The 57,671-nt window shown below is 39.3% G+C and carries 55 protein-coding genes (2 of these 55 running past the window's edge); 21 read left to right on the top strand and 34 right to left on the bottom strand.

The annotated features are described in order from the left end of the window. Positions 1–772 carry the 5' portion of a glycosyltransferase gene (locus tag SYJ56_RS11420; RefSeq protein WP_323834226.1) on the bottom strand. 506 nt of this gene lie to the left of the window's left edge, so the window shows 772 of its 1,278 coding nt (coding positions 1–772); its start codon is at positions 770–772; its stop codon lies beyond the left edge, outside the window. A gap of 199 nt (positions 773–971) precedes the next feature. On the opposite strand from SYJ56_RS11420, the gene rfbA reads away from it, so the two are divergent. Then, complete coding sequence (rfbA, locus tag SYJ56_RS11415) at positions 972–1,832, top strand: glucose-1-phosphate thymidylyltransferase RfbA (protein ID WP_323834225.1); 861 nt, start codon at positions 972–974, stop codon at positions 1,830–1,832. Positions 1,833–1,838: 6 nt separating this feature from the next. Here the strand turns inward: rfbA and SYJ56_RS11410 are convergent, their stop codons facing one another. The 6 genes from SYJ56_RS11410 to SYJ56_RS11385 all read right to left on the bottom strand — a co-directional run bounded on the left by SYJ56_RS11410 (position 1,839) and on the right by SYJ56_RS11385 (position 6,406). Further along, entirely contained in the window at positions 1,839–2,861 is a 1,023-nt protein-coding gene (locus tag SYJ56_RS11410) for a hypothetical protein (RefSeq protein ID WP_323834224.1), read from the bottom strand. Positions 2,862–2,864: 3 nt separating this feature from the next. Continuing rightward, positions 2,865–3,182: a DUF3817 domain-containing protein gene (locus SYJ56_RS11405; protein ID WP_323834223.1), complete on the bottom strand. Its 318-nt coding sequence runs from the start codon at positions 3,180–3,182 to the stop codon at positions 2,865–2,867. After that, positions 3,182–3,748 (bottom strand): hypothetical protein, encoded by a 567-nt coding sequence (locus SYJ56_RS11400; RefSeq protein WP_323834222.1) that lies wholly within the window; start codon positions 3,746–3,748, stop codon positions 3,182–3,184. Before SYJ56_RS11400 ends, SYJ56_RS11405 begins: the two co-directional genes overlap by 1 nt. Positions 3,749–3,848: 100 nt before the next feature. Then, positions 3,849–4,367 (bottom strand): acyl-CoA thioesterase, encoded by a 519-nt coding sequence (locus SYJ56_RS11395; protein ID WP_323834221.1) that lies wholly within the window; start codon positions 4,365–4,367, stop codon positions 3,849–3,851. A 130-nt stretch (positions 4,368–4,497) separates the two neighbouring features. Further along, complete coding sequence (locus tag SYJ56_RS11390; RefSeq protein WP_323834220.1) at positions 4,498–5,475, bottom strand: 6-bladed beta-propeller; 978 nt, start codon at positions 5,473–5,475, stop codon at positions 4,498–4,500. Positions 5,476–5,743: 268 nt separating this feature from the next. Continuing rightward, positions 5,744–6,406, bottom strand: coding sequence for a protein-L-isoaspartate(D-aspartate) O-methyltransferase (locus SYJ56_RS11385; RefSeq protein ID WP_323834219.1), 663 nt, complete (start codon positions 6,404–6,406; stop codon positions 5,744–5,746). A gap of 110 nt (positions 6,407–6,516) precedes the next feature. Here SYJ56_RS11385 and SYJ56_RS11380 point away from each other — a divergent pair, with 110 nt between their 5' ends. Further along, positions 6,517–6,672 carry a hypothetical protein gene (locus tag SYJ56_RS11380; protein ID WP_465038392.1) on the top strand — a complete coding sequence of 52 codons (156 nt, stop codon included), beginning with the start codon at positions 6,517–6,519 and terminating at the stop codon, positions 6,670–6,672. After that, positions 6,659–7,216: a riboflavin synthase gene (locus SYJ56_RS11375; RefSeq protein ID WP_323834245.1), complete on the top strand. Its 558-nt coding sequence runs from the start codon at positions 6,659–6,661 to the stop codon at positions 7,214–7,216. The genes SYJ56_RS11380 and SYJ56_RS11375 overlap by 14 nt, the downstream gene beginning before the upstream one ends. 80 nt (positions 7,217–7,296) lie before the next feature. Here the strand turns inward: SYJ56_RS11375 and SYJ56_RS11370 are convergent, their stop codons facing one another. The 4 genes from SYJ56_RS11370 to SYJ56_RS11355 all read right to left on the bottom strand — a co-directional run bounded on the left by SYJ56_RS11370 (position 7,297) and on the right by SYJ56_RS11355 (position 11,662). Beyond that, positions 7,297–8,394 carry a formylglycine-generating enzyme family protein gene (locus SYJ56_RS11370; RefSeq protein WP_323834218.1) on the bottom strand — a complete coding sequence of 366 codons (1,098 nt, stop codon included), beginning with the start codon at positions 8,392–8,394 and terminating at the stop codon, positions 7,297–7,299. 71 nt (positions 8,395–8,465) lie between these two features. Then, complete coding sequence (locus SYJ56_RS11365; RefSeq protein WP_323834217.1) at positions 8,466–9,476, bottom strand: hypothetical protein; 1,011 nt, start codon at positions 9,474–9,476, stop codon at positions 8,466–8,468. A 198-nt stretch (positions 9,477–9,674) separates the two neighbouring features. Beyond that, positions 9,675–10,217, bottom strand: coding sequence for a ferritin (locus SYJ56_RS11360; protein ID WP_323834216.1), 543 nt, complete (start codon positions 10,215–10,217; stop codon positions 9,675–9,677). 98 nt (positions 10,218–10,315) lie between these two features. Then, positions 10,316–11,662: a M20/M25/M40 family metallo-hydrolase gene (locus SYJ56_RS11355; RefSeq protein WP_323834215.1), complete on the bottom strand. Its 1,347-nt coding sequence runs from the start codon at positions 11,660–11,662 to the stop codon at positions 10,316–10,318. A gap of 68 nt (positions 11,663–11,730) precedes the next feature. On the opposite strand from SYJ56_RS11355, the gene SYJ56_RS11350 reads away from it, so the two are divergent. The 4 genes from SYJ56_RS11350 (at position 11,731) to SYJ56_RS11335 (ending at position 15,324) form a co-directional block, all read left to right on the top strand. Continuing rightward, positions 11,731–12,246: a DinB family protein gene (locus tag SYJ56_RS11350; RefSeq protein WP_323834214.1), complete on the top strand. Its 516-nt coding sequence runs from the start codon at positions 11,731–11,733 to the stop codon at positions 12,244–12,246. After that, complete coding sequence (locus SYJ56_RS11345; RefSeq protein WP_323834213.1) at positions 12,246–13,040, top strand: PhzF family phenazine biosynthesis protein; 795 nt, start codon at positions 12,246–12,248, stop codon at positions 13,038–13,040. Before SYJ56_RS11350 ends, SYJ56_RS11345 begins: the two co-directional genes overlap by 1 nt. After that, positions 13,040–13,741, top strand: a complete 702-nt coding sequence (locus SYJ56_RS11340) for a potassium channel family protein (RefSeq protein WP_323834212.1) — start codon at positions 13,040–13,042, stop codon at positions 13,739–13,741. The genes SYJ56_RS11345 and SYJ56_RS11340 overlap by 1 nt, the downstream gene beginning before the upstream one ends. Positions 13,742–13,827: 86 nt before the next feature. Continuing rightward, positions 13,828–15,324: a S10 family peptidase gene (locus SYJ56_RS11335; protein WP_323834211.1), complete on the top strand. Its 1,497-nt coding sequence runs from the start codon at positions 13,828–13,830 to the stop codon at positions 15,322–15,324. Between the two features lie 73 nt (positions 15,325–15,397). Here the strand turns inward: SYJ56_RS11335 and SYJ56_RS11330 are convergent, their stop codons facing one another. Continuing rightward, positions 15,398–17,422: a serine hydrolase gene (locus tag SYJ56_RS11330; protein WP_323834210.1), complete on the bottom strand. Its 2,025-nt coding sequence runs from the start codon at positions 17,420–17,422 to the stop codon at positions 15,398–15,400. A 99-nt stretch (positions 17,423–17,521) separates the two neighbouring features. Beyond that, positions 17,522–18,400: a glutamate--tRNA ligase family protein gene (locus tag SYJ56_RS11325; protein WP_323834209.1), complete on the bottom strand. Its 879-nt coding sequence runs from the start codon at positions 18,398–18,400 to the stop codon at positions 17,522–17,524. A gap of 142 nt (positions 18,401–18,542) precedes the next feature. On the opposite strand from SYJ56_RS11325, the gene SYJ56_RS11320 reads away from it, so the two are divergent. Then, the gene (locus SYJ56_RS11320; protein ID WP_323834208.1) at positions 18,543–19,274 is read left to right on the top strand and encodes a carboxypeptidase-like regulatory domain-containing protein; all 732 of its coding nucleotides are present in this window, start codon (positions 18,543–18,545) and stop codon (positions 19,272–19,274) included. Here the strand turns inward: SYJ56_RS11320 and SYJ56_RS11315 are convergent. Continuing rightward, the gene (locus SYJ56_RS11315) at positions 19,271–19,777 is read right to left on the bottom strand and encodes a DUF4442 domain-containing protein (protein WP_323834207.1); all 507 of its coding nucleotides are present in this window, start codon (positions 19,775–19,777) and stop codon (positions 19,271–19,273) included. The genes SYJ56_RS11320 and SYJ56_RS11315 overlap by 4 nt on opposite strands. Before the next feature lie 82 nt (positions 19,778–19,859). Here SYJ56_RS11315 and SYJ56_RS11310 point away from each other — a divergent pair, with 82 nt between their 5' ends. Then, positions 19,860–20,651, top strand: coding sequence for a M48 family metallopeptidase (locus SYJ56_RS11310; protein ID WP_323834206.1), 792 nt, complete (start codon positions 19,860–19,862; stop codon positions 20,649–20,651). 114 nt (positions 20,652–20,765) lie between these two features. Then, positions 20,766–21,131, top strand: a complete 366-nt coding sequence (locus SYJ56_RS11305; RefSeq protein ID WP_323834205.1) for a hypothetical protein — start codon at positions 20,766–20,768, stop codon at positions 21,129–21,131. 32 nt (positions 21,132–21,163) lie between these two features. On the opposite strand, the gene SYJ56_RS11300 is transcribed toward SYJ56_RS11305, so the two are convergent. Together SYJ56_RS11300 and SYJ56_RS11295 are read right to left on the bottom strand one after the other, a co-directional pair. Next, positions 21,164–21,967 carry a 3'-5' exonuclease gene (locus SYJ56_RS11300; protein WP_323834204.1) on the bottom strand — a complete coding sequence of 268 codons (804 nt, stop codon included), beginning with the start codon at positions 21,965–21,967 and terminating at the stop codon, positions 21,164–21,166. Continuing rightward, entirely contained in the window at positions 21,964–23,325 is a 1,362-nt protein-coding gene (locus SYJ56_RS11295; RefSeq protein ID WP_323834203.1) for a UDP-N-acetylmuramate--L-alanine ligase, read from the bottom strand. Before SYJ56_RS11295 ends, SYJ56_RS11300 begins: the two co-directional genes overlap by 4 nt. Positions 23,326–23,654: 329 nt before the next feature. Between SYJ56_RS11295 and dnaB the strand changes: the two genes are divergently transcribed. Both dnaB and SYJ56_RS11285 read left to right on the top strand, forming a co-directional pair. Beyond that, a complete protein-coding gene (gene dnaB / locus SYJ56_RS11290) occupies positions 23,655–25,235 on the top strand; it encodes a replicative DNA helicase (protein ID WP_323834202.1) in 1,581 nt (526 codons plus the stop codon). A gap of 5 nt (positions 25,236–25,240) precedes the next feature. After that, positions 25,241–26,239, top strand: a complete 999-nt coding sequence (locus SYJ56_RS11285) for a quinone oxidoreductase family protein (RefSeq protein WP_323834201.1) — start codon at positions 25,241–25,243, stop codon at positions 26,237–26,239. On the opposite strand, the gene SYJ56_RS11280 is transcribed toward SYJ56_RS11285, so the two are convergent. Both SYJ56_RS11280 and SYJ56_RS11275 read right to left on the bottom strand, forming a co-directional pair. Further along, the gene (locus SYJ56_RS11280) at positions 26,236–26,721 is read right to left on the bottom strand and encodes a hypothetical protein (protein ID WP_323834200.1); all 486 of its coding nucleotides are present in this window, start codon (positions 26,719–26,721) and stop codon (positions 26,236–26,238) included. The two genes, SYJ56_RS11285 and SYJ56_RS11280, sit on opposite strands and share 4 nt — an antisense overlap. 114 nt (positions 26,722–26,835) lie before the next feature. Beyond that, entirely contained in the window at positions 26,836–27,168 is a 333-nt protein-coding gene (locus SYJ56_RS11275; protein WP_323834199.1) for a tetratricopeptide repeat protein, read from the bottom strand. Positions 27,169–27,241: 73 nt separating this feature from the next. On the opposite strand from SYJ56_RS11275, the gene SYJ56_RS11270 reads away from it, so the two are divergent. From SYJ56_RS11270 to SYJ56_RS11250, 5 genes are all read left to right on the top strand, one after another. After that, complete coding sequence (locus tag SYJ56_RS11270) at positions 27,242–27,979, top strand: electron transfer flavoprotein subunit beta/FixA family protein (RefSeq protein ID WP_323834198.1); 738 nt, start codon at positions 27,242–27,244, stop codon at positions 27,977–27,979. A gap of 35 nt (positions 27,980–28,014) precedes the next feature. Further along, positions 28,015–28,983: an electron transfer flavoprotein subunit alpha/FixB family protein gene (locus tag SYJ56_RS11265; RefSeq protein ID WP_323834197.1), complete on the top strand. Its 969-nt coding sequence runs from the start codon at positions 28,015–28,017 to the stop codon at positions 28,981–28,983. Between the two features lie 6 nt (positions 28,984–28,989). Continuing rightward, entirely contained in the window at positions 28,990–29,586 is a 597-nt protein-coding gene (locus tag SYJ56_RS11260) for a bifunctional nuclease family protein (protein WP_323834196.1), read from the top strand. A 525-nt stretch (positions 29,587–30,111) separates the two neighbouring features. Next, complete coding sequence (locus tag SYJ56_RS11255) at positions 30,112–31,398, top strand: NupC/NupG family nucleoside CNT transporter (RefSeq protein WP_323834195.1); 1,287 nt, start codon at positions 30,112–30,114, stop codon at positions 31,396–31,398. 244 nt (positions 31,399–31,642) lie between these two features. Beyond that, on the top strand, positions 31,643–32,614 hold the full coding sequence (locus tag SYJ56_RS11250) for a hypothetical protein (RefSeq protein WP_323834194.1): 972 nt from the start codon (positions 31,643–31,645) through the stop codon (positions 32,612–32,614). A 70-nt stretch (positions 32,615–32,684) separates the two neighbouring features. Here SYJ56_RS11250 and SYJ56_RS11245 read toward each other — a convergent pair whose 3' ends face one another. From SYJ56_RS11245 to SYJ56_RS11220, 6 genes are all read right to left on the bottom strand, one after another. Further along, a complete protein-coding gene (locus SYJ56_RS11245) occupies positions 32,685–33,302 on the bottom strand; it encodes an NADPH-dependent F420 reductase (protein WP_323834193.1) in 618 nt (205 codons plus the stop codon). A 628-nt stretch (positions 33,303–33,930) separates the two neighbouring features. Beyond that, positions 33,931–35,409 carry a M28 family peptidase gene (locus SYJ56_RS11240; protein ID WP_323834192.1) on the bottom strand — a complete coding sequence of 493 codons (1,479 nt, stop codon included), beginning with the start codon at positions 35,407–35,409 and terminating at the stop codon, positions 33,931–33,933. A gap of 176 nt (positions 35,410–35,585) precedes the next feature. Beyond that, entirely contained in the window at positions 35,586–36,293 is a 708-nt protein-coding gene (locus SYJ56_RS11235) for a pseudouridine synthase (protein WP_323834191.1), read from the bottom strand. 198 nt (positions 36,294–36,491) lie between these two features. Beyond that, entirely contained in the window at positions 36,492–37,706 is a 1,215-nt protein-coding gene (gene mnmA, locus SYJ56_RS11230) for a tRNA 2-thiouridine(34) synthase MnmA (protein WP_323834190.1), read from the bottom strand. A gap of 102 nt (positions 37,707–37,808) precedes the next feature. Next, the gene (locus SYJ56_RS11225; protein ID WP_323834189.1) at positions 37,809–39,083 is read right to left on the bottom strand and encodes a serine hydrolase domain-containing protein; all 1,275 of its coding nucleotides are present in this window, start codon (positions 39,081–39,083) and stop codon (positions 37,809–37,811) included. A gap of 253 nt (positions 39,084–39,336) precedes the next feature. After that, entirely contained in the window at positions 39,337–40,011 is a 675-nt protein-coding gene (locus tag SYJ56_RS11220; protein ID WP_323834188.1) for an ROK family protein, read from the bottom strand. Between the two features lie 248 nt (positions 40,012–40,259). Here SYJ56_RS11220 and SYJ56_RS11215 point away from each other — a divergent pair, with 248 nt between their 5' ends. The 3 genes from SYJ56_RS11215 (at position 40,260) to SYJ56_RS11205 (ending at position 47,368) form a co-directional block, all read left to right on the top strand. Beyond that, positions 40,260–43,604, top strand: coding sequence for a transglutaminase family protein (locus SYJ56_RS11215; RefSeq protein ID WP_323834187.1), 3,345 nt, complete (start codon positions 40,260–40,262; stop codon positions 43,602–43,604). A 40-nt stretch (positions 43,605–43,644) separates the two neighbouring features. Next, complete coding sequence (locus SYJ56_RS11210) at positions 43,645–46,185, top strand: circularly permuted type 2 ATP-grasp protein (RefSeq protein ID WP_323834186.1); 2,541 nt, start codon at positions 43,645–43,647, stop codon at positions 46,183–46,185. A 289-nt stretch (positions 46,186–46,474) separates the two neighbouring features. After that, positions 46,475–47,368, top strand: coding sequence for a transglutaminase family protein (locus SYJ56_RS11205; protein ID WP_323834185.1), 894 nt, complete (start codon positions 46,475–46,477; stop codon positions 47,366–47,368). A 531-nt stretch (positions 47,369–47,899) separates the two neighbouring features. Here the strand turns inward: SYJ56_RS11205 and SYJ56_RS11200 are convergent. The 10 genes from SYJ56_RS11200 to SYJ56_RS11155 all read right to left on the bottom strand — a co-directional run bounded on the left by SYJ56_RS11200 (position 47,900) and on the right by SYJ56_RS11155 (position 56,844). Next, the gene (locus SYJ56_RS11200; protein ID WP_323834184.1) at positions 47,900–48,400 is read right to left on the bottom strand and encodes a hypothetical protein; all 501 of its coding nucleotides are present in this window, start codon (positions 48,398–48,400) and stop codon (positions 47,900–47,902) included. A gap of 759 nt (positions 48,401–49,159) precedes the next feature. Next, positions 49,160–50,047: a DMT family transporter gene (locus SYJ56_RS11195; protein WP_323834183.1), complete on the bottom strand. Its 888-nt coding sequence runs from the start codon at positions 50,045–50,047 to the stop codon at positions 49,160–49,162. 37 nt (positions 50,048–50,084) lie between these two features. After that, entirely contained in the window at positions 50,085–50,474 is a 390-nt protein-coding gene (locus tag SYJ56_RS11190) for a DUF1801 domain-containing protein (RefSeq protein WP_323834182.1), read from the bottom strand. A 51-nt stretch (positions 50,475–50,525) separates the two neighbouring features. After that, positions 50,526–50,879, bottom strand: coding sequence for a translation initiation factor (locus tag SYJ56_RS11185; protein ID WP_323834181.1), 354 nt, complete (start codon positions 50,877–50,879; stop codon positions 50,526–50,528). A 54-nt stretch (positions 50,880–50,933) separates the two neighbouring features. Further along, positions 50,934–51,806 carry a universal stress protein gene (locus SYJ56_RS11180; RefSeq protein ID WP_323834180.1) on the bottom strand — a complete coding sequence of 291 codons (873 nt, stop codon included), beginning with the start codon at positions 51,804–51,806 and terminating at the stop codon, positions 50,934–50,936. Positions 51,807–51,847: 41 nt separating this feature from the next. Then, the gene (locus tag SYJ56_RS11175; RefSeq protein WP_323834179.1) at positions 51,848–52,768 is read right to left on the bottom strand and encodes a 1,4-dihydroxy-2-naphthoate polyprenyltransferase; all 921 of its coding nucleotides are present in this window, start codon (positions 52,766–52,768) and stop codon (positions 51,848–51,850) included. A gap of 19 nt (positions 52,769–52,787) precedes the next feature. Further along, complete coding sequence (locus tag SYJ56_RS11170) at positions 52,788–53,378, bottom strand: glutathione peroxidase (protein ID WP_323834178.1); 591 nt, start codon at positions 53,376–53,378, stop codon at positions 52,788–52,790. A 154-nt stretch (positions 53,379–53,532) separates the two neighbouring features. Continuing rightward, entirely contained in the window at positions 53,533–55,323 is a 1,791-nt protein-coding gene (gene argS / locus SYJ56_RS11165; RefSeq protein WP_323834177.1) for an arginine--tRNA ligase, read from the bottom strand. Between the two features lie 62 nt (positions 55,324–55,385). After that, positions 55,386–55,781 carry a GxxExxY protein gene (locus SYJ56_RS11160; protein ID WP_323834176.1) on the bottom strand — a complete coding sequence of 132 codons (396 nt, stop codon included), beginning with the start codon at positions 55,779–55,781 and terminating at the stop codon, positions 55,386–55,388. 112 nt (positions 55,782–55,893) lie between these two features. After that, on the bottom strand, positions 55,894–56,844 hold the full coding sequence (locus SYJ56_RS11155) for an arginase (protein WP_323834175.1): 951 nt from the start codon (positions 56,842–56,844) through the stop codon (positions 55,894–55,896). 341 nt (positions 56,845–57,185) lie between these two features. Here SYJ56_RS11155 and SYJ56_RS11150 point away from each other — a divergent pair, with 341 nt between their 5' ends. Continuing rightward, positions 57,186–57,671, top strand: partial view of a methionine aminotransferase gene (locus SYJ56_RS11150; protein ID WP_323834174.1) — the beginning only. 663 nt of this gene lie beyond the right edge of the window; only the first 486 of its 1,149 coding nucleotides appear in the window; its start codon is at positions 57,186–57,188; its stop codon lies beyond the right edge, outside the window.

Here is a 57,671-nt window from a genome sequence, read left to right as displayed (position 1 = left end):
GATACTTTGCTAGCCAATTTGCTAATTCGTTAGAAGGCTGATATTCCTTAAGTTGATTTCTGAAATAGTACCCAACGATCTTCGCTGATTCTGGCCATATAGCAGGTTTTGGGAATAAAGATGGGGAAATGGCGTAAACAGTTTGCAGTCTATTCAATTCAAATTCCTTTAGTGTCTTTGAGTTGATTTCTATGGAAGAGAAGTCTGAGTAATATTTACCAACGAATTTTTTCATCGAAAAACGTCTAACCCCATTTACTAAATTATAAGATCTAAGATTCCATTTTGGGCTAAATGGTCTCCATTTGCCAAAACCTATATGGGGAAAGTCCTCTGCAGGATGAGTCAGACATGGGAGAGGTGTGAGGAAAGTATAGCGGTCTGGATCAGCCATTGCAGCGATATAATAGAAGAGGCACTTTGCATGAAAAACAATTCGATCAGGACGATGAGTTCTTAGTGCATCTCGTTGTTGTTCGATTAGTGTGTGCTGTAGGCTCATGGAGTTTTTTGCCAACTTGATATAGTTTTTGAGTTGTTTCCAAGCGCTTCCACCTCCGCCCATGATAGTTTTACCACTTTGGGAATCCAGCAATTCTAGAAACCTTTTGTCAAAACCGATGAATTCGTACCCAAGTTGGGTCACGGTTTCTCTGAACTGTTCTGGGAAAAGACAGATAACATCCTCTCCTTTTTCGGCAAAAATCTCAGCTTGTGCCAAAAATGGCTCAATGTCTCCACGGGTTCCCAATGAAACAAACAATATTTTCATGCCTTATTTTTTTAATTTTTGCTCTTTCTGTAGCTTTGAGCTTTAATCTAACTCAAATTTTCAATCTTTTTACTCCAGAATTTTCTCAATTATTTCACTCAGGTTAAAGGATCAGGTATTCATGAAGCTTGAAATTTGGAGTCATTTTTGGAATCGCTTTAAAGGATTATAAAATTTAAACTTATACAACTTAAAATATATGAAGGGAATTATTTTGGCCGGTGGATCCGGTACGCGTCTGTATCCTTTGACTATTTCCGTGAGTAAGCAGCTGATGCCAGTGTATGATAAACCTATGATTTATTATCCGCTTTCTGTATTGATGATGGCGGGAATTACAGAAGTGTTGATCATTACTACGCCGGAAGATAGTGAAGCTTTTCAGCGACTGTTAGGTGATGGATCTCAAGTAGGATGTTCGTTTGAATATGCGGTGCAGCCTAGCCCAGATGGTTTGGCTCAGGCATTTATTATCGGGGAGAAATTTATCGGACAGGATAAAGTTGCCTTAATACTTGGTGATAATATTTTTTATGGATCAGGGTTGCATAATACCTTACAAGCTTACACTGATACCGACGGAGGAGTAGTGTTCGCATACCATGTCAACGATCCTGAACGATACGGTGTAGTGGAATTTGATGAGAATCAGAAGGCTATCAGCATTGAGGAAAAGCCTGAAAACCCAAAATCTAATTTTGCTGTTCCTGGTCTATACTTTTACGATAATAGAGTCGTGGAAATCGCGAAGAAAATCAAACCAAGTCCAAGAGGTGAATTGGAAATCACAGATATCAATAATGAATATTTGAAGTTAGGCGAGCTGCAAGTTGCTATACTTAATAGAGGGACAGCTTGGTTGGATACAGGTACACATCGGTCGCTTCTTCAGGCAGCACAGTTTGTAGAAGTAATTGAAGAACGGCAGGGATTGAAGATTGGATGTATTGAAGAAATTGCTTTCAGAGCAGGGTTCATCGGGGAAGAAAAACTGCTTCAGGCTGCAGATAAATTAGGGAAAAGTGGCTATGGAGGTTACCTGAGAAGATTGCTGAAATAAACTAAATTATTTCTTGATCAGTTGTTGGAGGCTGATTTTCATGATTTCCCCCATATTCTTACATTCCAAGAATTTATCATTTGAATAATGCTTAGCCAATTCTATTTTGAGCGATGCAATATTCTCCGGTAATGAAATGATATCATTCTCCATTGATCGAAGAATGTCGAATATACCTTGTCGGGAAGATTTGAGTCGTGTAGCAATTAAAGCACGCTCTTCTTTCTGATATTGAGCCATGGATTCTGGCGTGATATATTTCATTCCCAACTGAATCAAAGCATTGTTTTCCTTGAAATATTGAGGTAGATAAATTGATTTTTTACCCTCATAGGATTGCTGGTCAAAGTCAATCGCACGGATTCTATAATGTGTCTCTTCAAAGTCGGGCGTGACATCGATCACAAAATTGGATGAGTGCATATCTCCCAGAAGTCTCACAAAGCAGCGTTCATTGAATTTGACGAATTCCTTGGCTAGTCGTATTGGGTTCAAGTGTGGGTCTTGCATGTGAGCTCGCATAAATTTATCACCTGGAATTCCAGCTATATGCTCCTCTATCAAGGTGTTTTTGTGAACTAGATAGGAGATTCTATTTGGCGAAAGCAAATGTTCCAACTCAAGGCCGTAAACTCTTGATGCATCAGCATTTTTGATATAGAAATAATCAAAGTTATCGTTGATTCTATTTACTATTCGCACACGAAATGGCTGTGTGTTTCCATACACGCACAAGTCGATCCTATCCACATACAAATGCTCCATTACAGACATATCTCCGCCAGCTTTCAGCAAAGCATAGATCATTTTAACATTTAGGTGAATTTCCTCTCGGTCGGATTGATCGTAGAATACCGTCTCCCAAAGTGTGTCTTGTTCCTTAGAATCATAAAGTGCAATGGAACTCGAATAGCGAAGCAATTCATGGTAGTGAATGGGGATATCCACCTCGCGTGAGTACTTTATCAGGTAGCGTCTCAGCCCTTGACTGATCGGGTAAATGCGCTTTTTTTTACTGATTAGTGCCATTATTTACAAATCCACGTGCTGACTTTTCTTCAAGTTTCTATCGAAAATAAAAGGGCCAAATGGTAAAATAGAAGCTATTAGAGCAAATAATGTTCTACTGAAATTCCACTTTAACTTGTGGGCAGTAGGGAAAACGATGCAGATGTAAAGTATAAAAAGAGCTCCGTGGACCGAACCAACATAAGTTACAGCCAGTGGATAGTCCCACATGTATTTGAGAGGCATAGCAATGAAAAATAAAACTAGAGTTGAAATACCTTCGATAAGCGAAATCCAGCGAAAGCGCTTTGCCCAAGTGTGTTGTTGTGGTGTTAGGCTCATTATTTTTTAGCTATGTTAAATAGTACTTTTAAGGTGTTCCAAAGTTTGCCTTTAAGAACTTTGTCTTCAGAAATTACACTTAGAGCATCTGCGAATAGATATTCTGTTTCTTCTTCTGTGTGTATTTGATAGTCCGAAGCTGGGAGCGCGTTGATTGGGTGTTTCACACGTCCAAATTTAAGTACTATATGGGCATTAAGATCATAAAGCTCTGTCAAGGTTCTACCTTCTAGTTCATTTGATGAAAGTAGCCCAACTTCGTTCATGGAATGACCTACGGCATTGATCATATTTACCAGCATCTCCATTACCTCTGGCTTCAATTGTTGCTCTTCATGCAACACCAGAATTCCCTTTTCGAATTTGCCACGAACAGTCAAAGGCTCTGGTTTTAATTCTTCTTTGGGAGGTGTCACCCCCTCAAGATGGACTGTTTTCGGAAGAGTCTTTGGTTTTTCATTCTCCTCTATATGATTTGTGTCCTGTTTAGCCAGATCGTCTTTAGGTTCTTTTTCAAAGTAGAAAAGTTCTTCGGTGATGATATGCTGGAGCTCCTGAATGCTCATATTTTCCATGTTGGGAAATTGCTCAAAATTCGCCTTAACACAAAAAAAGAGGGATAATATCTCTACTACCCCTCGCTTTTTTTAATGTCTTTTAATCTGATCAATCCAGATTGAAAATGGACTTAAGTTCTACGGCATCTTCAGGTTTCATTCTTTTTGCAAGCACTAATCTCAATTGTCTTCGTCGTAATGCACCTTTAAAGTTCTCGATTTCCTCAGGAGTTTCTGGAACTAATTCTGGAATTCTTGAAGGTTTATTGTTCTCATCTACAGCTACAAAGGTGAAAAATGCCCGATGAGTCATCACCTTTTTATTGGCAGGAATATCTTCAGCAGTCACTTCAATGAATACTTCCATTGAGGAATTGAATGCACGTGTAACTTGAGCTTTTAGCGTAACTACATTACCAAGAGCGATTGGTTCCTTAAAAGAAATATTGTCTGCAGAAGCGGTCACAACGATGCTATTAGAGTGCTTTTGCGCAGCTATGGCAGCTACTACATCCATCCAGTGCATCAGCTTTCCCCCCATGAGATTGTTTAGCGTATTGGTGTCATTGGGAAGGACCATTTCGGTCATGATTACTGCGGACTCTTTTGCAAATTTCTTGGTGCTCATAAATCTAAATTTTATCAAAATTAGAAATAAAATTTGGCAGAAAAATAATTGTAAAGATTAATCAGAATTTTATTTTGAAATTTAGAGCATTCGAACTGGGCTTACTTCGAATACTAATAAAATGATCCGACTATTTCAGCTCCACTATTCCAATTGTTGGATTTAGTTCTTCAGTGTCTCCATCTACATATTCTGCTGTCTTGATAAAATAAAAAATGTCTTGTTCCAAATCCAAAGGATAAAGTACAACTGGTTCTCCATCATCATCTATAACCCCTCCCTTTAAATTGTGTCCTATATTACTTTTCTTATCATAAATGAACAGCATTTTATTTTGCCCTCTGGCATATTGGCAAATCAAATAAGAAGACCCGTTCATGATATTATAGATTTTCACGATTTTCTCTCCATTCTCATCCAAATGAGGTTGCTCAATTTTAAGCTTGACAGCAGGTGTTAAATTAGTGTCTGTAAACTTATAAAGTGTATCTCGCAGGAAATTTTCCGGAGTTAGGACAGGAGTATATAAAAATGAGCCTTCATTATTATTGGATATAAAGTATTTGGAAGTAAAAGCCATTCCACTTTTGTCATTTAAGATCACGTTTCTAAAAAGGACACTATCCCTGATGTCAAGCGATTTGTCTAATTGAAATACCAAGTTTTGAGTCGCATAACCATTTTCAACAGGAATACTTCTTCTATCAGTTATAATTACTGGTTCTCCATTTAATACACTTAGATAAGTGACAAAAAAAGTAAACTTCCTTTCACTTAAGAATTCATGATCGCTTGAGTAGACCAGAAGTTTGTAAACCGATCCTAAATAGACCTTGCCAGATTTTTCATCGATAGTCAATGAATAAGCTCTACTATATTCGCCAGGGCCATCGCCTAAACTTCCTAATTTTCCAAGGGATTTTCCTCTATTATCAAAAATTAAAACTTTCCCACTTACATCCCTTACATATAGTTTACCATTATTCTGTTTGACATCCATCACGGATGATATAAATGAGCCTGGAGAAGTTTCCAGTTGAATTCTGTCAATAGATTTTGCTAAATCGGATAGTTTTATATCAGGGTCACTACTCTTTGGGATTTCCAAGGTTAGGATACCACTTGAATCTGAAGTTTGAGTGCACCTTAATGCAGTAAAAGCAAAAATTAAACAGAAAAACCTGCGCCAAATTAGACGTAAATAATAAGTGGATTTACTTTTTAAAAATAAGTTCATCCTTAAAAGTATTGGAGTTTTATAAGAAAACTAAATCTTGTTATTTAGGGATTTAAAGATTAACATTATTTAGCAGTTTGATATAAAGGTATTTAGTGCTACAGAAGCCTATATCCGAAATCTAAAATCCGAAATCAGATCATCTCCAACCGTCTTTGCCCAATAATGGCACAAAAGCAAAACCTTCGTATTCTTCCCGATCGACCTTTGTATTCGATTTCTTGGTGATTTTAAGCATGGTTTGTCTGCGTTTATCACCTACAGGGATTACGAGTATACCTCCAATTTTTAATTGCTGAATCAAAGCTTCTGGGACTATGGGAGCCCCAGCGGTGACAATTATTTTGTCATAGGGCGCATAGGCAGGAAGTCCACCAGTCCCATCTCCGTAGAAGAGATGCATTTCTATTCCCAATCTCGTTAGAAATCGCTTGGTCCCCTCAAATAGTTTTTTCTGATATTCTATCGTAAATACTTCTGCACCAAGTAAATGTAATATACTTCCTTGATATCCGGATCCAGTTCCTATTTCCAATATTCTATCTCCTTCCTTAATATCTAAGAGTTCAGTTTGGAAGGCTACAGTATACGGTTGAGAGATAGTCTGACCTTCGCCAATGGGGAATGCTTTGTCTTCATAGGCATGGGAAATCAATGCTGAATCAAAGAAATAATGTCTAGGTAACGTATTGATAGCCTGAAGGACTCGCTCACTTTTGATTCCTTTTTCTCGAAGTAAAGTCACCAGAGCTCTCCGTTTTCCTTTGTGTAAATACGTGTCTTCGAGTTTGAGTAGGGGCATGAGTTTTTATGGTTCTGTGGTCGAAGATAAAAGAATATTTGGCTTTATTTGAACTTGAATAGGGCATTTGTCGCTTAGTCATTGAATCTTTGAAAGTTAAATTCACCTCCATGTTCACAGGAATTATAGAAGCTTTTGGCACAATAAAAAATATAACCCATGATGGGACCAATGTACATTTTGATTTAGACTCTTCGCTTTCTTCAGAATTGAAAATCGATCAGTCTTTAGCCCATGATGGCGTTTGTCTGACTGTGGTGCANTGATGGGACCAATGTACATTTTGATTTAGACTCTTCGCTTTCTTCAGAATTGAAAATCGATCAGTCTTTAGCCCATGATGGCGTTTGTCTGACTGTGGTGCAAACTACTCCTGAATCTTATCGGGTGACTGCAATCGATGAAACAATTCAAAAAACGAATCTGTCACAATGGAAAGTAGATAAGAAGGTCAATTTAGAACGCTGCATGCCTGCATACGGACGCTTTGATGGTCATATTGTGCAGGGACATGTAGATCAAGTGGGAAAAGTAAAAAGTATCACAGATCAAAATGGCTCATGGGTTTTTGATCTTGAGTTTGATCATGATCTGGGAAATGTGACAGTGGAAAAAGGCTCAATTACTATAAACGGAACAAGTCTGACATGCTTTAATTCTGGACCAGGTAGATTCTCGGTGGCGATTATCCCTTATACGTTTGAGCATACTAATTTTCACCAGCTGGTACCTGGAGACCTAGTCAATCTGGAATTTGATATTTTGGGGAAATACATTAAGCGGATAACAAAAGGCTATGATTTGCCATAGGGTTTTTTTAACCGCAGGAGGATACGAAGGAGCATAATGTTCGCTGTTGTACCCGTCTTCAGAGCAATCCTGATTAATTTTTACTTCAGAGTAATTGACTTTTCTTCAGCGTCTTTAACTAATCTAAAACCTACATTGGAAGTGCCGCTATCAAAAGCTTGGCCTTGACGGGCTGATGGTCTATAATTCACACAGTAATTGTCAGCACATAAATACGACCCTCCTTTGATCACACGCTCCATTGCGTATGGATTGTCAGGGTTGTAGCATTGCTTCATGTTCGCATCTAGTTTTGGAGCCTGACCGGCTAATCTTGCGTATTTGAGCGCATCATACCAGTCAGCCGTCAGCTCCCAGACATTCCCGATTATATCGTAAAGGCCAAAAGAATTTGGAGCAAAAGACTTGACTGGCGAGGTGCCGTCAAAACCATCTAGACTTTTATTATCATTTGGGAAATTCCCTTGAAAAGTATTCGCTAAATATTGGCCATTCGGAGTCAATTCATCTCCCCAAGCAAATCGTTTTCCGTTTGCACCTCCGCGAGCTGCAAACTCCCACTCATTTTCTGTAGGAAGCCTTTTTCCCGCCCAATCTGCATAGGCTTTGGCATCCTCAAAGGCAATATGAACGACTGGATGATTTTCTCTTCCTTTTAAATCTGACTCTGGCCCTTCTGGATTTTTCCAGCTTGCGCCTTCTACCCATACCCACCAAAGAGAAATGTCTTCTGTAGGGACAGGGTAGGAAGGAGGATTAAATACCATGGAGCCAGCCACTAAAAGTGCATCATCTGGCTTTGGAGTACCTGGAGGCAATTGTTGCTTAAGATCTTCCCATTCTGGTTTTTTCTCAGCCACAGTTACATAATCGGTTTCATCAACAAATTTTTTGAAATCCGCATTGGTGACTTCATGCGCGTCCATCCAGAAACCATTCACTTTTAGATTTACCGCAGGCTTTTCGGCGGAATATGCATCTACTTCATTGGTTCCCATGACAAATTCCCCTCCGGGAATCCAGACCATACCATCAACTTTTTTACTTGGTTCCGGACTACTGGCTATAACCATCATCTGTTCATCGATCACTTTGTCAGAAGTTTTCTCTTGACAGGCGATAAAAGAAGTAGTAAGCAAGGCAAGGCTAGCAAAACTGTGTTTTATTGAATTATTCATAATTGGCGCCATCTAGGTTAAAAGTAGCAGTTCTTCCCTTTAAGCGAAAGATATCTAAGTGTACAGGGAATTTACTCTTCTTGCAGTGGGATAGCATTTATTCTTTCTATTACTTTTTTCCGCAATTTATTAAAGAACTGCTTTCTTTCTTTTTCGCCAACCACACTGATTTGAGTGGATTTTTTTATAAGATTTTCCAGGTTTCTGAACATCGCATTATTGAATGAAGGATCAGAAGTGCCGTGGAAGTAAATAACGCTGTGATTTAGGTAAGTCACTTTATTTTCATCCATGGTTGCAAAAAACGTATTATCTCCGATGATGAATTCATTCACAAAAAAGTTGTAATCAGCTCCTTCAATGTCAGGATGTGATGGCAGAATCTTTTTGCCTTTTTCCGCCATTCTCTCCAAGTTATCAATCACTTCCATCATACAGTTGTAGAGAAAAAGGGTGTCTTCAGTAGAAGTCATTATTCCCATTTCATGATATAACTCAATTTGACGGAGCGTGATATTTATCCCTTCAATATTCCAAATTTCCGTGGTAGGTATTTTATGGTATGCTTTGAGGATTTTCTGGGTTATTTCAGCGAACTGATTGTAAGTGTTGTCCTTGATAGAAAACTTGGTGTCTTTCAAACTGTCATTGAACAAAATAGACTTTCTCCAGAAAAAGAATTTAAATGCAGCCAATTCCTTGTGATAATAATGGTGGAAAGGAGGCATGTCTTTTACCAGCCAATAGATATGTTTTTTAGAAAAACTATTGACCAGATTTAGTTGCGCATACACATCCTCCATCCATTTCATGAAACTATTCTCCTGATAGTCATTCTGATTTCCATGAAAGAGAATGCTATTGGAATGTAGATTGAAAAAAGTATCAACAGAAATATTGAAGCGATTACATAATATTTCCAACTCGCTGAAATCCAATAATTTTTCTCCTCGGATTCTTCTGTACGCACTGTCAATGCTGATTTCTAATATTTCGGCTATTTCGTCGACCAAAGAATTGTAGCTGGGCAATGATAGTTTTATTGCTTGGAAAAATGCCGCTTGGCTCTTATTGAAACTCATAGCAACAGGGGGTGTTAGAGGATTAAAGAAATTAATTCATCATTAAGTTATAGGAAAGATGAGTAAGAAAAAATCAATCCAACAATAATAATCCCATTCTAATCCTCACGAATCACTTATGTGTTTAAGTGAATCTTGTTTTATCAAGTTTCTAAAAAAGGAAGGGTCAAAAAAAGCGGCCGAAAGGCCGCTCTAAAATTAAGCTGTGGGATGGGCCGCTGCATGGAGCTTCCCAAGTTCCTGATCAATAGTCCAAAGACCTACACCTTCTTCGCCGATTATATCGAAAAGCTCGAGTGCTCTTCTGGACATGGTTTCCTCTTCTCTCTGCTCAGTGACATACCATTGCATGAAACTGAAGGTTGCAAAATCCTTCTTGGTGAAGGCGTGATCTACAATGTTATTGATAGACTTGGTCACGTTGATTTCGTGCTCTAGGATCAATTCGAAGATTTCTCTCAATGAATTGAAATTATGTCTAATCCCGGTGATCTCTGGCTGAATAGCATGACCTCCGGCTTCATTGATGTACTGAAATATCTTCATCATATGCATTCGCTCTTCGTCTGCATGGGTATAAAGATATTTGGCTGAATTTTCATAACCCATCATATGACACCAAGAAGCCATAGACAAATAGTAGGCGGAAGAGGTTCCTTCCATTTCTACTTGTTTGTTGAGTAATTTCTCTGTATCGATAAGTAGGGAACGCTGTAGCGTTACGATTTCTTTAGCTTTCATAATTCTAGTGTTTCAAATAGTTAACTAAATATAATCAATGAAGTTCCACTAAGCGCGTGTTTTAGTGAATTTGGAATTGATTTAATTAACAACTGCTACTATCTTGAAAGAGATGTTGGAAAAACTGGGAGACTTTCAGCTCCTGATTCTGAGACTGATTGTACAGCAAAGAAGTAATTGTCTTTAGAGTAGGGTAAAGTAAGTGTGGTCTCAGTAGTCCAAAACTTACGCTCCCACATGGCAGAAGAAGTTTCTCTCATGAGCACATAATAGCCTTTTGCGTTGCCAATAGCCGGTGCTTCCCACAGTAGAGTAGATTTATTGCTTAGACCACGTACGTCTATTTTGACTTCCTGTGGCTGATCTGGAGAATTAGCTAAACTCGCTAGAGATGCTAGATTCACGGCGGATACTTTTCTCAAATATTCAAAATCCATGAATTCAGGTAAGTCACCATACTGAATGCCATCCTCTACACGAACATTTTCATGCTGTTGAATATAATTTTCATTCATTTCTGACATTCTTACAGCTGTGAAGGCATTTCTTGCAAATGGAGTCTGATCCCCTCCTCTTAGGAATCTATCAGCTCGGTAAATCAATTTTACCTCAAATTGATCGACATAGCGTTCTCCCTGCTCCTTGATATATCTCGCCAATTGTCTGGATTTACTGTCATTGTCAGCATTGGTGTAGCGACGGATGTTACCTTCTTGTTCAGTTTCAGCAGTAGGAATAGTTTCTGAAAACACACGCATTTTCAGATTATCTTTGATCAGCGTTTCTGAAGAACTACTGTTTCCGACAATATCATTATTTAAGACAGCTGCGAGGTTCCATTCTTCTGTTTTTGCTTTGTTAGCCAGGTAAGTAGCGCCTTTCAAGCCTTGCTCTTCACCTGTAAATGCCACGAAAAGGATGGTGGCAGAAAACTCATGGGAGGCCATAATACGAGCCAATTCGATGACTGCAGCGGTTCCGCTTCCATCGTCATTTGCGCCAGGCGCACTTCCTTCAACATCCATCACATCCTTATTTCGGGAATCCATATGGGCTGAAATAATGAATATCCTATTGTCAGCTGGATCTGTGCCTTTGAGTGTTGCTATCACATTTGCCCCTGGTGAATCAGCTGTTATTCTACGATTATCTGCTGGGATAGTAAATTTTTCTATTTCAGCTGTCAGTCTGCCTCCTGATTGCTTCGCAAAATGGTAGAACTTAGAAAGTACATATTGCTGAGCGGCAGGCATACCATTTTCCGCATTTGTACTTAAGGTATGTCGAGAATTGAAGGATGCTAAAGTTCGCACGTGATGTTCCAGAGAATCAGAAGAAATCTGCGAAATCATTTGAGCTATTTCCGGGTTTCTGATAATGGTAGTTTGTGAAATAGACACGTGACCGCAAAGCACAAGAAAGACAATGAGTAATTTTTTATTCATGATATTTAGGTGGTTTATACTTATAATTTAAATTTATCTCATTAATATTCTTGCCAAAGCATTTTTACATGAAAACCTTAGATCAACCGAAAGAAGGTGATTATTCCCCTTATTTCTCCACTTACCTCAAACTAGTTTCTGGAAATAACTATGAAGAGCAATTGTTAAAGCAAGTAGACCCACTTGTCAGTCTATATCGTGAGAAAGGGCCTGACTGGTCAGAAAAAGCCTACGCAGAAGGCAAATGGACACCGAAGGAAGTACTCGGACATGTGATAGACACCGAAAGAATCATGACCTTCAGAGCATTATGTTTCTCAAGAGGCGAGAAGTCCGCATTGCCAGGTTTTGACCAGGATCCTTATGTGATAAATGCTAAATTTGGAAAGGTGCCAATTGAATATCTACTCCATGATTTTGTAGGCCAGAGAATGGCTTTACTTTCCATGTTACGACTATTACCGGAAGATTCTTTGGACCTTGTGGGTATTGCAAATGGGAACCCGATTACACCGAGAGCCTTATTTTGGATCATTCCGGGGCATTATATTCATCACTTGAATATTCTTAAAGAGCGCTACTAATGAAACTAGCTATAACGACCGTAGACGCTTTTACGAATAAGGCATTTTCTGGAAACCCCGCAGCTGTTTGTTTATTGGATCAGGAACTCGCAGTAGTTCATATGCAGACTATTGCTATGGAAATGAATCTTAGCGAAACTGCTTTTGTAAGGAGAACTTCAGAGCCGGATTCATTTAGCCTACGCTGGTTTACGCCAACGGTTGAGATTGATCTTTGTGGACATGCTACACTGGCTTCTGCTTTTTGGATGGTAAAGTCAGGATGGGTGAAACCAGGTGATACGATAAGATTCCAGACGCTTAGTGGTGAACTTCGGGTGAAAAGTGATGGTGATTATATTGAAATGGATTTTCCATTGATTCCCACTGTTATGGAAAGACATCCATTTTTTGAAGGTGATTTCTTTGGGGCTAAAATTATTCATTCAGCCAAATTGAAGCGGAATTGGATTTTTGAGTTGGTCAATGCTAATGCGGTTGAGTCATGTGAACCTGATTTTTCTATTGTGAAAAAATATAGCGAGGAAGGAATTATTATTACTGCTGCAGGGAAAGGATCATTTGACATTTACAGTCGTTTCTTTGGACCTAATGTGGGAATAGATGAGGATCCTGTTACAGGATTCGCACATTGTGCTTTGATGGATTATTGGTTTCAAAGATCTGGTAAGAGTAAGCTCAAAGCCTATCAGGCAAGTAAACGCGGTGGTGAGCTTCACTTAGAGAAAAGAGAAGATCGTGTAATGATTAGGGGTAAAGCCGTCAAAGTGTTGGTGGGCGAAATTGAATTTTGATGAATCAATTCGTAAATAAAAAAGGGAGACAGGTAAAACACGCATTCAAATCCTTTACAGATTATTGGTTGACAGATGCAAGTTTTGGAGTGTTGCTTTTGATCTTACTATTCACAGTTTTTGTACTGCCTATTTTGATTGAATATGGTCATGTGCATGCGATTTTTGTTAATACCGTCTTCCTATTTTTGTTTTTTACAGGCATTTGGTCTTCTAGATTTAAAGCTTTAGTGGTGTTGACCACGGTGCTTTTTATGACTCAGTTGGGACTTAGATTCATACGTTTTTCTAATTACGATTTCGAGTTTTACTTGGCAGAGCGGATCGTAGGTGTTTTGAATATGTTGGTATTTATATTCCTGAATATTAGGCTGTTATTCAGAAATCATGAAGTGAACATTTATAGGGTGATTGGAGCTATTAATGTCTATTTACTTGTAGCAATTTTAGGTGCATTCCTTTTTGAAATAATCTATTTGACTACGGGGACAGGAATAGGAGGAGACGTGGTGTTGGAAGGAATTGATAAGGATTTTGCACTGTATATATATTTCAGTCTAGTATCACTTACTACTGTGGGATTTGGTGATTTATACCCCATTCAGGTCATGGCTAAGATGCTGTCTGTTTTTCTTTCCACAATAGGGATTCTTTATCCGGCAGTCGTGATAGCCAGGCTAGTTTCAGCCAGCAAAGTCTAAAGAATTGACCCCATCTGTGTAATTTCTTTCTAGTTTCTATTTACAATTAGTAGTTTCAAAATCGATTAATTATACCCCTATACTTTATGAGAAAGTTAACTTTTACTTTATTAATATTCTTTACCGTAAGTTCACTTATTGCCCAGACAGAAAGGCCAAGTATTGAAAGACAGATAGAAATAGAATCTGCTGTAGTGACTACACATGAAACCACCATTAAAGGGAAGAAAGTGCCTTACAAAGCTACCGCTGGCACTCAGCCAGTCTGGAATGAAAAAGGCAAGCCAATAGCTTCTTTGTTCTACACCTACTATGAGCGGACAGATATTTCAGACAAGACTATCCGTCCTTTGGTTATTTCTTTCAATGGCGGTCCAGGCTCAGCTTCTATCTGGATGCATATAGCCTATACTGGTCCTGTGGTGTTAAACATTGACGAAGAAGGTTATCCACTTCAGCCTTATGGTACCAAGTCAAACCCATATTCTATTCTTGACGTGGCAGACATTGTTTATATAGATCCAGTGAATACGGGTTATTCAAGAATAGTAGATGAAGAAGCAGATCGCTCTACTTTTTTCGGAATTAACTCCGATATCAGGTATCTGGCGGATTGGGTAAACACATTTGTGACTCGCCAAAACCGTTGGGCTTCGCCAAAGTATTTGATTGGAGAAAGTTATGGAACTACTCGCGTAGCAGGCTTGGTTGCACAACTTCAGAATGCTCATTGGATGTATTTCAATGGTGTTATTATGGTTTCCCCCACTGAACTGGGAATTGAACGTGGTGCACCTATTCATACTTCTAATTATCTGCCGTATTATGCGGCAACTGCTTGGTATCACAAGGCGTTGGATGCGTCTTTACAAAATCAGGATTTGGATGATTTCTTGCCGGAAGTTGAAGCTTTCACGATCAACGAATTGATTCCAGCCGCAGTGAAAGGCGGAACCCTATCATCAGCAGAGCGAGATGCGATTGCAACAAAATATGCGTTGTATTCAGGGCTTAGCAAAGAAGTAGTGCTTGAGCATAATCTATTGATTCCTACTAATTTCTTCTGGAAAGAATTGCTTAGAGAAGAAGGGATGACAATCGGTAGATTGGATAGTAGGTACAAAGGCTTTGATAATGCTGGCACTGGTTCTAGACCAGATTTTGATCCAGCTTTATCTTCTTGGAATCATGCTTTTGCTCCATCATTTCAGGTTTATGTGAGGGAGAATCTGAATTTCAAAACTGATCTGACCTATAATCTTTTCGGGCCAGTACATCCTTGGGATCGCTCTAATGAGAGTACAGGTTACGATTTGGGAGATGCCATGCGTCAAAATCCATACTTGCACGTAATGACCCAGTCAGGATATTATGATGGCGGCACAGACTATTTCAATGCTAAATACAACCTTTGGCAAATCGATGCTGCCGGTAGGATGGCAGATAGGATTTCTTGGAAAGGCTACAGAAGTGGTCACATGATGTATTTGAGGGCAGAGGACTTGGAAACTTCCAATGAGGATATCCGAGAGTTTATCAAGAATTCTATGGTTGCTCCTGATATGCCTGCGAAGTATGATTAATTGACATTAAGTACTGATTACAAAGCCAGAGAATTTCATTTTCTCTGGCTTTGTTTTTTTGAAGTTGTCTGACTTATTGGTAGAAAAGCGATGCTAATTTCTCGACATCGAATGCTGCGCCATGTTGTGAATTTGATAAAAATGCGACGACCAAATCATCATCTGGATAAATAAGAATAAACGAACTGCTGCTGAATGAATCCCCAGCGTGATGCCAGAATCTATGTCCATTTTTATCTTTCCCCAAATACCAACCAAGTCCATAACCAATTACTTCTCCGCTATTGGTTACTTGATCGGTGAAGAGTAGTTTCTTTGTTTTCTGATCAATTAGGGCACCATTCAAGATTTCATTCCCGAATTTCACTAGATCTTCCGCTGTGGACAAAATACCTGCTCCTGCGTATTTGTAGCTCCAGTCTCCCAGATCATTTTCTTTACCGTCTAGATCATAGAATTTACTTCGATTAGGATCTTTTTTAGTGATATCGTCAATTGACGTATGCGCTAGCCCAATTGGTTTCCACAGGTTTTTTTGCATATACTCCGAGTAACTTTCTCCGCTAACCTTTTCAATGATCGCCCCGAGAATACTGAATCCAAAAGTGGAGTAATGAAACCTTGAACTAGGTTCAAAAAGCAAGGTGTCATTTTGAATTTGAGGTAGAAATTCTTGAGCTGTTCTATAATGATCTTCACGAATAAAGTCGCTCAGATCATGCTCATTATAATCACGAATTCCCGCCAAATGTCCAGCAAGTTGTCTGGAATTGAAGTCCCATTTCTTTACAGGATAGTTTGGAAGATAGGTTTGAATTGCAGCATCAAGATCCAGGATTCCTAGGTTTGCCATTATTGCCAAGGCAGCCCCTGTCATAGTTTTCGAGACACTATTTAACCTAAAGCGGGTAGAGTCGTTAACGGGTATTTGAGATTCTAAATCTGAGTAACCTACGTTTTTTCTCCATACAATGGAATCAGCTTTTGAAACCATTGCTTGGACTCCAGATGCATCTGTTTCATTCATAAAATCCTCCAAAAGTTGGCTGGCTTGAAGGATTGCGGGGTTTTCAATTGCATCATTTGCAGGAATAGAGATGACCGAATGATTACTGAGCGTTACAGTCGCTGCCAAAATCCCACTTATTTTCTTCCATTCTCCAAGACTCGTTTCTCTAGAATAGGAGATATGATCTTTTTGAATAGATTCCTTTGAGGCAATAGCTATGAAAGTACCTGGGAGATCTATTCCACCACCTCTTAGCATTTGTCTTACTTGTTTTTCTCCTTCAAATTCTACCGTATCTACGACTAATTTTTTGGGGTTTTCACGGATGAATTCAGCATAGGAATCAGCAATGTTTTTTCGATCCTTTGCATCAAGAATCTGTTCGAAGGTGATGAAAAAAGGCCCTGATACTTGGAGGTTAAGATCACTAAGGTCAAAATCAAGCCAGCCATTTCGCATGTCAGACGTTTTTACGAGGCTCTTAGAAATCAGGTCTTTTCCAGGAGTTCCAGTTGCTGGATCCACTTCATTTATGCGTACTCTAAACTTGAAGGTCTTCAGGTTATTTCGAAGTATTCGAATCCTTGTTTTGCTTATGTAAAGAGGGAATTGTAGCTCTTCGTAAGAATTTTTTCCTTTGTTTTCAATCAAAAGTGAAATTGCCCTTCCAGCATAAACTGAATCTGGCTCCATGACTCCACCCTGGTATTTGGAATTGCCAAGTTCATATGTTCTATTTTCTATCTTTTTTGCTGTGACAGTGATTGCATTCAACTCCTCAAATCGTTCTTCTAGAGAAACAATTTTATTTTCTGTTTGGATTAACTGAGTAATGGGAAGTCCTTTCTTTTCAAATCCTAAGGCAGAAATAGTCAAGGTGTCTGATTCAAATTCCTTTGGGATAAGAATCGTGAAGCTTCCATCCAGATCTGATAAAGTGCCGATCGCGGAGTTTAAAATTCCAATGTTTGCATAACCTATCGCTTGCGATGACTGAGCATTTCGAACCTCTCCCTTTACTACAATTTGTGCTAGACTTGGAGTAGTGGAAAGAAGGGCGACAACTATCAATCTCAATTTCAAAAGCATAGGTTTCAGGTTCAATGTCAATTGTTGATTTACTACTGAAATTGAAAAATAGGCGAATGGGGCGAAAATGCAGTTTTTGGAGCGGCCGCTTAAGTTTATTTAAGGAATCAAATGCTTCCTCATCATTTCAAAGCTTGAAATGGGTTCTGTTGAACCAATCATTTCTCCAATAATCTGATAAATGTCAGCAGGTTTTTTCCCTTCTTTTCTCAGGAATTGAATAGATATGGCTCCATCAGATTTAGATAGTTTTTTGTTTTTCGGACCTTTCAAAAGGGGATGATGATGGAATGTGGCTTCCTGAAAGGAGTTGATTCCTAATCCATTTGCTAAAATTTGTTGATCCAAAGTTGATCCCAGTAAATCATTTCCCCTTACGATCAGATTTACACCGTAATGCGTATCATCTATCAGAGAGGTGAGTTGATAAGCGGGAAGCTTGTCTTTTTTTCTGACGATAAAAAAGGCTGAGTCTTCCGGAAGTGTATAGGATTTCTCGCCCTCTGAGTAGGTGTTGATTTTGATAAAATCGGTGTCAAAAGTATCCATACGCCAGCATGTTTCATTTCTTTCCAGCGGAATATTTCTGACTTGGCAATGCCCTAAATAATAGCCAGAAGAGTCTAATTGTTGGATTTTCTTGCGGGTGCAATCACAGGCAAAGACTAAGTTTTTGCTCCTAATTTGCTCTAATGCCTGTAAATAACTGTTCATTCTATGGATCTGAGACCATTCTTGTTCGAATTCCTGAACTGTTTTAGGTCCTTGGTCATAACTGATCTCCATAAAGTCCAGCGTATCAAAAATATCCTGCACATATTCAGTTCTGTATCTGTCACGGTCCAAGTCGTCGATTCTTAATAAAATCTTGGCTCCAGTCTTTTCGGCTAGAGCTTTTGTAACTAAGAAAGAGTAGAGATTTCCCAGGTGTATAAAACCACTGGGAGTAGGCGCAAATCGAGTAAGCTTAAAATCCATTGGGTGAAATTAAATAGATTCGATTGATTAAAAGTAATGAACCGTCTAACCATACACGTTAGAAATATATATTTCGGGTCTTAAGCTTCTTTAACTTGCTGACATTTAATCGCTGCGAAAAGCCTGCTTATTTTTGGACTTTATGAAACTTCGGGTTCTAATCATATTATATTTTGCCTTCCTCCCAGCGTTGCTGGCTCAGAGATCCTATTCGGGGAATGTCCTTGATGCCACGGATAAAACCTATTTGGAGGGAGTTAATGTAGAGATTATAGGCTCAGAAAGCTCAGATATCACTAATACACGTGGATACTTTTCGGTAAAAGGAATGATAGGAGATACCTTGAGAATTTCTTTCCCTGGATTTATAGAGCAGAAAATAGTACTTGGTGAAGAAACATTCCTCATGCTTCAGATTCAGGATAGGGCTAGATTACTTCCGACTTTTGAGGTGAAATCGGAACCATATGCCTTTCGGTTCAAAGATGGGAAATTAACTCTGATAGATCCGGACGAGGAGAAAACTCCCTCGAATAAAGGCGGAATAAGTGCTGGCTATTTGGATTCACCCAATGGGGGAGTGGCGATAGCGGGAGTATTGTCATCTCTGACCAAAAGGGCAAAGCAAGAGCGGGAATATCAAAAAAAACAAGAATGGATGCGAAGGCGAGCTGGCTATTATGCTGTTATTGAATCAGATTCTGTTCGTCAGAATTTGATGGTGAAATATCAGCTGCAGCGATCAGATTGGGACAGAATGATCATTCGATTCAATGAGGGAAATGCCTATCATGAATTTCTGGATTGGAGCAAGGAACGTGTTTATGCTACTCTGAGTGAGTTTATTGATAGAGAAAGGCGCTGGTCAAATTAGACTTTTCTCTTGAAAGACCAAGTCACATAGAAACGTGCAACTTCTTCACCCTGCGGATTTTTCCCGCTGGAAATCATTGTCAGTTTGCCAGTGTCATGTGGATTTAATGACTCAAGGAGACTGACTAACTCTAATCCTTGTCCGCAGGTAAATGTTATTTTTTGATTGGCTTTCTTGAAATATTCAGCTCTGAAATCCACAACCAGCATGGAATATTTTCCCAGACCGCTTATTCCTAACTGACATAATGCGCCAGTGCTTAGTTCTGCTGCTCCAGCCAGTGCGGCAAAATAGATAGACTTGAATGGATTCTGTGTTCTCCAGCTGTACGGAATAGTTACCACACATTTTTCAGCATCAAGCTCTTTGATTCGAAACTTCCAAAAAACTGCTGAGGGGAGTTTGATCAACATGCCAAACCAAAAATAGAGTGGGTTGCTCATTTTTTTTTGATAAGCCAAAGCAGCTGGTTTTAAAGCACTTTGGGTTTCTTTCGTGTTCATATTTTTTCTAATTGAACTCTTAAAATAGTGAAAATTGCTTTCTGGTATTTAATTTGAAACTACGATGAAAAAAACAACCAACATGAAAAAGATAGCAATTTTGTTTAGTGCAGGACTAATTCTTTATTCTTGTGCTACAGTTCCACTGACTGGCAGAAGTCAACTTGCCTTGGTATCGGATGAGGAAATTCAGCCCTTGGTAAATGAGCAATATGATGCCGTTCTAAAGGAAGATAAAGTAGTTACAAATACGGCTGACGGGCAAAAAGTACTCAAAGTGGGAAATCGGATGGCGAAGGCAGTAGAGAGTTATTTGACCTCTCAAGGGTATGGAGAATTGGCTAATTCCTTTGATTGGGAATTTAATTTATTGCAAAGTGATCAAGTGAATGCATGGTGCATGCCAGGTGGGAAAGTAGCTTTTTACACCGGAATAATGCCCTTGACCCAGACTGAAACAGGGATCGCAGTGGTGATGGGACATGAGATAGCTCACGCAGTTGCCTCACATTCTAGAGAAAGAATGTCAAATGGTATGCTTACAAACATTGGTGTTGGTGTTTTTTCTACCGCTATGGGACAAAACCCAACTTTGACCCAGCAGATTTTGCTTCAGTCAGTTGGTATTGGAAGTGAATTGGGAATGCTTAGTTTCTCTCGAAAACATGAATTGGAAGCAGATGAAATGGGATTGACCTTTATGGCTATCGCAGGTTATGATCCGCGTGAAGCCCCGATCTTCTGGCAGAGAATGCTTGACAAAGAAAATGGAGCAGCGCCACCAGAGTTTCTTTCAACCCACCCTGCTTCTAAGACCAGAATAGACAAATTGAATAAACTAATGCCTGAGGCTTTGACTTTTTATACGAAGTAGATGAACAATGTTGACTAGCTAAAAAAGCGGACGATTTTGATAGTCCGCTTTTTTTTTAACTTATTGTCGAAGTTTTAATGCTACTGATAACGAGATTGATAAATTAAGATAGCTATGAAAAAATTACTACTTTTTGCCTGTATGATGACTTTCGGATTGGCTGGATGCGAAGAGGAATCACCTAGAATAGATTATTCATTGGACCAGATCCTTTTTGCTTGTAAAAATGATAATAGAGCTGATTTTCTTTGGTTGGATGAATTCGTCGAAAATGCAGAGGCTCAACCTGGGGGATATTACGGGGTACAATTAATGAAGTTCAATTCCTCTTTATATATTATGCTAGAAGATGGTTTGAGTGCCAGTCCTCCAAAAATATATGATTGCAATGGAGCTCTTGCGTTGGGAGATTTGGGATTGACTTTCAATGAGTTTATAGATCAGTCAATAAAACTGAAAACGATCTATGCTAAATACTAACAAAAAATCCGGAGTCTCCTCCGGGTTTTTTGTTACTGGTTAAATCCTCTCAGCTTGATCTGAGTAAGTTTCCGTTTAGTATCCAGAGGAAAATCACCACGCATCATCCAGTCGTAGAATCCAGGCTCATCTTTGAGCACTTGAGTGACAGGAGTTCCTTTCTGCTTTCCGAAGTTAAATACCTCTACACCTTCATTATTGAACACAAACCTTCCGGCTAGATCAACCATTTTTTCATTGAGCATATCATGAAGCTTTTTCATATCATTTTCGAAGACTCCCATTTTATTCCCTTGAAGATCTTCCATTTCCTCGCCCAGATAGCGCTCTACCTGTGCTTTGAACACATCTAGCGTAGCAAAAGTATCCGCCTCAGCACTATGTGCATTTTCAAGATTTTTTCCGCAATAGAATTTATAAGCTGCGGTAAGGTTCCGCTTTTCCATCATGAAGAAGATCTTCTGAGCATCCAGTAAGTTTCTCTTGTCTAAATCAAACTCAATTCCTGCCCGCAAGAACTCCTCTACCAATAAGGGGATGTCATATTTCAAAACGTTGAATCCAGCCAAATCCGACTGGCCAATGAACTGAAAAATATCCCTGGCTAATTCCTTAAATGTCTTCTCATCTTTGACATCCTTGTCGTAAATGCCATGGATGAGGGATGATTCCAAAGGAATGGGAATAGTAGGATTGATTTTTTTGGTATAGATTTCCTGTCCGCCATCTGGCTTCACTTTTACGATGGAAATCTCCACAATTCGGTCTGTTGAAATATTGATGCCAGTAGCTTCTAGATCAAAAAATGCAAGGGAATTCTTTAAGTTTAATTTCATGATAATTTAAATTTAGCTTTAATCGGCTCAAGGTCCATTTTGTCATAGGATCCCGAACTCATCAAAAGTAGATTGGAATTTGTATAGTCTTGAGCCAAAAGGAATTCCTTCAGGCTTTTGCTCTCGGTAAATAATTTTAAATCAGGTCTTTGAAAGCCTTTTCTCAACGTATCTTCATCCATTAGCTCTAACTTTTTTAGGGCTACAGCATGAGGATCAAGGTACACAATCGCTAGGTCGGCAGCTTCCATTGACTTAGCATAATTTGGTAAAAACTCCTTATTCAGAGAGGAATAAGTATGCAATTCCTGTACCGCTATAAGTTTTCTGTTTGGGAATTGAGTTTTGACAGCGGATACAGTCGCCTTTAATTTGGATGGAGCATGGGCAAAGTCTCTAAAAAGGCTGGAATTTTCAGTTTGCACCAAAAGCTCTTGACGTTTTGCTGCGCCTTTGAAAGTCTGTATGCTTTCATAAAACTGTTCTTTTGTCAGACCTAGTGACAAGCAAATATCCATAGCGCCCTGAAGATTTTGCAGATTATGCTCTCCGAATATGTAAATAGGAATTAAACCATTTTCGGTCTCAAGGAATGTTTTACCATCCTTGATAATTGCTGGATGAGCTTTGTAAGCGGTCTTTTTTGCTTTGATATTACTTTTCTCAGCTGCTTCTTTTACCAGAGGATCTGCTTCGCAATAGATCAATTCACCAGAGTTTGGCGTCAAATTCATCAATTTGCTAAACTGCTCTTTGTATTCATCAAAATCAGGAAATACATTGTAATGATCCCAGGCTATTCCGCTGACCAAGGCAATGTCATGCTTGTAATGGAAAAACTTTGGGGTTCTATCCAGAGGAGACGTCAGGTACTCATCTCCTTCGATGATAATCACTGGGGCATCGGACAGTTTTACCATAAGGTCAAAACCCTCGATCTGCGCACCTACCAAGTAATCAAAGTCTACATTCTGGTCTTTGAGCACATGCAGGATCACAGAAGTAATAGAGGTCTTGCCATGAGAGCCAGCTACAATCACCCGCTTTTTATTCTGACTTTGATTGAATATGAATTCAGGGAAAGAATAAACCGGAATTCCCAATTCCTGCGCTTTGACAAGTTCTGGGTTATCTATTCTGGCGTGCATTCCCAGGATAATACCATCTAAATCTGAAGTAATCTTGTCAGGAAACCATCCATATTCAGGAGGCAAAATCCCCGCTTTTTCTAATCTCGTTCGTGAAGGTTCGTAAATTTCATCGTCAGAACCGGTAACCTGATAGTTTTTTTCTACAAGTGCAAGGGCTAGATTATGCATCACAGCTCCACCGACGGCTATAAAGTGATATTTATTCATTAGGGAAAATAATGAGTGGGAATTTCACATCAAACTTAAAAATAATTATTGGCTGCTAGGGAGCCTAGCAATTCTAATTCAAAACATTTTCCCTGAGTGGTGAAATTTGCCTTTCACTTTCAAAGCCATTTATGCGATTCTTAATACTGAATATACATAGTTCTAAAAGCTTATGTTAATTTTTTTGATCACGGTTAATAGCTTTTTTTATGTTGAAAATATTTCAAGTTGTTTTTCTTTAGAGGCTTGGTTATTGAGGGGCTCTAATTGTTGATAACTCTGGCAGAAGTTGTTTAAAACTCTTGCCTTTTTCCCAATACATTTGTTCTATGTCCGAGAAAAGTAGCAATCCCCGTATCACCCGAAATAAGCCAACTCACCAAAATTCCAATATGCTCGGTAAAGTACCACCACAAGCCATTGATCTTGAGGAGGCTGTACTTGGTGCTTTGATGCTGGAGAGGGATGCACTGACGAATGTGATCGATATTTTGAAGGTAGAGAGTTTCTACAAAGACTCCCATCAGGTTATTTTTCAGGCAATTCTTGATCTATTTACCGAAAGTCAGCCAATTGATTTGCTTACCGTAACAGCACAGCTTCGAAAAAGTGGAGCTTTGGAGATTGCCGGTGGTGCTTTCTATGTAACTGAACTTACTTCTAAAGTCGCTTCTGCTGCGAATATTGAATATCATGCAAGGATCATCACTGAGCAATCCATTAAGCGTGAGATGATCAAAATTGCTTCTGATATCCAAAAGGATGCTTACGAGGAAACCACTGATGTATTCGAGTTATTGGATAAAATGGAGCAGAATCTTTTTGAGATATCGGAAAAGAATATCAGAAAAAATTACTCCGACATGAAGTCCATCATGCGAGAGGCGATCATTGAATTGGAAGCTAGAAAAGGCCAAAAGGATGGATTGACAGGAGTTCCTTCCGGTTTGACTGCGTTGGATCGGGTTACCTCAGGTTGGCAAAAATCAGATTTGGTAATTATAGCTGCACGACCTGCAATGGGAAAAACAGCTTTCGTACTTTCTGTATTGAGAAATGCGGCTGTGGATCATAATCGACCAGTGGCTATCTTTTCTTTGGAGATGTCTTCCATTCAGCTGGTGAATCGTTTGATTTCTTCAGAAGCTGAGCTTGATTCTGAGAAAATCAAAAAGGGAACGCTGGCAGAGCACGAATGGGCTCAGTTAGTTCATAAGACTGCCAAGCTTTCCAAAGCACCGCTTTTCGTAGATGATACTCCTGCACTTTCTATTTTGGAGCTTCGCGCAAAATGTAGAAAGTTAAAAGCTCAGCATGATATCCAAATGATTGTAATTGATTATTTGCAGCTGATGTCTGGGGACTCCAAAAGTGGAGGCGGAGGAAACCGGGAGCAGGAGATTGCGAGTATTTCTAGGGCTTTGAAGAAAATCGCAAAGGAACTTGAGGTTCCTGTAATTGCACTTTCTCAGCTTTCCAGAGCGGTGGAGACTAGAGGTGGAGATAAGCGACCACAGCTTTCGGATTTGAGGGAATCGGGAGCCATCGAGCAAGATGCTGATATGGTTATGTTCCTGTACCGTCCTGAGTATTACGGAATCACCGAAGACGAGGATGGTAATTCTACCCAAGGAGTGGGAGAAGTGATAATTGCCAAGCACAGAAATGGTTCATTGGATAATGTGAAGTTACGCTTCATCGGTAGATACACTAAGTTTCAGGATTTGGATGGCTTTGGAAATATGCAAGATCCTCAGGGCGGAAATGCTGTATACAGACCGACTTTCGCGGCTCAGTCAAGTGGAGTTTCTGAATTTGATTCTGGTAATACGATCAAACTGCAAAGTAAAGCCAACAGCGACGATGGAGAGGATCTATTGAATAGAAATAATTCAGAGGACGCTTTTTAAATTTTATGAGAGCAATCACGTTAAATAGCAAACAAGAATCCAAACTGCTTCTAACTGACGTTCAATCGCGGACTTTGCTTCCAGGCGAAGTTAGAGTTCTGATTAAAGCTGCTGCTTTAAATCACCGTGATGAATGGTGCAGACAAGGTCTCTATCCAAATATTAAAGATGGGGTAGTTCTAGGTTCTGATGGAGTTGGAATAGTCACAGAGATAGGAGAGGGAGTGGAATATGATTTGTTGCAAAAGGAGGTAATAATCAATCCTGCACTGAACTGGGGTGATAATCAAAAGGTGCAAAGTACTTCATTTGAGATCTTAGGAATGCCTCGAAATGGTACACTAGCTGAGTCAGTGATTGTACCTGTGGATAGACTTCACGATAAGCCCCTTCATATGACTTGGGAGGAAGCAGCGGCTCTTCCACTTGCTGGTTTGACGGCATATCGAGCAATCGCCTACCAGGGTGATATACAGCGAGGGGAGAATCTTTTGGTCACTGGATTTGGTGGAGGAGTAGCGCAATTTGCAGTTCAATTTGGATTAGCTCTTGGAGCTAAGGTATCCACAAGTAGCAGTAGCCCTGACAAATTGGAAAAAGCTAAAACATTGGGTGTCACAAGTACTTTTAATTATCTGGATCACAATTGGATATCGCAAGCCAATGCAGATACAAATGGATTTGATTTGATCATAGATGGTGCTGTAGGTGATACAATGAATCATCTGATTCAAGTAGCAAAACCCGGCGGGAAAATAGTATTCTATGGAGCAACTTTAGGAAATCCCAGCAAATTAGAAGCAAGGAAAATCTTTTGGAATCAATTGAAAATAATGGGTACTACCATGGGTTCTGACCTTGACTTTAAGGAAATGGTTTCTTTAGTCTCTGAGAATAAAATCCATCCGGTTATAGATCAGGTTTTCAAATTTGAAGAAGCCGAAAAGGCTTTTGATAGAATGCGTGACGGGAAGCAGACTGGCAAGATTGTGTTGGTACCTTAGATCTCCATGTAGGTTTCGCCAAATTCCTTTTTTGCTATTCGATAGATTTCATCTTTTTCCGGAGGAACAACCAACATATCGCCAGGTTTTACTATCATAGTGTCCTTCCAAGGTGCCTGAAATTCCATTACGCTTGTAGTACCGAAAGCTTCTAAGTGATCTTTACTTACAATGACTCCAGAGATTTCACCTTTTGGTTGATAGCTTCCCCAGCCTTGTTCGAGAGATTGAACCAGCGAATATTTTTTCTTAAAAGTCTCTGCTTTTACCAGGTAATATTCATTGCTACTGGTCTGATTTTCGACTAGCCAATCACCTGATTCTGCTGTATTTTTCGTCTCATCTCCATCGGACGTCTTTGTCACTACCACTAGTCCTGGCTGAGCTTTTTTTGCGCGAACCATGCTTTTCTTTTTATAGCGTTTACCACTTTTTTCGAGAATTGGGAGAAAATGGGCAAGCATTTCTTTTTGGGTGATCATGGAAGAAATAGATTAGAGTAATTGGAGATTAGGATGATTAAGATAAGAAATACATGTTATCAAGTAGTTTAGAACTTCAGGATTTTTAGACTTATTTATTGACTGCCAATTTTCTTAGTCCAGATCATTTTCAAAGAGAAAATTCTGGTAGGCGTTCTGTAATTCTTGCAAGGCTTTGATATTGTTTTGCTCACGAGCTAGCGAGATGCCGTTTTCAAAAATCACTTTAGACTGGAGGATTTCACCCATTTCTGCATAATGATGAGCTGCGGGAAAGTAAGTGGCAAGATATGTTGGATATTCACCCAACAATTTCGCAAAGAGACTATATGCTTCTTCTTGATCCGATCCCCGGAATTCTATTGCCAAAGCATACCAATTGAAGGGATTTTCTGGTTCTTCCTCGGTAAATTGTCTTAGTAGCTGTATCCTGTCCAGATTGCTCATCAATAGTTTTTTTAATTAAGTGCTTACTGTTATTTTCACGAAAATAAATCTAAACTAATCTAATTCTAAACCAATGAAGATTCTTGTTTGTATCACCCACGTACCCGATACTACCTCCAAGATTCAGTTTACAGCCGACAATACCAAGTTTGATTCTACGGGAGTTCAATACATTATTGGCCCATACGATGATTATGCCTTGGCCCGAGCTGTAGAACTTAGAGATCAGGCGAGTGGAAAGTTAACTGTTTTGAATGTAGGAGAAGCTGATTCAGAGCCGACTTTAAGAAAAGCTTTAGCAATAGGTGCTGATGAGGCCATTAGAGTGAATTCTGCACCTAAGGATTCTTATTTTGTAGCTCAGCAAATTGCACACTACGCAAAGGAAGGCGCATATGATTTGATTTTGATGGGCAGAGAATCCATTGATTTCAATGGTGGAATGGTTCATGGCATGGTTGGGGAATTATTGGGAATCCCTTCATTTTCGCCAGTAATGAAATTGGACGTTGATGGAACTACAGTGAAAATGGCTAGAGAAATCGAAGGAGGTAAGGAGATGCTGGAAGCAAGTCTTCCACTCATTGCCGGCTGCCAGGAGCCTATCGCAGAATGGAAAATTCCTAATATGAGGGGAATTATGTCTGCAAGAACGAAACCATTGAATGTGGTGGAACCAATTTCTCAGGTAACTCAGGCTGAAGCTAGCAAATATGAGCTGCCACCTGCTAAAGGAGCTGTAAAACTGGTGGATAAAGATAATGTGGCTGAGCTGGTGAAGCTTCTGAAAAATGAAGCGAAGGTTCTTTAATCCATTCTCAATAACTTATTATAAATTAGCGTATTATGTCAATTTTAGTATATATAGAACAAGCTGAAGGAAAAGTGAAGAAGACCAGCTTAGAGGCAGTGTCTTTTGCAAATGCCTTAGCCGGACAGACTGGTGAGGGAGATGTAGTTGCAGTAGCTCTTGGTACAATAAGTAATGACGAGTTGGCTGCAATAGGGAAATCCGGTGCAGCAAAGGTTCTCCACGGTGCGGATAGCAAACTAGATGCGGGAGTAATACAAGCACATGCTTCGGCAGTTGCTCAGGCATTCAAATTAATAGGAGCCAAGACATTGGTGTTGGCCAAATCATCTTTAGGAGATGCAGTTGCAGCCAGACTTGCGATCAAATTAGAAGCAGGCTTAGTCTCCAATGTAGTAGAATTGCCCAAGACTGATACTGGCTACGTGGTCAAAAGGAGCATTTATACTGGGAAGGCTTTTGCAGCTACGACCCTTACTACTGAGAATAAAATTCTTGCTGTTAAAAAGAATGCAATTGATCTGAAGCAGGATGGAGCAGATGCTTTGGTGGAAAGCTTCGATGTTTCTCTTAATGAGGCAGATTTTGCTTCCAAAATTACTTCAACCGAACGAGCGACCGGTGATGTATTACTTCCTGAAGCTGATATTGTAGTATCAGGCGGTAGAGGCTTGAAAGGACCAGAAAACTGGGGCATGGTAGAGGAAATGGCTAAAATCTTAGGTGCAGCCACAGCATGTTCTAAACCAGTTTCTGACCTCGAATGGAGACCTCATCATGAACACGTAGGACAAACAGGTATAAAAGTCGCTCCAACTTTGTACATAGCGATAGGAATTTCAGGAGCTATTCAACATCTTGCAGGGGTCAATTCTTCAAAGTGTATCGTGGTCATCAATAAGGATCCTGATGCACCTTTTTTCAAAGCAGCAGATTACGGAATCGTAGGCGATGCTTTTGAAATTGTACCCAAATTAAACGAAGCATTTAAAGCTGAATTATAAATTTTTGTGGAAAAACTCATAGAACTTGAGATTTTAGGACTTTCGTCCAACCATTCCCAGTCAGGGTCATTTACCTTGGTACTAGGTGAAGTTGGTGGAGCTAGACGTTTGCCGATCGTGATTGGTATGTTTGAGGCTCAGGCGATAGCCTTAGAAATCGAAAAGATTGTTCCTAATCGTCCCATGACGCATGATTTGTTTAAATCATTTGCCGCAGGGTTCAATTTTGACATCGAAAGAATCGTCATCACAGATATGAAGGAAGGTGTCTATTATGCTAAAATTCAGTGTAAAGGCGACCAGATAGAATCTGATGTAGATGCGCGTCCTTCTGATGCCATAGCTATAGCGATACGATTTGGAAGTCCAGTATTTTGTACTGAAAAAGCTATGTCCGAAGGGGCAGTGGAGCATTATGAAGTAGAAAAGCAGGATGATAAAAAGGAACCAAAACCTTCAACACAAAAATTTACGACTAAAAAAGAGCCTTCTTTGAAGGATTTCAGTTTGGACAAGCTCAATCAAATGCTTGACAAAGCGATAAATAATGAAGATTATGAGCGAGCTGCGCGGATTCGTGACGAAATCAATAAAAGAAACTGATACAATATAAGGCCCGGGTTATCTCGGGCTTTTTTTATGCTTTTTACCGCGGTGTTCGCAGAGTTTTTCGCAGAGGGCACAGTTTATCGACTTCAATTTTGCTCCTTGGATGCTTTGGTCCAAGTCTCATAAACCGAATGTTTAATGAGTGTTTTTTGAACCGCAAAGTTCACCAAGAAAGCACCAAGCTTAGAGTTGGCTTTTCCTTGATCATTGGGTTTGGGAATTGGGAATTGATCATTTTTTAACCACATAGGCATAGCAAACATAGTAGGATGTATTTCAATAAGTCCAAGTCATAAGACCTTGATCCAGGTCGATCTATATACACATACCGCTGAACCAGATTTCAAACCTTTAACCTTAAACCTTTAACCAATTTTGAACAAACAGCGTTCTGCGACTGATCACTTCTGCCATTAAATTTACCCCCTAACTCTCATTTTCACTTTCATCCTCTTCATTCATGATTGTTTTATGAGCATGCGTTCCTTATTTTTAGGCCTTATATGCAATAATTACTGAATGGATTACTTAAGAGGAGTCTTTGGTCTGGCCGTCATCGTTTTGGTGGCTTTTATTTTTTCAAGCAATAGAAAGAAAATCGACTGGAGATTAGTTGGAATTGGAATTTTGCTTCAACTGGTTTTTGGTTTTTTGATCACTCAAGTTCCCATTGTGGAAAGTGCTTTTGCAATGGTCAGTCGAGGCTTTGTGAAGTTTCTGAGCTTCAGCCGTAATGGTGCGGCATTTATATTTGGTGATTTGGCAGGAGACAGCTATGGTTTCATTTTCGCTTTCCAAGTTCTTCCTACCATTATCTTCTTTTCAACAGTATCAGCTGGCCTGTATTATTTAGGAGTTCTTCAGAAAGTAGTTTTTGGTATTGCCTGGGTGATGGCGAGGACTATGAGACTATCAGGTCCAGAAAGTTTGTCAGCTGCGGGAAATATCTTTCTCGGTCAGACTGAAGCACCACTTTTAGTCCGACCTTTTATTCCTCAGATGAGTAAGTCTGAGCTGATGTGCCTCATGACGGGGGGAATGGCGACCATTGCAGGTGGAGTTTTAGCGGGCTATGTGGCATTTCTAGGAGGAGATAGTCTGGAGGAGCAAAGTAGATTTGCAGCATATCTTCTGGGAGCCAGTATTATGAATGCTCCAGCTGCCATAGTAATGTCCAAGATGTTTATTCCTGAAGTAGAAAAAGAGCGATTAGATGATAAGCTTGAAGTGAATGAAGAAGCAATGGGAGTAAACCTGATTGATGCAATGTCAATCGGAGCCTCAGAAGGTCTGAAGCTGGCACTAAATGTAGGTGCTATGCTCTTGGCATTTATAGCTGTGATTGCCGCGTGTAACTACCTATTGATGGGTATTTTTGGAGAATATACAGGACTCAATGCATTTGTAATAAATAGCACAGGGGGGCAGTTTGAGGGCTTTTCTTTAGAGTATCTATTTGGACAAGTCTTCCGGGTATTTGCCTGGGTGATAGGCGTGGATTGGGTGGATACACTTCAGGTCGGAAGTTTGCTGGGGCAGAAAACTGTAATCAATGAATTTGTAGCTTACCTGAGTCTATCTGAAATGAAGGAGATGGGAAGCCTAAGCGCTAAATCCATTGTGATCGCGACTTATGCGTTGTGCGGTTTCTCTAACTTCAGTTCAATCGCAATTCAGCTAGGTGGTATCGCCATTATAGCTCCAAATCAACAAGCAAATATTAGCAGATTGGGTCTTAAGTCACTATTAGCTGCTTCCCTTGCTTGTCTGATGACGGCTACGATTGCCGGGATGTTGTTTGGGTAATCTATAGTAGTTTGAGGTTTTAAGTACTTAGACATACGACTTTAGATAAACTATTCTAAAATTGAAGAGATAATGTTTATAATTAACCTATTGGAAAAATCTTCTCAACTTTTATGATGATCTCTGGATTCGGGAATGTTTCATTATTACCTGAAAAGGAAGAAACTAAACACCGCTGTAACACTGGTGGTGAGTTTAAATGTGTGTTTTTCAAATCTACTGCATGCGGCTTTCTATAACCTTGATGAGATTCTTTATCATAGAGTCAGGCATTTGTCTATTGCTGATATCCGCCATATTTTCTTGCAAGTCTTCCGGAGATTCACCCGAAAGAATATTTTCGAATGTTTCACTGCTTGATAGTATTGAGCTTGAACTGCCACTAAGGAGGATTATGTATAATGAAGGGAATTATTATTCCTATGATTATTATTCCAAAAGCATTTTAAAACATGACAATAACTTCAAAATTATTGATACGCTGGGGAAAAGGGGAGAAGGTCCAACCGAAAATCTTTTGGTAAGGAATTTTCAACCACTTGATCCAGATAAAATCATGATTTTTGATACCCAAAAGCACTCTTATAAAGTCCAAGATTTTTCTGATTCGGTCTACTTATACCATAAATTCATGACTCCTGTGGAAAGAGGAGTGGCACTTGATGAGTCATTACTAATCATAATAGCTGGTTTGACCGATTATAAACTTGGTTTTTCATTCTATGATCTAAACAACTCAGAATCAGAATCAATCGAAAAGATAAATGTATTATTCGATGAAGAAAATTCAGGATTGATTTATGATGGAAAGCTACTCAACGAAGGGAAATATGTAGTCCACACCTCTTATTTTGCAAACCATTGGTTTGTTTTTAATACTCTAAACAGTGAACTTAATGTAGGATCTTATCGCTATGAATTTGAAAATCCTAAAGTTCTAGATATTGGTGGTGGGGTAATGTTAGAGAATGCTCCGGAGCTAATTACTGATGCTTTCCTGCATGGATCAAGGTTATTCGTGATTTCAAATGTAGGTGAAAGAGAACACCCAGAACAACGGGTTTTGGATATGTACGACTTAGAAACCACCAATTATTTGAATTCCTACCTGCTTCCAAAACTGCAAGAATCAGCTCCCAGCGAAGGTTTTTATAGAGATAGTAACCGAATTGGTTTACGATATGAAGACTTTTTATATTTCCTGCAATTAGATTAAGAACCTATTTTTATTTATAGATTAAGTCCATAGCCATTTCCTCAAAGTATCATCCTGCTTTAATCAGAAACTAAACCGAAATGAGTTTAAAATGATAGTTGGATTCTTCTTTCTTGTTCCAGGTGATTTCTTTGCTTAAGTGATAAAATGCCTCAAGTAGGGTAGCATTGGTCATTTTTCCTGCATCAATGGCTTTGAAACCAATTAGCTCAATTAATCTTTTTACACGAATTTTTTCCAGATTTGCATCTCCGCAGAAGTATGTTTCCTTCACTATTCCCAAAACATCAGAATTAGGATAGTCCAAGCCAAGGTTATTGAAAGCTTTAAAAATCACTGCTTTTGGTGCAGATCTTCGAATAAGTAGCGTATTGCAGTTGCTTAGTTTATTATCATAATTACTGTTAGTGCAATCGATGATAATCTTGTCATCTAGGTCCGTCTCTTTAAGAGCTTGGCATATTTTCCGCAAATGCTCATTTTCGCAACAAATCAAAATAATTTCGGCTTGAATGATGGCGGATGCATATGGACAAAGCCGATCATAGAAGCGATTTAAAACTTTCCATTCTGCTTCATCAACATTGAAGTCTGGGCAAACTCCAAAAACTACCGTTAGTCCAGCCTCAATGTATTTTTTACCTAAAGACTTGGCAAGGTTCGTTCCTCCTAAAATTCCTAGCTTCATATAGTTTCATATTAACTTTTTACAAGTGATCATTATGCCTTGGATCTACACTAGTACTATAGATTTGGACTAGTATAGCTCAAGGGTTTCAAGTTAATTTTCGAATATCTTTGTTGGGTGAAATGCTTCGAAAATTTCAATCTGTTGCTTCCCTTTAATTGACTGAGGATAATTTATTGTTCTCTGATAATCAGCAGGAACTGTTGGAAACTAGTCTAAACGTCTTAATAATCAAAATATTATTTTGAAAATAATTCAAAAACAATACACGCATCAAAAGTGGTTATTTGAAGATCAAAAAAGTGAATTTGAAAATTTTACAGTTTGGGAGTAATTTGCCCCATCTTATCAGTATTGAAGCGTACGGGATAGTTTAGATGTTGTTTATTTTCGAGTTTTGGATTGAAAAATTAGATTCTTTTTTGCTATTCCAACATTGATAAATTTGGTTTGTAGAGCCTTAACATATTAACCAATTGATGATTAGTTAGGTTAAAAAAATCTGTAAGTGTGTTTGTCTTATTTAGATAGTTAAAAAAAGTAAGAGGCAAAAAATGAGATTTATTAAATATTCCACTTTTTATCTCTTACAATAATTACTACTTACAAGTTAAACGACTTTCAGCATTTACTCTTTATCCCCGTAAAGAGCCTTTCCCGCTTCTTCATATTTATCACCTGCAATCCACATAGGTTGATTGGCAGCGTTTGCAATTTTCTGGGCTGCAAGAATATAGGATTTCCAGTAAAGCGTAACATAATCCAAATCAACAGAATCTACTTCATCTCCTGCCTTGTGATAGTATTTGCTGATTTCATCATCAAAAGCCGTGAATCCAAGACTGAAGGTAGGAGCGGGGATCCCTTCTTTGGCGAAGTTTACATTGTCGGATCTATCGTAAAGTCCCTGCTCAGGAGCTGGATCTGCCAAAGCTTTTAAGCCGAAATCTTCTACTGCTTCTATGATCAAATCATCACCTGTGGTTCTTCCCAGTCCAATCACCGTAATAATTGATGTGTCATTGTAACCAGCTCCATCAATGTTCAGATTGTAAATAATCTGATTAAGCGGAATCAAAGGATTCTCTGCAAAATATCTACTACCTAGAAGTCCTTTTTCCTCTGCTGTCCACAGTGCCAGTAGAATAGATCGTTTGGGTGGATTTTTGGCAAAAAACTTTGCTGCATTCATCACTGCTACAGTTCCTATGGCATTGTCGCGCGTTCCATTATAAATAGAATCACCAGTTTCATCCGGGCGTCCGATTCCTACGTGATCATAATGAGCAGAAAGCATCACATATTCATTTTTCAAATCCTTATCGGTCCCTTCTATCCAAGCAATTACATTTTTTCCATCAATTGGGGAGTTGGTTTTTCCCTCGATCTCCAAAACCGCCGATTTATCACTTCCAGTAGCTATTTCTTTTGGGAGCGCATTCGAGAGATCTTTTACCCAGATATACGGTAATTTGCTGGATTCACCCTTGTCTATGCCCATTTGAGCTCGATTTAGGTAGTTTGAGATCAACTGCCACGGAATGGATGGGATATTAAACCGTTCGATCAAAGCTACAGCTCCTTGTTTTTTAGCATTTGTAGTTTTCTCGCTACCAAGCGAAAATAGATCAGCAGGGCCTATTTTATCCGGTGCGCCCACACTGCTTACAGCAATCTTTCCTGTCAGATCTTTTCCTTCAAAATCTTCTGGGGTTCCAAAACCCACATCAACCAATTCATAGGTTCCACTGAGTGATTCTCCGTCTAGTACAAGTAAGTTTACACCTTGACTGAAGGTAGAATCCCCGATAGTAAGCTGACCTTTGGATGGAGGTGATGAGAGCCGGAAAGGAATATTCTGAAAATAGCCATCAGCACCCGGTACATGTTTAGCGCCAGCATCTTCGAGTTGCATCGCAATGTAATCGTAGGCCATTGCCATTTCTGGGGCAGCAGGATCTCTGCCTTTAAGCTCATCTGATGCTAAGTAAGTTAGGTCAGCAACGGCTGCTATCTCATCAAATTTTTTATCAATTTTCTTCTTTTGTGCTTCAGCTACAAAAGTGATGGACACAAACACGCTAAGGACTAGAAGTGATTTTTTCATCTGTTTATTTTTTGTTTTTTAATGGTCATCCCGTCCCGATAATTATCGGGAGCTATCGGGAGGAATCTTGCATTACGGATAATCATCCCTCTATGTGTCACCTTCGACATGCTCGATTTCATAGGGTTTATAAATTGTGCTTTCTAAAGTAATTCAAATTTAATAAAAGGAGACTCTTATTCTTTTAAATGAAGCTCAGACCAACCAAGATCATCGACAGTCTTTAGAAAATGAGATGGAAGTGGAGCCAAAACCACGATGGTTTTGGTTGATATCGGATGGGTAAACTCAAGTTGCCGTGCATGCAAAAGCAAATTCTTCAATCCAAACTGACGATCAAAAAACTGGTTTTGCTTATTGTCTCCGTGTTTTTTGTCTCCCAAGATATAATGCCTCAAATGTGCTAAATGTCTTCTGATTTGATGTGTACGGCCTGTTTCCGGCTTCAATTCCAATAGGCTATACCGACTTGTAGGATATCTTCCTGTGGTATCAAATGGAATTTCAACTTCCGAAAGTACTTGATAGGAGGTCTGAGCATCCTGCATTCTTCCAGAACGCTCACTTTTCAATGGGTGATCAATCAGATCTGATTTGATTTCCGGTATTCCCCGCACGATAGCCAGATAAGTTTTGCGAACGGATCGATCAGCAAACTGCTCTTTTAGCAAAGGAAGAATTTCTTCCTTCTTGGAGAAAAGCAAAACTCCACTTGTCGGTCGGTCCAAGCGATGGACTGGGGATACATACTGGCCAATCTGATCTCTGAGCAATTGCAAAGCAAAAACCGTTTCATCTGCCGCGATAGAAGTGCGGTGGACAAGCAAGCCGGAAGGCTTATTTATAGCAATAAGGTACTCGTCTTCGAAAAGGATATCTAACACAGGGGAATTTGAAGTTGGTGGATCAAATTGGCTCAAGTCTTCTGACCTGCCTGACCGGTAGGCAGGCTTGGACCTTCGTTAATGCAGTCTCATGACTGCTCGCTTTAATGAGTTCGGATAATTTCAGGCAGTCTGAAGACTGCAGTACAATAAGCACAAGTCAGGGACTTGCGCTAGTGGCCAAGTAACCCCTAATCCTTAAAATATCGTCCCCGATCCTATACATTCCTCTCCATCGTACCATGCCACGAATTGACCCGAAGCAACACCTTTTTGAGGTTGATCGAAGATGACGTAGAGGCCATTTTCCTTTTGGATCAGCGTAGCTCCACTGAGCGGTTGACGATAGCGGATGCGGGCTTCGTATCTGGCCGTCTCACCCATAGCAAGTTTTAAGTCTTCACGAATCCAGTGGATTTCTTCAGTTCTGACAAATAGTCCGTCACGCAATAACCCTGGATGTGTTTCTCCCAAACCTGTATAAATCACATTTTCAGTAGTATCGGTAGAGATCACAAATAACGGTTTTCCTGTACCACCTACATGAAGACCTTTTCTTTGACCTACGGTAAAGTAATGCGCGCCATTATGCTCTCCTAGTACCTTTCCCTGATCTTGAGAATAATGAGTGGGAAGTGAAATGGCATCCAAGGTCTCCTGATCGTATTCTTCTGGAGCTATTCCAGCTAGGATTTGGAGTTTTTGATAAATCGGAAGCTCTTCAGGGATTTGGATGATTTTTCCTTTTTTAGGCTTTAGCTGTTGCTGTAAGAAATCTGGCAAGCGCACTTTTCCAATAAAGCATAACCCCTGACTGTCTTTTTTATCGGCAGTAATCAGGCCCATTTCCTTTGCTTTTTTCCTTACATCAGGCTTTTGCATATGACCGATTGGAAACAAAGCCTTGCTTAACTGACTTTGATTCAATTGACATAGGAAATAACTTTGATCCTTGTTTGGATCAGCTCCTGCAAGCAATTTATAGGCAGTCTTTCCATCTGCGCCTATGGTTTCACCTTTCTGGCAATAATGTCCAGTAGCCACAAAATCTGCTTTTAGCTTTTCCGCTGCTTTCAGGAAAATATCAAATTTGATTTCCCTATTGCAAAGAATATCCGGATTGGGAGTTCTGCCTGCTTTGTATTCAGCAAACATATAATCCACGATTCTATCCTTATACTCTTCACTGAGATCAATCGCTTGAAAGGGAATTCCTAATTTCTCTGCCACCAGCATCGCATCGGTGGAATCTTCCATCCATGGACACTCATTGGAAATAGTGACAGATTCATCGTGCCAGTTCTTCATGAACATCCCGATGACTTCGTAGCCTTGCTCGATAAGTAGGTGAGCAGCCACGGAACTATCGACCCCTCCGGAGAGGCCGACTACTACTCTTGGTCTTGTCTTCATGTGCTGTAATAAGTAATGGATTCAAGGTCCATTAGGTTACAATGTGCTCAGAACAGTAATTTTTGTGAAATTGGTTCTGAATGGGACAAAGTTAATGGAAATCTAGTTGGTTTCTGCTGGCTGGAATTTACCATAGACAGCGTCTTTGAATTTTTTGTGAAGCTTAATCTGATCGTATGGAAAAAGCTGAACGAATAACACAGCGGTAATTTCATTTACCGGATCAATCCAAAAAAGTGTGCTGGCGGCTCCATCCCAAAAAAACTCACCCACCGTTCCTGTAATCTCTTCTGCACTTGCAGGAGGAGCAACACGAACAGCGAAGTCAATTCCAAAGCCCACTTTTCCCTTACTTGGAAGCCAAGATCTTTCTGTTACAGAATCAGACAGCTGGTTTGTGCTCATCAGGTTTACAGTTTCTGGCTTGAGAATTCTTGCTTCTCCAAATTCACCCTTATGCACAAGCATTCTGGCAAAAGTCATATAATCATCCAAAGTTGATGTCAGTCCGAAACCACCTGGAGTTAAAGGATATTCATTGATATTGAAATCATGAGCTTCTTCAGTTGGGATTTTCTCCAGCTGACCTTCTCCGGTTCTTCGATAAGATGCTGACATCCTTGATCTGTCAGATTCCGGAACGAAATATCGGGTATCGTTCATTTTCAATGGATCTAGCACGTGAGTTTGAACATATTCTTTATAAGGAATTCCAGCTATTCTTTCCACCAAAAATGCCTGTACATCCACGGACTGTCCATATTCCCACTGCGTTCCCGGCTGAAACCATAGCGGAACCTCTCCAATCCGTTTGGCCATTTCGGTCAAGGTAATTTCAACACTTCTAGGATCTTTTTCATCTAGAATCTCACTCAGTCCCGGAATATCAGCTCGATTGGGAAAGCCAGCTGTATGGCGTGTGATGTCTAGAATTGTGACAGGTCGATCTGCATCAACTAACTTAATGTTGCCATTTTTATCGACACCATCATAAACCTTCATATTGGTAAATTCCGGGGCATACTTTGCCAGAGAATCATCCAATTGAAATTTCCCTTCTTCATACAGCGTCATCAAAGCAACACCTGTAATCGGCTTGGTCATGGAATAAATCTGCACAATGGTGTTTCTATCCATTTTAACCTGATTTTCTCGATCAGCATATCCAAAAGCATTGAAATAGGCTTCCTGATCCTTTTCAAAAATCAAGGCTGAAACTCCGGCAATATTTCCACTTTCCACAAAGCTTGAAAGTGTAGAGTCAATTCTAGCTCTAACTAGATCATTGACTAAGAGAGTTTCAGAGGATTTTTGCTTTTCTTGACAGCTACTTGAAAAGACAAGTATGGATAAAACATATAGATATAGCTGTTTCATAGGTTTGGATTTTGGGTAGAGCAAATCAATTTGAAATCTAAATCAGCCTTGAAAAATACTTATTAATGAAAGACAATCGATATCTAACTAATTGGATATGATTAATATATGCTTTTTTTAGCTCATCTATAAAGGTAAAACTAAAATAGGTGTTGCCTAAACTAGCGGAAATTTCACATCGGTCTCCCGTCATCGGTCTTCGGTCTTCTAAGCAAAGAAATTGAGGAGACTGGAATCACTAAGGATAATCACATTAGATATTAAAATCCTCTTCCCAGAATCGGAAACCTCCTTTGAATGCATTTTGATTAGTGCCCAGTCTACAGCCTTCTGGAATTTCGGTCAGCAATTTTGAATTTCCCCCTCCAAGCAAGATGTCATCTGGTTGGAAAGCAGCTCTGAAATACTCTACTGCTTTCAGTACATTCTTTTCCCATCTTTTCGAACCGCTTTTGGCCAGATATTCTTTTCCCACATATTCTTCAAATGTTTTCTTTTTGAAGGGTAGGTGTCCACCTTCTATCGGAACAATTGTATTATGAATCACCAGGGATGTTCCAAGTCCGGTTCCTATTCCAAGAAAAAGTAACTTTTTTCCTTCATACCCACCTAATGCCTGCATGGCAGCATCATTTATGATTTTAAGAGGCATATTGAATGCTGAATGGAAGTCGAATTCATTCCAACCTGTTCCAAGATTCACTGGCTCACTGACTATTTTATTATTTTTTACTACTCCGGGAAAACCCATTGTAATCATGTCATATTCCCAATCAGAAGCATTTTCTTTCACTAGATCAACCATCTGCCCTGGAGAAAAATCAGGTCCGGAAGGTATTTTTATTCTTTCTTCAGCACCTGTAGCCAGGATTTTTATATTTGAACCCCCTATATCGATTACAAGGATTTTCCTATTGTTTTTTTCCATCGGTTGAAACTAAATAGAAATGTTTACTTACCGAAACAGAAATTGATTCAATTCTGATATTTCGTGTAAAAATAGCAATGCGATAAAGCAAATGTAATTTCGATTGGAAATGATTTTTCTTTACACAAATGCTGTGATCTCACATTTCTTACTTTAAATTACATGTAATACCAGCAACCCATATAACCCAAATCATTTGTGCACAAATAATGATTTGATCCTTTTGAATAAAAATTTCAACCTAGCCTATGTCTATCAAAGTTGCCATTCGGCACTATACCAAATACGAGTACGATCGCCACATTACTCTGAGTCCACAAGTGATTAGGCTGCGACCTGCACCACATTCACGCACCCATGTCAAAGGATATTCATTAAACATCAAACCTGAAAATCACTTTATCAATTGGCAACAAGATCCATTTGGTAATTACCTAGCCCGGGTAGTCTTTCCAGAGAAAATCAAATTCTTTGAGATTGACGTGGAAGTGATTGCTGATATGGTGGTGATCAATCCGTTTGATTTTTTTGTGGAAGACTATGCAGATAAATTTCCTTTTTCCTATGACGAAAGCGTAGAGAAGCAGCTTAGCCCGTATTTAGAAATTAAAGAATCCGATCCCTTGCTGATGAAGCTGGTGGAGAAGGCTATATCTTTGATTACAAAAGATATTATCACGGTGGATTATCTCGTAGCGATCAATGCAATGATCAACCAGGAGCTGCGGTATAATGTACGAATGGAACCTGGTGTACAGTCTTGCGAGGAGACGCTGACCATAGGATCTGGTTCATGTAGGGACTTTGCCTGGCTGATGGTTCAGGTTTTACGTCATGTGGGATTGGCATCTAGATTTGCATCAGGATACTTGGTTCAATTGAAATCAGATGAAAAATCTCTCGATGGGCCATCTGGACCTGAGGAAGACTTTACCGATTTGCATGCATGGACGGAAGTTTATGTGCCGGGAGCAGGCTGGATAGGATTGGATTCAACTTCAGGTTTGTTTGCCGGAGAAGGTCATATTCCACTTGCATGTACACCTAGCCCACAGGACGCTGCACCTATTACTGGAATGTCTGAACCTGCGGAGACTGAGTTTTTCTTCAAAAATGAAGTTACCAGAATTGAGGAAACCCCTCGGGTGACCAAACCATATTCTGAAGAGCAATGGGAGAAAATTCTGGCTGTTGGCGACTTGGTTGATGAAGATTTAGTCGCCAATGATGTAAGATTGACGATGGGAGGTGAGCCTACTTTTGTGTCTGTGGACAATCAGGATGCGCCTGAGTGGAATACCGACGCTGACGGTGAGCATAAGCGAAGTCTCTCCAATACGCTTTTTCATAAACTAAAAGGAGAATTTGGCTCTGGTGCACTAATGCAATATGGCCAAGGCAAATGGTATCCTGGCGAACCTTTGCCTCGATGGAAATTAGCTTGTTTCTGGAGAAAAGACGGGAAACCAATGTGGCACAATGATGCCTTGATGGCTGATTTGTCCAAGGATTATGGAATGAGTGACAAGGATGCGGAAAAGTTTATGTCCGAATTGGTTTCACAACTTAATCTTGACAAAACTAATTTGACGCCCTTATATGAAGATCCCTTTTATTTTATTTGGCAGGAAGGGAAAGTTCCTGTAAACATCGATCCATATAAATATGATCTGAAATCGCCTCTTGAGCGTCAAAAACTTGCTGAGTTGCTTAATGAAGGTCTGGATAAACCAGTTGCATTTTCGATTCCTTTAGAATGGGATTTGGAAGAAGGTGTATGGCAGAGTTGTCGCTGGAAATTTAGAAGAAAAGATTTGTTTTTGATGCCTGGAAATTCTCCTGCTGGTTTAAGATTACCGCTGGACTCTATAGAGTTTACGCCACCAGAAGAAGAGCCTATGAAACCAGATACAGACCTATTTGCTGAAGTACCTGACTTACCGGATTCAGAACTTAAATCAACTGTATTTATAAATCCGCCAAAGAATTCTGATCGAATTTTCAAAACTTCCTTGGTGGTGGAAATAAGAGAAGGAAAGTTGTTTGTCTTTTTTCCTCCGCTCAATCTCATTGAGAATTACCTGGATTTGGTAAGTGCGGTAGAACGTACTGCAGAAAAATTGGAATTACCGATTTTAATCGAAGGATATGACCCGCCTTCAGATAAGCGTATAGAAAAGATGATGATTACGCCTGATCCAGGTGTGATTGAAGTGAATATTCAGCCTGCCAAGAGTTGGAAGGAAATCACCACTAATTATGGGATACTCTATGAAAAGGCGCGAGAATCCCGTCTGATCAGTGAGAAGTTTAATGTAGATGGAAAGCATACCGGAACAGGTGGTGGAAATCATATTACACTAGGTGGCTCCTCACCGGAAAACAGCCCATTGCTAAGGAGACCTGATGTCTTAAAGAGTTTCATTACCTATTGGCAGCATCACCCAGCTTTGTCTTATTTATTCTCTACACAATTCATCGGCCCAACTAGCCAAGCTCCTAGAGTAGATGAGGGTAGGGATGATATGCTATATGAACTGGAATTGGCTTTTCAGCAGGTTCCAAATGGTATAGAGAATGAGATTCCATTTTGGATGGTAGATCGAATCTTCAGGAACTTGTTGGTTGATATTACAGGCAATACACATAGAGCTGAGTTTTGTATCGATAAGCTTTATTCACCGGATTCCAGCAGTGGTCGATTGGGGATTTTGGAATTCCGTGGATTTGACATGCCACCTCACTATAGAATGAGTATGGTTCAGCTGCTGTTAATTCGGGCATTGATGAGCTGGTTTTGGAAAAAGCCATATGATCATAAACTCGTACGATGGGGGACTTCCTTGCATGATAAGTTCTTGCTTCCACACTACTGTGAAAAAGATATGCTTGAAGTTGTCAATGATTTGAGAGGGGCGGGGTATGACTTTGATTTAGCCTGGTTTGATCCTTTTTTCTCTTTCCGGTTTCCTTTTATTGGTGAGCTACAAGTAGATGATATTCATATTGATATGAAAATGGCAATTGAGCCATGGCATGTATTGGGAGAAGAAATTTCCAGTACCGGAACAGCTCGTTATGTAGATTCTTCTTTGGAAAGACTACAGGTGAAAATCTCTGGATTGACAGATTCCAGATATCATTTGCTATGCAATGAACATAGGATTCCATTGAAGAATACTGGAGTGCAGGGTGAGTATGTAGCGGGTATTCGATATCGTGCTTGGCAGCCTTATTCTGCTTTACATCCTACTATCGGTATTGATACACCTTTGGTGATTGATTTGTACGATACGTGGACCAAGAGATCGGTAGCAGCTTGCCAATATCATGTCGTTCATCCTGGTGGCAGGAGCTATGATAATTTCCCTATAAATAGCAATGAAGCTGAATCCCGTAGAATTTCACGGTTTTTTGACTTTGGCCATACGATAACCCCTGCCGTCAGTGCAACTACAACTGTGCAGGATGATCATAAATCAGGTCGATATATCACCAAGATGAATGTTAATACCTCTTATGACGAGTCTCCAGAAATTGTAAACCCAGAATTCCCCTATACTATGGACCTTAGACGATATAAAAAACGATGATTCTATATTATTTCAAGGTTATTTAGTTCAATTTTGAGATATGATTGAGTCTTATCTTATTGACAAAATGTTCAATAATGAGCCGTTTCTAGATGAAATGGCCACCGACCAAGGTAAAATACATCCGCATTGGGAGAGTTTAGCCAAATACTACGAGCAAATAGGCTCTGATCGTATGGGGCAATTTCACGAGGAAGTAGGTCGGCAATTGCGTGAAAATGGAGTGACCTACAATGTCTATGGCGACCCCAATGGGATGAATAGACCTTGGATTTTAGATCCTGTCCCTATGATCTTTAATAGCGAAGAATGGGAGGGGATTGAGAAAGGGTTACTTCAGCGTACAGAGTTGTTGAATCTGATTTTAAGTGATTTATATGGAGATCAGACTTTGATCAAAGAAGGTCACATTCCATTTGAATTGATTTACAATCACCGAGGGTTTCTTAGACAAGCTCATAATATCAAGTTGGACGGAGATCAGCAGCTCATTCAATACTCTTCCGATTTGGCTCGTGGCCCTAATGGGAAAATGTGGGTTCTTCATGATAGAACAGATGCACCTTCTGGTGCCGGCTATACATTTGAAAATAGAGCAGCGATGACACGGGTGTTTCCTGAGCTAATCCGTGAGAATCACGCCCGAAAAATCACGTCGTATTATCAGACCTTTAAAAATACACTTAGCAACCTTACCACAAATAATAAGGAAAACCCAAGAGTTGTCCTGCTTTCTCCCGGTCCCACTAATGAGACATTTTTTGAGCATGCATATATCTCTTCTTTTATGGGATTTACGCTGGCTTTTGGCGAAGATCTTACCGTAAGTGATGGGTATGTTTGGTTGAAAACCATCAAAGGTCTTGAGAAAGTCGATGTGATTATCCGTCGGGTAGATGATGTTTTTTGTGATCCTTTGGAATATAGAAGCGATTCACATCTTGGTGTTGTAGGTCTGATGGAAGCAGTAAGGCAGCGTAAAGTATTGGTGATTAACCCGTTGGGATGCAGAGTGTTAGAGAACCCTGGTTTAATGGCTTTTTTGCCTAAAATCAGCAGGCATCTTTTAGGAGAAAATCTGATTCTACCTTCTGTAGCTACATGGTGGTGCGGTCAGCCAACCGAAATGAAATATGTTTTTGAGAATATAGACTCATTGGTGATCCGAAATATCTATCGGGGTACGCAAAAGAAATCTGTTTTTGGAGGAGATTTGGCAAAGGCTGAAATAGAGGCCTTGAAGCGGGAGATTCGTCGAAGTCCTTATATGTATGTGGGTCAGGAAATGGTAGAATTCTCCACAACACCATCTTGGATCAATAATAAACTTGTAGCGAGAAACGCTGTCTTCAGAAGTTACGTAGTCGCTGACTCGGAAAATAAAAACTATAAAGTGATGCCTGGTGGATTGTCTAGAAGCTCTCCTGAGAAGGGTGCTTTCTTAGTGTCAAATCAGACAGGCGGAATTAGCAAGGATACTTGGGTCCTTGGTAAGGGTAAAGATGTTTCATCCATTGTTGCCAAACCGCTAAAAATTCAGCCTTTGGTCCGAAATGTACTGCCAAGCCGTACAGGTGAGCGTTTATTTTGGCTAGGAAGGTATTTAGAGAGATCGGCATATTCTGTGCGTCTGATGCGGATGACGTTGCTTTCTTACAATGAAGCTGACGAGGATATACATATTCATGAAAATGCTGTACTAAGCACTTTGCTACAGACGCTGACCATGATGACAGGCACTTTGCCGGGATTTACAGTGAAAAAGAATCTAAAAAAACCAGAAGCTGAATTGCTCGCATTGGTTCATGATGTAGCTAAAACCGGTAGTTTGGCTTATTCCATACAGTCCTTTTTGACCAATGCTTATTCAGTTCGCGATAGGTTGAGTTTGGATACTTGGAGGATTTTGGACAGTATTTCTGAAGAGCTCACGAGAATGAGGAAATCTGACACAACTCTAATGCAAGCTTATCAAAGCCTGGATAATATGGTGGTGAAATTGATGGCTTTTTATGGTTTGAATATTGACAACATGACTCGTGAGTCTACCTGGCATTTGTTGAATATTGGAAGGTTTATTGAATCGGCATCTAATAATTGTTTGATTTTGAAAGGAATGCTCAGTAAGTCTTTTGATGCTGAGGCAAATAAGGAGTTGATGGAAGATACCTTGCGTTGCAATGAAAGCTTGGTTACGTATCGCTATCGCTATAGATCTAATCTGGAAATGCACGGTGTATTGAGCTTATTGATATTGCACGAAGACAATCCTAGATCACTGATTTTCCAATTATTGGAGATTGATAATCATTTGAAAACACTTCCAAACCAAGATGAAAAGGAGCTTTTCAGTATTGAGCGTAAGAAATTACTGGAAGCTATCACCAAAATCAGGTTATGTGATATTGATGTTATTTCAATTCCAAATGTGCTCACTAATGAATTTGATGAATTGACATCACTTTTGGATCAAATTATCAGCCTATTACATGAGACTTCCGATGCGATTTATGAAAAATATTTCAGTCATACTGAAAGCAGATACAGTATGATTCAATCCTCTGTAATTCCTGAGATATAAAATCTAGCATGTTGCAAGTGACACAGAGATTGATGGTTATAAATGCTTCGAGATTCTCTCGAATCCTTCCCGATAACTATCGGGACGGGACAGACTATGTGGCCTTTAAAAATTAAACTAGATATGTATATCCGCTTTTTTGCCAGCAAGGATGCAAAAGCAACATAGGATTTGGTGAACTCAAGAATTGAGGCCGCTTCGGTCTCCCGTCATCGGTCTTCCGACCAGATAAGCGAAGGATCTAAGGTAACTGGCATCATTGCGGATAATCAGATTAAATTATAAACAGATGAAATATAAAGTCACGCATATAACAAATTATATCTACGAGTTTCCAGCGATTCTTTGTCACAATTTGATGTTTCAGATTCCTCCAAGTCTGCCATTTCAGAATGTGGAAGAATATACATGTGAAATTAGTCCGAAACCTAGTTCTGAGATAGAGAGGGAAGATTTTTTCGGAAATAAGTACCTGTACTTTTCTGTAGAAAGATCTCACAAGAATCTGAGGGTATCCTCTAAAAGTGTGGTGGAGCTTTCGTCTCCACCCTGGATTTCGATTAAACCTTCTGAGACTTTAGCTTGGGAAAAAGTGGTTGATTTACTTCACTCCACAAAGTCATCTACGGACGTTCGACAATATTATTTGGAGTCGAAACATGTTCAATTTGTAGATGGGATAAGTGCATATGCATTAAAATCTTTTACTCCAGGTCGACCGATCATGGAAGCAATGCTTGATTTGAATACCCGGATTTTCAAAGACTTTGCATTTACCCCTGGATTCACAGATATCAGTACTCCTCTTGAGAAAGTATTTAAGCATAAAAAAGGAGTGTGTCAGGACTTTGCACATTTCTCGCTTGCTTGTTTAAGAGTGATCGGCTTGGCTGCAAGATATGTGAGTGGTTATCTGGAAACTTTGCCTCCTCCAGGCAAGCCAAAAATGATAGGAGCGGACGCCTCTCATGCGTGGATTGCAGTATATATTCCAGGACATGATTGGGTGGAGTTTGATGCGACCAATAATCTTCTGGTGAACGATAAGCATATTCGTGTAGCCGTTGGACGTGATTTTGCTGATGTGACTCCATTAAAAGGAATCGTTTACAGCGGAAGTAAGCAAGAGATGAAGGTGAGTGTCGATGTGAGGAATCTAGACGAAAAAGAAGTAGTGGATTAGCTTTCTAGGGTTGAAATCTTTTAGGACCAGAAACTAAGAAATAAGAAGAAAATCAATTTTGATTCTCCTGAAATTCTGAAAAGTTATTTTGTAAATCCACTGTATTACCATAAATCTAAAAAGTTAAGCTGTTTTAAGCTTTTAATTGAAGAAGTGAAAATCAGGATATGAATTATATAGACTTTAGTCTTACAAACATTATAGTTAATAAATCTTACAAATAAAGCTGTTTATTTATTTAGTAAGAGAATTAAACCACTAGGAATTAATTCACTTTTTAATTAAATTTTGCAGATGGAATATAAATGATGGAGATATATTATTTCAGCTTAGTTAGCTAAGATGTTAGTGTTATTATACTAAATAAATAGATGTCTATTTATGGAGATTTTTTAGAATCTGATGGTTGAATAAAAATCACGATTAACCTTATAAATTCCGGGTTAGAGTCAAAATATATGTCACTTATACAGAATATAGAAACTCCCAAAAGGTATTTATTCCAAGGTCTTGTATTGCATGTTCTTTTCCTCATTTTTTCCCAAAACCCCAGCCTAATCCAAAATATAAAGCTTCTGGATAACCAACTCCAGTCCGCAAGATAAAGTGTTTTCCGGGTTTCTGAAGACGGTATCCCATGGATCCAGAGAAAATATGTACCTTGGTCTCTTCCGCATTAAAGCCAATATTTGGACCTACATTCAATTCGAAATGACTGCCATTTATTCCTGTGAAAAAACCAAATTGAAAATAAGTGTAATTTGCACTACTTATGTAAGCCCAATCAAATATTTCATATTTTCCTATTCCAAATTTCAAATAGAGGGTCGATTTTGAATTGTCTCTTGCCTCTTTAAGTATTCTTTCGTAACTAAAAGTTACTGCTGAATAATTAAATATAAGAGTCCCAGAAGTTAGTTGAATTGAGTTTTTGTAAAATAAATTATCGGTATTAGTCGTCTGACTATATACATCGGTATAGTTGACAAGACTGCATACTGAAATCATAATTAAAAGGATGTGATTTTTCATATGTTTTTAATTGCTTTTTAGGGTCACATGGAATCTTTGACGATTAAAATAATCATTGGCCTGGTGTTTAATGATGATTTTAATCGTGTCGATTTCATATTTTTATAATTTACTTTTAGCGACTATTCTGTACAGTCGGATAGACGAAAAATTTTTGATTTAAAAACTTAATATTTAGATTGATTCAACCCATTCTTCTTGAAGAAATAGTATTGCCTATACTAAAATAAAACACCATCAAATTACGTCCTAATTAAAAAATAATAGACGCTAATTTTTACTAATTATTTTTATTTTATTGGGAGTAATCAATATGCACGATTTCTCTTGGAAGAGATTAAGATGTTTTTCAAGGTAATTGAAATGCTGAATACATTTTAGGGGTTTTATGGGAAAAACCAGCTGGTAAATGTATTTCAAAAGTCCTTTCAAGCCTATAGTTTCTTATTAAATAGCAAACTTATAGACTGCGGTTTTTTCAACTAGCATTACAATTCACCAAGCGTAAGCTTAGGAAAGTAAGCATCAGCGAGATTAGCTCAAAGCCTAGTTCCGAGATAGCGTGGGTGGATTTATTGAATAAATAACTGTGCTATTCTGTAGAAGGTGCGAAATGAATCTAACGGTACCTTCAAAAAGCATAGTTTAGCTTTCTTCTCCATCTTGGGTTTTGGTGAATTTTGCTATTTCTTTTGTGAAATAAAGTGATTGAATAGCCTAACAGTTTAAAATTTAGTTTAACTTTTTCGTGCTAACTTTTCAAGTTGCTTTCATCAAAATAATTATCACAGATCCTGCTATCATAATAACCGAACCCAGGATCTTTTTTCGGATATCCTTTTCTCTAAAAACCCGGTAACCTAACAATACGCTCACCAAAATAGAGAGTTGAAAAAGAGACAGTGCATATCCCACGTCCATATTTTCAAACACATAATTCGTGGAAAGTTGCATAGTTCCAATGCAAATAATTAACACTAGTAGCTTTCCAAATGCACCATTTTTAAGACTTGAAACTTCATGGTTTAGGTTGACTCGAAAAGCTAGTAAGATTACAAATGAAAAGATGGCTCCAAAAACACACCAAGAAATAAATGCTATTGGAGGTGACGAAGCAATGATTACTTTCTTTACAAAGATTGCTTCTATAGCCGTAATTATCATCGCACCGATTCGAAATTGAATTTCCTTATTTCTTAATAAAGCTGGTGTAAAGCGTTCATCCGTAGTGTCCAGAACCAAGTAGCTTCCGTAGATAATAATCGCGATTCCAATAATTCCCCATAGGTTTGGGATTTCTCCCAAAAGAAATACTCCGAAAATCACGCCTACGATTGATTTGTAAGAGTTGATTGGGCCAAGTATGGAAAGATTGCCTCTTTGGAGTGCCTTGACTAGAAGAGCATTTCCCATGGCACCGAAAATGCCTCCTAGAAGAGAGAAGAACCAAAAGTCCTTACCTAGCTCTCTGATTTCTAAGAAACCTAATCCTAGAAGACAAATACAAGCAAGAAGAAAGTAAGTGAGAAAATTTATCCAAAGTGGATGAGACCCTTGAAGAGTTAATTGCTTTTGGAAGACATTTCCTAGAGGATTGGCAATTACTCTGAGAATTACGGCGAAGGAAATGAACAGAATCTCGGTCAAAAAAAAGCAGTTTAAATTCAGTTCTCAGATTTCTATTTTAAAGCGAAGAGGCTCTGATCCAATCCTTGATAAGTTGTATTAGCTCAGAAGAGTTGCTCTTTATTTCAGCTAAATCTTTGAAGGAAATGACAGCTCTATCATTGGATTTCCAAGACATCAATTTAGAAGGGTCTTCAATTAATCTTTCTGCCGGTAGGGATAGGACTTTAGCACCTCGATGAAAGATGAGCTGTATTTGCTTGGGAGGATACATCTTCATTGTGATTCTATCTTGGCCTTCGTAGCTATAGTTGGGGCCATTCCACTTAATGTTTTCTGAAAGCTGTGAATCTGTATCCAAGATTAGGCTTCTTATTAATTCTATCTCTTCCCGTAAAGGATGTTCAAGTAAGTTTAAGAATTCTGTGACCTCTGCATTTAATCTCATAGGGTGAACCAATTAGAAATAGTAGTTGTCAACAATTGACATTGCTAGCTGTTATCCTCCAGACTTCTTAGCTTTGTATCCAGCTGTCTGAAGTACCTGAACTACTTTATCCCGGTGATCACCTTGGATTAAGATTTCACCATCTTTTGCTGATCCACCTACACCGCATTTATTCTTCAGCATTTTTCCTAATTCCTTAAGATCCTCATCGCTTCCTATAAAACCCTCGATTAGGGTTACTTTCTTTCCTGCACGTGCTTTTTTATCGAGCAATACTTTCAGGTTTTGCTGATTAGTAGCTAAAGTTTCTTCAATTTCCTCATTCCCAGTTTGAAATTCAAAATCATCGCTGGTTGAATAAACCACGCCATCTCGCTTTTTCCAATCGTTATTTTTTTTTGCCATGTTAAAATGAAAAAACCTACCCAAAAGAGCAGGTATAGATACTCATGTTTTGAATTATTTAGTTTTAAATGTCCAAACAGGACGCTTTGCATGATTGACCACATCTTCTGCTATTGATCCTGTAAATAGATGGGCCAAACCAGTTCTCCCATGAGTAGCCATCGCAATTAGATCAGCATTAATATCTTCTGCAAACTCCACAATTCCCGCTTCTTCAGAATATGAATTGTAAATTTCCGCCACTGCGTGTTCAATAGCATACTTGTTGGCAAATTTCTTAATGCGTGCAGCAGATTCCCTCGTAGTTTCAAAACTGCCAGGTGTATTGATAATCACCAAGTAGAGATCAGCATCAAACCATTTTTGAAGCGTCTTTACACGATCTGCGAGCTCATCTTGGTCCTCACGGAAATCACTTGCAAATACGATTTTTTTGAATTTACTAGGATCAGTTGCTGCTTTTACCGTGACAACTGGACACTGAGCCGTACGCACCACTTTTTCAGTATTGCTTCCGACCAATACCTCTTCGATGCCACTGGTACCTTTGGATCCCATGATCACCAAATCAGGATTTTCTTCAATGATCGCAGATGAAATACTTTGGAATGCATTACCCAAAACTATTTTTGTGCTGAATGAAAAGCTGTTTTCAGCATATTTACTTTCTAGTTCTTTGAACTGTTCCTTGCGGCGGTTCACCATTTCGATGACAAAGATTTGGTTATCCATATCAGGTATGAAATCACCTCCACCCATAGTGCCCATTCCAGAACTAGAAGGAATTTCTACTACGTTCAAAACGGAAATTTCTACTTGGTCAAAGCTACTGGCAAGAGCAGTTGAAAAGTCAAGTGCATTTTGAGCTTGCTCTGAGAAATCAAAGGGGACAAGTACTTTAGTCATATTAGCGATATGTTTGTTCATTACAAATTACCCTAATTTAGAAACTTAGAAAAGGACTTTTGTCAGCTTTTTCCTAAAAAAACTAAACCAATACCAAATAGAATAACCCAGATCAAGGTGCTGATCGCCATTTTTTTCAGATTAGGATCAATGGACTGTGAATCCTTGCCTTTTTGCACATTGATTCCAATTTTGACCATGAAGGGAAAAATTGCCAAAGCAAGTAATGATGTCCATTCTTTCGTAGTAAAAGCGAAAATGAATAAGCAATAATTTCCGCCTAAAATTAAAATCCAGTTGTAAATAATTGCCGCTTTCTTTCCAATTCTCACTGGGATAGATTTCTTACCCGCAAGTTGATCAGAGACTATATCTCGGATGTTATTAATGTTTAGTACAGCTGCACTAAATAGCCCCAAGGCAATTCCTATCCAAATAACCGAATTATCCCACGCTAAACTATGGAGGAAGTAAGTGCCATAAACACCGAGTAATCCGAAGAAGATAAACACCGAAATATCACCAAATCCGGCATATCCGTAAGGATTATTTCCAGAAGTATAGGAAATAGAAGCCCAAATAGCTGCTAGTCCTAAGCCTAAAAATATTCCGAAAATAGCCCAATCCTGAATCGCCAAGTAGAGTAGCGACAAGCCAGCTAATAGCGCCAAAGTGCCAAAAAGATACATAGCCTTCTTCATTTCTGGCAAAGAAATCAAACCAGACTGTACCGCTCTCACTGGCCCTTGTCTATCCTTATGATCGGCACCATGAATAGTGTCACCATAATCATTTGAGAGGTTTGAGAGGATTTGTAGAAATATGGTTGTTAGCGATGCTAGGAGTAAGATTTCCCAACGGAAAACGTCCTTGTATGCTGCTAAAAAAGACCCTGCAAAAATGCTTGCCAGCGCCAGGGGTAACGTACGAAGCCTGACCGCATGCAGCCAGGCTTCTTTTTTTGATTGAATAGTTTGTTTCACTCAGTCGGAAAGGTTCTGATTAAGCGTTGATGATATCAATGATTTCTTGATCCAGAGGGTCTACCTTGGAAGGAAAAAATTTGATCAATTCACCTTTTTCGTTTAAAATATATTTGCAGAAGTTCCAGCTAGGTTCCTCGTTATTCCATCCGTTTAATTCTGCATCTGAAAGCCATCTGTAGATAGGGTGCTTGTCGAAGCCTTTTACAGATACCTTCTCAAACATCGGGAAGGTTACTCCATAATTTTCTGAACAAAAGGATTTGATTTCTTCATTTGAACCAGGTTCCTGTCCGCCGAAATTATTTGCAGGAAAACCTAAAATGACAAGTTTGTCCCTGTTTTCAGAATATAGTTTTTGCAAAGCTTCATACTGAGGAGTGTAGCCGCATTTGGAAGCTACATTTACCACCATGATTTTTTTTCCTTTGAAAGAACTGAAGTCAACTTCTTTTCCTTCAAGGTCTTTCATGGTGAATTCGTAGAAAGATTTTACCATGGTGTTATCAGATATAGAAGTAGAAGTTGAATTAGATTTTGACTTAGTTTTGCTGATGGTGTATGCGCTTACGAGTAAGAGTAGACAGCCAAGAAATAGTAAGTTTTTCATGTCTTATTAAATGTTTTTTAAAGGTCACCCCGATTAGTCGGGACAGGTTATGGGATCTCGCACCTGCCTGCCTGCCAGGCAGGTGGTTGATAATGATCCCACTGTGCGGTGGATACGTCATGCCTGTCTGCCACAGGCAGGCTTGATTTCATCATTACATTCGTTCAGGTACAGTGATTCCTAGTAGTTGCATACCTCTTTTTAGAGTTTTGGCGGTATGGGCCGATAGCGCTACGCGGAATGAAAGAATAGTTGGGTCATTTTCCAGAAAGATAGGAAGATCTGCATAAAATCTATTGTATTCCTTGGCTAAATCGAATAGGTATTGTGCTAAAACCGCAGGAGAATAATCCAATCCAGCTTGAGATATTCTCTTTTCAAAATCATTAAGCAAGTAAATCAGGCTAGATTCTGATTCTTCAATTTTAGAAATAGTAGAGAAATCTGCCTGTTTGTAATCCACTCCGATTTGCTCTGCTTTTCTTAAAATAGAAGCGATTCGGGCATGAGAGTATTGGATAAAAGGCCCTGTGTTTCCCTGAAATTCGATGGATTCCTGAGGATTGAAAAGCATGCGTTTTTTAGGATCTACTTTCAACAGAAAGTATTTCAAAGCGCCCATACCAAGCGTCTCGTAAAGGGCTGTTGCCTGTTCTTCATTGAAGCCATCAATTTTGCCAAGCTCCTTAGTATGCTGAGCCGCAGTATCTATCATTTCCTGCATCAGGTCATCCGCGTCTACCACAGTTCCCTCACGGGATTTCATTTTTCCAGTCGGCAAATCTACCATGCCATACGACAAATGATAAAGTCCTTCTCCATAAGGTCTGCCCAGTTTACGCATGATCTTGAACAATACATCAAAGTGGTAATCCTGTTCATTTCCAACTACATATACAGATTTACTAATCCCGAAATCATCGTACTTCAAATCAGCGGTCCCCATATCTTGGGTGATGTAAACGGAGGTTCCGTCACTCCGTAATACAAGCTTTTCATCCAGTCCCTCATCAGTGAGATCCACCCAAACTGAGCCATTTTCTTTCTTAAAGAAAACTCCTTTTTCCAGCCCTTCAGTGACAATGTCCTTTCCTAATAAATAGGTGCCTGATTCGTAGTAAAACTTGTCAAAACTAACTCCCATACGTTGGTAGGTTTTTTCAAATCCAGCATAAACCCACTCATTCATCTGCTTCCACAGGGATACAACTTCCTCATCATTTGCTTCCCATTTGCGAAGCATTTCCTGGGCTTCAATCAACAATGGAGCATTCTTTTTCGCTTCATCTTCCGACTGCCCTTTTTCTTTCAGTTCAGCAATTTGCTTTTTGTATTCCTGATCAAAAATCACATAGTATTTACCAGCAAGGTGATCTCCCTTTAAGCCGGAAGATTCAGGGGTTTCACCATTAGCAAAGTGTTGATAAGCCACCATGGATTTACAGATATGGATTCCCCGGTCGTTGACAAGATTGGCTTTGATGACTTCATAGCCATTCGCTTCTAGGATGTTGGCGACTGAGAAGCCTAAGAAGTTATTTCTCAAGTGGCCAAGGTGCAATGGTTTATTTGTGTTTGGAGAAGAATATTCCACCATCACTTTTTGACCGTTGGATGGAAGCTGACCTATGTTTTCGTTGGCAAAAAGCTTTTGAAAGACATCCACCCAGATAATATTATTCAGTTCCAGGTTCAGAAAACCCTTCACCACATTGAATCCTGCCACTTCAGCGACATTTTCCTTTAGGTATTCACCGATCAGATTAGCAGTAGCTTCAGGCGTTGCTTTGGAAATTTTCAGATAAGGAAAAACAACAAAAGTGTAAGTGCCTTCAAATTCCTTTCGTGTAGGAGCAAGGCTGATTTGATCCAGGGGAAGGTCGTGGTTGAAGATATTCTGAAAGGCAAGCTGAATGCCGTTGTGTATTGATTCTTGTATGTTCATATTTTTTAACCGCAGAGGGCACAGAGGTTAACGCAGAGGCCGCTGTGAATTTATAATTGCAATTATTTAGTATTAATTACTCTTCTAATCCCAAGCTTGAGTCTGGGCACATTAAAATTTATTAAGAGTCCTAATCTGAATTTACCAAGCTTGACGTAATTGAGTGTTTGGGCAAAATGAATGTCTGTAGTTCTTTCAACAGCTTTCAGTTCCAAAACTAGCTTTCTTTCCACTAAAATATCAATGCAATAGCCATTTTCTAATTCTACTCCGTCTATAATTAATGGCATTCTTTTTTCTACTTCGATAGAAAACCCCGCATTTTTGAGTTTGAAAGCTAAGGCTTGTTTATAAGCATTTTCAAATAATCCAGGCCCTAATTGTGTGTGAACTTCCATAGCAATTCCTATTACTTTGGTGGCAAGGTCATTTTCAAAAGCCAAGTCATAGTTGTCCATCTTTTGAGCGGAATTTTTTTAATTAATTAGTAAAATTCTACTGTTAAATTTAGTTATAATTATTCATTGCGCCCTCAGTGTTAGCCTCTGTGACCATCGTGGTAATAAACCTTTAAAAATTATCTACTAAGCTTTTTACAGTTGCCTCGAGGACTTCGAAAGCGTTTTCAGCCATCAAATTCTCAGAGTCAAGCGTTGGGTTTACTTCCACAATTTCCCAGCAGCAGACACGCTTGTCTTGGATGAGTTTCACGTTTAATTCAATGGCTTCCTGCACAGTCAATCCATCTGCAACCGGAGTACCTGTTCCTACAGAAATGGAACTATCCAGACTATCCACATCAAATGAAATATAAATTTGATCACAGTTTTTAAGCGTTTCTAAAGATTCTGTGGCAATCTGCTCTATTCCCCTTGACCGAACATCCCGGGTGCTAAAGTTTTTGATTCCGTAATTTTTGATCAAATGATCCTCTGGAGCTTCCGTGTCTCTTACAGTGATAAAAACTATATCACTTGGGATAATTTTCGGGAAGTCACCACCTATAGATTTTATCTTTTTCCAAATCACTAAAGTGTCCTCAGATGGCTCATTGACCTGACAATCTAAGTTGTCAAGCTGGGAAACCATCGCCAGTGGCATTCCATGCATATTTCCCGAAGGAGTGGTGAAAGGAGTATGTAAATCTGCATGGGCATCTATCCAGATCACTCCCAATCGCTTGTCTGGATCGGCAGCTTTGATTCCCATAATTGTTCCCGCTGCGGTGCTATGATCTCCTGCCAGGACGATAGGGAATTTTTTCTCCATCCTCAGTGATTCGATGGTAGAATACACATTTTTCAGAACCTGATATACACCATCTATGTACTTGGCATGAGGGAAACTATTTCCTTTCCAAAGGTAATTATTGGCATCAGGTACGTTGATTGGATCAAACTGAGTAAAGAAATCAGACTTCTTATCCAAACTAGCAATCTTCAAAGCATCTATCCCCATACTAGCCCCACGGGTACCGGCGGCAATTTCAGATCGTACTTCTACTAATTTTATATCTCGCATTCTTGGTTGGAGTTTAAAGTTATATTGGGTTGGGTAAAGCGTCGCAAAAGTAGTTAAAAATGGCTAAAATTCATCTGGCGCAAGTCTCCAGACTTGTGCCGATCGTATTGCAGTCTCCTGACTGCTCTAATATCCACATCACAATGTTAGATAAGAGACTGTATTGTCGTGGGGCCAAGTCGGAGAATCAACGATTCACACTATTTCCCGTTGTTCGTGTCACACAAACAGCTAATGTTAAATAAGATTATCGAGCTTTCGACTTCTCACAATGAAAATACAAACCACTTACTTTTCACAACTTACTCTATTTCTTATCCCAAAATCAATAGTTTTGAGTTATGTCTGTTTCATCCAAACTTCCCCATGTAGGGACGACGATTTTCACGGTTATGTCTAAGCTCGCGAGTGATTGTGGGGCAATTAATCTCTCTCAGGGTTTTCCTGGCTTTGATTGTGATCCGGCATTGCTCGATTTAGTGGATAAATATATGAGGACGGGATATAATCAATACGCGCCGATGAGCGGTGTCCCAGTTTTACGTGAGAGAATTGCAGAGAAAACCAAGTTGGTTTATGGTATTGAACTAGATTCAGAAACGGAAGTAACTGTAGTTTCTGGAGCTACGGAGGCACTATATGCTGCAGTGACAGCAGTGGTGAAAGCTGGTGACGAAGTTATCCTATTAGATCCTGCATATGATTCCTATGCGCCTGCTGTGGAATTGAATGGAGGAATACCAGTTTTTGTTCCTCTGGAGTTGCCAAACTTTTCGGTAAACTGGGAAAGAGTAAAGTCTGCTATTTCTGACAAGACGCGATTGATC

Source organism: Algoriphagus aurantiacus (genome assembly GCF_035156405.1).
Lineage (GTDB): Bacteria > Bacteroidota > Bacteroidia > Cytophagales > Cyclobacteriaceae > Algoriphagus > Algoriphagus aurantiacus.
Note: the sequence above shows the minus strand (reverse complement) of the source record. Positions and strands in the feature narration are given on the sequence as shown.

Bases quoted from the DNA above. Each gene is read 5' to 3' on its own strand.
- rfbA (WP_323834225.1), top strand. From the start codon at position 972: ATGAAGGGAATTATTTTGGCCGGTGGATCCGGTACGCGTCTGTATCCT.
- SYJ56_RS11410 (WP_323834224.1), bottom strand. From the start codon at position 2,861: ATGGCACTAATCAGTAAAAAAAAGCGCATTTACCCGATCAGTCAAGGG.
- SYJ56_RS11405 (WP_323834223.1), bottom strand. From the start codon at position 3,182: ATGAGCCTAACACCACAACAACACACTTGGGCAAAGCGCTTTCGCTGG.
- SYJ56_RS11400 (WP_323834222.1), bottom strand. From the start codon at position 3,748: ATGAGCATTCAGGAGCTCCAGCATATCATCACCGAAGAACTTTTCTAC.
- SYJ56_RS11395 (WP_323834221.1), bottom strand. From the start codon at position 4,367: ATGAGCACCAAGAAATTTGCAAAAGAGTCCGCAGTAATCATGACCGAA.
- SYJ56_RS11385 (WP_323834219.1), bottom strand. From the start codon at position 6,406: ATGCCCCTACTCAAACTCGAAGACACGTATTTACACAAAGGAAAACGG.
- SYJ56_RS11370 (WP_323834218.1), bottom strand. From the start codon at position 8,394: ATGAATAATTCAATAAAACACAGTTTTGCTAGCCTTGCCTTGCTTACT.
- SYJ56_RS11365 (WP_323834217.1), bottom strand. From the start codon at position 9,476: ATGAGTTTCAATAAGAGCCAAGCGGCATTTTTCCAAGCAATAAAACTA.
- SYJ56_RS11360 (WP_323834216.1), bottom strand. From the start codon at position 10,217: ATGAAAGCTAAAGAAATCGTAACGCTACAGCGTTCCCTACTTATCGAT.
- SYJ56_RS11355 (WP_323834215.1), bottom strand. From the start codon at position 11,662: ATGAATAAAAAATTACTCATTGTCTTTCTTGTGCTTTGCGGTCACGTG.
- SYJ56_RS11350 (WP_323834214.1), top strand. From the start codon at position 11,731: ATGAAAACCTTAGATCAACCGAAAGAAGGTGATTATTCCCCTTATTTC.
- SYJ56_RS11345 (WP_323834213.1), top strand. From the start codon at position 12,246: ATGAAACTAGCTATAACGACCGTAGACGCTTTTACGAATAAGGCATTT.
- SYJ56_RS11340 (WP_323834212.1), top strand. From the start codon at position 13,040: ATGAATCAATTCGTAAATAAAAAAGGGAGACAGGTAAAACACGCATTC.
- SYJ56_RS11335 (WP_323834211.1), top strand. From the start codon at position 13,828: ATGAGAAAGTTAACTTTTACTTTATTAATATTCTTTACCGTAAGTTCA.
- SYJ56_RS11330 (WP_323834210.1), bottom strand. From the start codon at position 17,422: ATGCTTTTGAAATTGAGATTGATAGTTGTCGCCCTTCTTTCCACTACT.
- SYJ56_RS11325 (WP_323834209.1), bottom strand. From the start codon at position 18,400: ATGGATTTTAAGCTTACTCGATTTGCGCCTACTCCCAGTGGTTTTATA.
- SYJ56_RS11320 (WP_323834208.1), top strand. From the start codon at position 18,543: ATGAAACTTCGGGTTCTAATCATATTATATTTTGCCTTCCTCCCAGCG.
- SYJ56_RS11315 (WP_323834207.1), bottom strand. From the start codon at position 19,777: ATGAACACGAAAGAAACCCAAAGTGCTTTAAAACCAGCTGCTTTGGCT.
- SYJ56_RS11310 (WP_323834206.1), top strand. From the start codon at position 19,860: ATGAAAAAGATAGCAATTTTGTTTAGTGCAGGACTAATTCTTTATTCT.
- SYJ56_RS11305 (WP_323834205.1), top strand. From the start codon at position 20,766: ATGAAAAAATTACTACTTTTTGCCTGTATGATGACTTTCGGATTGGCT.
- SYJ56_RS11300 (WP_323834204.1), bottom strand. From the start codon at position 21,967: ATGAAATTAAACTTAAAGAATTCCCTTGCATTTTTTGATCTAGAAGCT.
- SYJ56_RS11295 (WP_323834203.1), bottom strand. From the start codon at position 23,325: ATGAATAAATATCACTTTATAGCCGTCGGTGGAGCTGTGATGCATAAT.
- dnaB (WP_323834202.1), top strand. From the start codon at position 23,655: ATGTCCGAGAAAAGTAGCAATCCCCGTATCACCCGAAATAAGCCAACT.
- SYJ56_RS11285 (WP_323834201.1), top strand. From the start codon at position 25,241: ATGAGAGCAATCACGTTAAATAGCAAACAAGAATCCAAACTGCTTCTA.
- SYJ56_RS11280 (WP_323834200.1), bottom strand. From the start codon at position 26,721: ATGATCACCCAAAAAGAAATGCTTGCCCATTTTCTCCCAATTCTCGAA.
- SYJ56_RS11275 (WP_323834199.1), bottom strand. From the start codon at position 27,168: ATGAGCAATCTGGACAGGATACAGCTACTAAGACAATTTACCGAGGAA.
- SYJ56_RS11270 (WP_323834198.1), top strand. From the start codon at position 27,242: ATGAAGATTCTTGTTTGTATCACCCACGTACCCGATACTACCTCCAAG.
- SYJ56_RS11265 (WP_323834197.1), top strand. From the start codon at position 28,015: ATGTCAATTTTAGTATATATAGAACAAGCTGAAGGAAAAGTGAAGAAG.
- SYJ56_RS11255 (WP_323834195.1), top strand. From the start codon at position 30,112: ATGGATTACTTAAGAGGAGTCTTTGGTCTGGCCGTCATCGTTTTGGTG.
- SYJ56_RS11250 (WP_323834194.1), top strand. From the start codon at position 31,643: ATGAGATTCTTTATCATAGAGTCAGGCATTTGTCTATTGCTGATATCC.
- SYJ56_RS11245 (WP_323834193.1), bottom strand. From the start codon at position 33,302: ATGAAGCTAGGAATTTTAGGAGGAACGAACCTTGCCAAGTCTTTAGGT.
- SYJ56_RS11240 (WP_323834192.1), bottom strand. From the start codon at position 35,409: ATGAAAAAATCACTTCTAGTCCTTAGCGTGTTTGTGTCCATCACTTTT.
- mnmA (WP_323834190.1), bottom strand. From the start codon at position 37,706: ATGAAGACAAGACCAAGAGTAGTAGTCGGCCTCTCCGGAGGGGTCGAT.
- SYJ56_RS11225 (WP_323834189.1), bottom strand. From the start codon at position 39,083: ATGAAACAGCTATATCTATATGTTTTATCCATACTTGTCTTTTCAAGT.
- SYJ56_RS11220 (WP_323834188.1), bottom strand. From the start codon at position 40,011: ATGGAAAAAAACAATAGGAAAATCCTTGTAATCGATATAGGGGGTTCA.
- SYJ56_RS11215 (WP_323834187.1), top strand. From the start codon at position 40,260: ATGTCTATCAAAGTTGCCATTCGGCACTATACCAAATACGAGTACGAT.
- SYJ56_RS11210 (WP_323834186.1), top strand. From the start codon at position 43,645: ATGATTGAGTCTTATCTTATTGACAAAATGTTCAATAATGAGCCGTTT.
- SYJ56_RS11205 (WP_323834185.1), top strand. From the start codon at position 46,475: ATGAAATATAAAGTCACGCATATAACAAATTATATCTACGAGTTTCCA.
- SYJ56_RS11200 (WP_323834184.1), bottom strand. From the start codon at position 48,400: ATGAAAAATCACATCCTTTTAATTATGATTTCAGTATGCAGTCTTGTC.
- SYJ56_RS11190 (WP_323834182.1), bottom strand. From the start codon at position 50,474: ATGAGATTAAATGCAGAGGTCACAGAATTCTTAAACTTACTTGAACAT.
- SYJ56_RS11185 (WP_323834181.1), bottom strand. From the start codon at position 50,879: ATGGCAAAAAAAAATAACGATTGGAAAAAGCGAGATGGCGTGGTTTAT.
- SYJ56_RS11180 (WP_323834180.1), bottom strand. From the start codon at position 51,806: ATGAACAAACATATCGCTAATATGACTAAAGTACTTGTCCCCTTTGAT.
- SYJ56_RS11170 (WP_323834178.1), bottom strand. From the start codon at position 53,378: ATGAAAAACTTACTATTTCTTGGCTGTCTACTCTTACTCGTAAGCGCA.
- argS (WP_323834177.1), bottom strand. From the start codon at position 55,323: ATGAACATACAAGAATCAATACACAACGGCATTCAGCTTGCCTTTCAG.
- SYJ56_RS11160 (WP_323834176.1), bottom strand. From the start codon at position 55,781: ATGGACAACTATGACTTGGCTTTTGAAAATGACCTTGCCACCAAAGTA.
- SYJ56_RS11155 (WP_323834175.1), bottom strand. From the start codon at position 56,844: ATGCGAGATATAAAATTAGTAGAAGTACGATCTGAAATTGCCGCCGGT.